General features: G+C 52.0%; 44 protein-coding genes and 2 pseudogenes (2 of these 46 running past the window's edge). 23 read left to right on the top strand and 23 right to left on the bottom strand.

Translation table 11 applies throughout. From position 1 onward, the window contains the following. The 7 genes and pseudogenes from C7M51_RS01490 to C7M51_RS01465 all read right to left on the bottom strand — a co-directional run. On the bottom strand, window positions 1-522 hold the 5' portion of the coding sequence (locus C7M51_RS01490) for a hypothetical protein (RefSeq protein WP_160619857.1). It extends 96 nt beyond the left edge of the window; 522 of the gene's 618 nt are visible here — the first part of the coding sequence; it begins with the start codon at window positions 520-522; its stop codon lies off the left edge, out of view. 56 nt (window positions 523-578) lie between these two features. Continuing rightward, window positions 579-872: a hypothetical protein gene (locus C7M51_RS22290; protein ID WP_208852115.1), complete on the bottom strand. Its 294-nt coding sequence runs from the start codon at window positions 870-872 to the stop codon at window positions 579-581. After that, window positions 870-1,057, bottom strand: a pseudogene (locus C7M51_RS22685) (RHS repeat-associated core domain-containing protein); the annotation flags it as partial. The pseudogene C7M51_RS22685 and the gene C7M51_RS22290, both read right to left, overlap by 3 nt. A gap of 386 nt (window positions 1,058-1,443) precedes the next feature. After that, window positions 1,444-2,019 carry a hypothetical protein gene (locus C7M51_RS01480; protein ID WP_160619855.1) on the bottom strand — a complete coding sequence of 192 codons (576 nt, stop codon included), beginning with the start codon at window positions 2,017-2,019 and terminating at the stop codon, window positions 1,444-1,446. Then, window positions 2,016-6,194: an RHS repeat-associated core domain-containing protein gene (locus C7M51_RS01475; protein WP_160619853.1), complete on the bottom strand. Its 4,179-nt coding sequence runs from the start codon at window positions 6,192-6,194 to the stop codon at window positions 2,016-2,018. Before C7M51_RS01475 ends, C7M51_RS01480 begins: the two co-directional genes overlap by 4 nt. Window positions 6,195-6,205: 11 nt before the next feature. After that, a complete protein-coding gene (locus tag C7M51_RS01470; protein ID WP_160619851.1) occupies window positions 6,206-6,649 on the bottom strand; it encodes a DcrB-related protein in 444 nt (147 codons plus the stop codon). A 256-nt stretch (window positions 6,650-6,905) separates the two neighbouring features. After that, window positions 6,906-9,041, bottom strand: a complete 2,136-nt coding sequence (locus C7M51_RS01465) for a TonB-dependent siderophore receptor (protein ID WP_425281002.1) — start codon at window positions 9,039-9,041, stop codon at window positions 6,906-6,908. A gap of 408 nt (window positions 9,042-9,449) precedes the next feature. Between C7M51_RS01465 and C7M51_RS01460 the strand changes: the two genes are divergently transcribed. From C7M51_RS01460 to C7M51_RS01435, 6 genes are all read left to right on the top strand, one after another. Then, window positions 9,450-10,403, top strand: a complete 954-nt coding sequence (locus C7M51_RS01460; protein ID WP_160619847.1) for a siderophore ABC transporter substrate-binding protein — start codon at window positions 9,450-9,452, stop codon at window positions 10,401-10,403. An 8-nt stretch (window positions 10,404-10,411) separates the two neighbouring features. Continuing rightward, window positions 10,412-11,371, top strand: a complete 960-nt coding sequence (locus tag C7M51_RS01455; RefSeq protein ID WP_160619845.1) for an ABC transporter permease — start codon at window positions 10,412-10,414, stop codon at window positions 11,369-11,371. Between the two features lie 97 nt (window positions 11,372-11,468). Next, window positions 11,469-12,365, top strand: coding sequence for an iron chelate uptake ABC transporter family permease subunit (locus tag C7M51_RS01450; RefSeq protein WP_208852134.1), 897 nt, complete (start codon window positions 11,469-11,471; stop codon window positions 12,363-12,365). Next, window positions 12,362-13,120 carry an iron ABC transporter ATP-binding protein gene (locus tag C7M51_RS01445; protein ID WP_160619843.1) on the top strand — a complete coding sequence of 253 codons (759 nt, stop codon included), beginning with the start codon at window positions 12,362-12,364 and terminating at the stop codon, window positions 13,118-13,120. The genes C7M51_RS01450 and C7M51_RS01445 overlap by 4 nt, the downstream gene beginning before the upstream one ends. Before the next feature lie 162 nt (window positions 13,121-13,282). Beyond that, entirely contained in the window at window positions 13,283-15,472 is a 2,190-nt protein-coding gene (locus C7M51_RS01440; protein WP_160619841.1) for a TonB-dependent siderophore receptor, read from the top strand. 36 nt (window positions 15,473-15,508) lie between these two features. Further along, window positions 15,509-16,495, top strand: a complete 987-nt coding sequence (locus C7M51_RS01435) for an ABC transporter substrate-binding protein (RefSeq protein ID WP_160619839.1) — start codon at window positions 15,509-15,511, stop codon at window positions 16,493-16,495. A gap of 18 nt (window positions 16,496-16,513) precedes the next feature. Here C7M51_RS01435 and C7M51_RS01430 read toward each other — a convergent pair whose 3' ends face one another. After that, window positions 16,514-16,873: a TehB family protein gene (locus tag C7M51_RS01430; RefSeq protein ID WP_141176854.1), complete on the bottom strand. Its 360-nt coding sequence runs from the start codon at window positions 16,871-16,873 to the stop codon at window positions 16,514-16,516. A 307-nt stretch (window positions 16,874-17,180) separates the two neighbouring features. Here C7M51_RS01430 and dbpA point away from each other — a divergent pair, with 307 nt between their 5' ends. From dbpA to C7M51_RS01405, 5 genes are all read left to right on the top strand, one after another. After that, window positions 17,181-18,560, top strand: coding sequence for an ATP-dependent RNA helicase DbpA (gene dbpA, locus C7M51_RS01425; RefSeq protein WP_160619837.1), 1,380 nt, complete (start codon window positions 17,181-17,183; stop codon window positions 18,558-18,560). Window positions 18,561-18,861: 301 nt separating this feature from the next. Further along, window positions 18,862-19,707 carry a YPO3983 family protein gene (locus C7M51_RS01420; protein WP_160619835.1) on the top strand — a complete coding sequence of 282 codons (846 nt, stop codon included), beginning with the start codon at window positions 18,862-18,864 and terminating at the stop codon, window positions 19,705-19,707. Further along, window positions 19,697-20,155, top strand: a complete 459-nt coding sequence (locus C7M51_RS01415; RefSeq protein ID WP_160619833.1) for a DUF943 family protein — start codon at window positions 19,697-19,699, stop codon at window positions 20,153-20,155. Before C7M51_RS01420 ends, C7M51_RS01415 begins: the two co-directional genes overlap by 11 nt. Before the next feature lie 100 nt (window positions 20,156-20,255). Further along, on the top strand, window positions 20,256-20,735 hold the full coding sequence (locus C7M51_RS01410) for a DUF943 family protein (RefSeq protein ID WP_160619831.1): 480 nt from the start codon (window positions 20,256-20,258) through the stop codon (window positions 20,733-20,735). A gap of 131 nt (window positions 20,736-20,866) precedes the next feature. Then, the gene (locus tag C7M51_RS01405) at window positions 20,867-21,250 is read left to right on the top strand and encodes a RidA family protein (RefSeq protein ID WP_160619829.1); all 384 of its coding nucleotides are present in this window, start codon (window positions 20,867-20,869) and stop codon (window positions 21,248-21,250) included. Between the two features lie 37 nt (window positions 21,251-21,287). Here the strand turns inward: C7M51_RS01405 and C7M51_RS01400 are convergent, their stop codons facing one another. Further along, entirely contained in the window at window positions 21,288-21,482 is a 195-nt protein-coding gene (locus C7M51_RS01400) for a hypothetical protein (protein ID WP_160619827.1), read from the bottom strand. A 282-nt stretch (window positions 21,483-21,764) separates the two neighbouring features. On the opposite strand from C7M51_RS01400, the gene corA reads away from it, so the two are divergent. Next, window positions 21,765-22,736 (top strand): magnesium/cobalt transporter CorA, encoded by a 972-nt coding sequence (gene corA / locus C7M51_RS01395; protein WP_160619826.1) that lies wholly within the window; start codon window positions 21,765-21,767, stop codon window positions 22,734-22,736. A 177-nt stretch (window positions 22,737-22,913) separates the two neighbouring features. On the opposite strand, the gene C7M51_RS01390 is transcribed toward corA, so the two are convergent. Next, the gene (locus tag C7M51_RS01390; RefSeq protein ID WP_160619825.1) at window positions 22,914-25,349 is read right to left on the bottom strand and encodes a formate C-acetyltransferase/glycerol dehydratase family glycyl radical enzyme; all 2,436 of its coding nucleotides are present in this window, start codon (window positions 25,347-25,349) and stop codon (window positions 22,914-22,916) included. A gap of 4 nt (window positions 25,350-25,353) precedes the next feature. Further along, window positions 25,354-26,253, bottom strand: a complete 900-nt coding sequence (locus C7M51_RS01385; protein ID WP_160619824.1) for a glycyl-radical enzyme activating protein — start codon at window positions 26,251-26,253, stop codon at window positions 25,354-25,356. A gap of 139 nt (window positions 26,254-26,392) precedes the next feature. Here C7M51_RS01385 and fsa point away from each other — a divergent pair, with 139 nt between their 5' ends. The 5 genes from fsa (at window position 26,393) to nifJ (ending at window position 35,550) form a co-directional block, all read left to right on the top strand. Continuing rightward, window positions 26,393-27,019, top strand: coding sequence for a fructose-6-phosphate aldolase (fsa, locus tag C7M51_RS01380; RefSeq protein ID WP_160619823.1), 627 nt, complete (start codon window positions 26,393-26,395; stop codon window positions 27,017-27,019). Between the two features lie 301 nt (window positions 27,020-27,320). Then, on the top strand, window positions 27,321-28,589 hold the full coding sequence (locus tag C7M51_RS01375; RefSeq protein ID WP_160619822.1) for a DUF1479 domain-containing protein: 1,269 nt from the start codon (window positions 27,321-27,323) through the stop codon (window positions 28,587-28,589). 126 nt (window positions 28,590-28,715) lie between these two features. Next, the gene (locus C7M51_RS01370) at window positions 28,716-29,480 is read left to right on the top strand and encodes a DeoR/GlpR family DNA-binding transcription regulator (protein WP_160619821.1); all 765 of its coding nucleotides are present in this window, start codon (window positions 28,716-28,718) and stop codon (window positions 29,478-29,480) included. A gap of 872 nt (window positions 29,481-30,352) precedes the next feature. Beyond that, window positions 30,353-31,966 (top strand): NAD(P)-binding protein, encoded by a 1,614-nt coding sequence (locus C7M51_RS01365; RefSeq protein ID WP_244323785.1) that lies wholly within the window; start codon window positions 30,353-30,355, stop codon window positions 31,964-31,966. Next, window positions 31,963-35,550: a pyruvate:ferredoxin (flavodoxin) oxidoreductase gene (nifJ, locus tag C7M51_RS01360; protein ID WP_160619819.1), complete on the top strand. Its 3,588-nt coding sequence runs from the start codon at window positions 31,963-31,965 to the stop codon at window positions 35,548-35,550. The genes C7M51_RS01365 and nifJ overlap by 4 nt, the downstream gene beginning before the upstream one ends. 141 nt (window positions 35,551-35,691) lie before the next feature. Here the strand turns inward: nifJ and C7M51_RS01355 are convergent, their stop codons facing one another. Together C7M51_RS01355 and C7M51_RS01350 are read right to left on the bottom strand one after the other, a co-directional pair. Further along, window positions 35,692-36,861, bottom strand: a complete 1,170-nt coding sequence (locus C7M51_RS01355) for a M20 metallopeptidase family protein (protein ID WP_160619818.1) — start codon at window positions 36,859-36,861, stop codon at window positions 35,692-35,694. 162 nt (window positions 36,862-37,023) lie between these two features. Next, window positions 37,024-37,320 (bottom strand): hypothetical protein, encoded by a 297-nt coding sequence (locus C7M51_RS01350; protein ID WP_160619817.1) that lies wholly within the window; start codon window positions 37,318-37,320, stop codon window positions 37,024-37,026. A 292-nt stretch (window positions 37,321-37,612) separates the two neighbouring features. Here C7M51_RS01350 and C7M51_RS01345 point away from each other — a divergent pair, with 292 nt between their 5' ends. Then, the gene (locus tag C7M51_RS01345) at window positions 37,613-39,061 is read left to right on the top strand and encodes a DASS family sodium-coupled anion symporter (RefSeq protein WP_160619816.1); all 1,449 of its coding nucleotides are present in this window, start codon (window positions 37,613-37,615) and stop codon (window positions 39,059-39,061) included. 600 nt (window positions 39,062-39,661) lie between these two features. On the opposite strand, the gene C7M51_RS01340 is transcribed toward C7M51_RS01345, so the two are convergent. Further along, window positions 39,662-40,837 (bottom strand): oligogalacturonate lyase family protein, encoded by a 1,176-nt coding sequence (locus C7M51_RS01340; RefSeq protein ID WP_160619815.1) that lies wholly within the window; start codon window positions 40,835-40,837, stop codon window positions 39,662-39,664. A 386-nt stretch (window positions 40,838-41,223) separates the two neighbouring features. Here C7M51_RS01340 and C7M51_RS22385 point away from each other — a divergent pair. Next, window positions 41,224-41,522 (top strand): annotated as a pseudogene (locus C7M51_RS22385) (5-dehydro-4-deoxy-D-glucuronate isomerase); the annotation flags it as partial. 66 nt (window positions 41,523-41,588) lie between these two features. After that, window positions 41,589-42,350 (top strand): 2-dehydro-3-deoxy-D-gluconate 5-dehydrogenase KduD, encoded by a 762-nt coding sequence (gene kduD, locus C7M51_RS01335; protein WP_160619814.1) that lies wholly within the window; start codon window positions 41,589-41,591, stop codon window positions 42,348-42,350. A 67-nt stretch (window positions 42,351-42,417) separates the two neighbouring features. Here kduD and C7M51_RS01330 read toward each other — a convergent pair whose 3' ends face one another. The 5 genes from C7M51_RS01330 to C7M51_RS01310 form a co-directional block, all read right to left on the bottom strand. Then, window positions 42,418-43,545 (bottom strand): oligogalacturonate lyase family protein, encoded by a 1,128-nt coding sequence (locus C7M51_RS01330; RefSeq protein ID WP_160619813.1) that lies wholly within the window; start codon window positions 43,543-43,545, stop codon window positions 42,418-42,420. 64 nt (window positions 43,546-43,609) lie between these two features. Beyond that, window positions 43,610-44,896 carry an ABC transporter substrate-binding protein gene (locus C7M51_RS01325; RefSeq protein ID WP_160619812.1) on the bottom strand — a complete coding sequence of 429 codons (1,287 nt, stop codon included), beginning with the start codon at window positions 44,894-44,896 and terminating at the stop codon, window positions 43,610-43,612. 17 nt (window positions 44,897-44,913) lie between these two features. Continuing rightward, window positions 44,914-46,041: an ABC transporter ATP-binding protein gene (locus tag C7M51_RS01320; protein WP_160619811.1), complete on the bottom strand. Its 1,128-nt coding sequence runs from the start codon at window positions 46,039-46,041 to the stop codon at window positions 44,914-44,916. 12 nt (window positions 46,042-46,053) lie between these two features. Then, complete coding sequence (locus tag C7M51_RS01315; RefSeq protein ID WP_160619810.1) at window positions 46,054-46,962, bottom strand: carbohydrate ABC transporter permease; 909 nt, start codon at window positions 46,960-46,962, stop codon at window positions 46,054-46,056. Beyond that, window positions 46,955-47,845, bottom strand: coding sequence for a carbohydrate ABC transporter permease (locus tag C7M51_RS01310; protein WP_160619809.1), 891 nt, complete (start codon window positions 47,843-47,845; stop codon window positions 46,955-46,957). Before C7M51_RS01310 ends, C7M51_RS01315 begins: the two co-directional genes overlap by 8 nt. A gap of 1,304 nt (window positions 47,846-49,149) precedes the next feature. On the opposite strand from C7M51_RS01310, the gene C7M51_RS01305 reads away from it, so the two are divergent. Together C7M51_RS01305 and C7M51_RS01300 are read left to right on the top strand one after the other, a co-directional pair. Further along, window positions 49,150-49,851 (top strand): oligogalacturonate-specific porin KdgM family protein, encoded by a 702-nt coding sequence (locus C7M51_RS01305; RefSeq protein ID WP_160619808.1) that lies wholly within the window; start codon window positions 49,150-49,152, stop codon window positions 49,849-49,851. Between the two features lie 62 nt (window positions 49,852-49,913). After that, entirely contained in the window at window positions 49,914-51,626 is a 1,713-nt protein-coding gene (locus tag C7M51_RS01300; RefSeq protein ID WP_425280990.1) for a pectate lyase, read from the top strand. Between the two features lie 126 nt (window positions 51,627-51,752). Here C7M51_RS01300 and C7M51_RS01295 read toward each other — a convergent pair whose 3' ends face one another. Beyond that, on the bottom strand, window positions 51,753-52,301 hold the full coding sequence (locus tag C7M51_RS01295) for a helix-turn-helix transcriptional regulator (RefSeq protein WP_160619807.1): 549 nt from the start codon (window positions 52,299-52,301) through the stop codon (window positions 51,753-51,755). A gap of 541 nt (window positions 52,302-52,842) precedes the next feature. Here C7M51_RS01295 and C7M51_RS01290 point away from each other — a divergent pair. Continuing rightward, the gene (locus tag C7M51_RS01290; protein ID WP_160619806.1) at window positions 52,843-53,355 is read left to right on the top strand and encodes a GNAT family N-acetyltransferase; all 513 of its coding nucleotides are present in this window, start codon (window positions 52,843-52,845) and stop codon (window positions 53,353-53,355) included. A gap of 208 nt (window positions 53,356-53,563) precedes the next feature. Here the strand turns inward: C7M51_RS01290 and flhA are convergent, their stop codons facing one another. The 3 genes in view from flhA to hypD are tightly spaced (at most 29 nt apart) and all read right to left on the bottom strand, a layout consistent with a single transcriptional unit that may run on beyond the window. Further along, the gene (flhA, locus tag C7M51_RS01285; protein ID WP_160619805.1) at window positions 53,564-55,654 is read right to left on the bottom strand and encodes a formate hydrogenlyase transcriptional activator FlhA; all 2,091 of its coding nucleotides are present in this window, start codon (window positions 55,652-55,654) and stop codon (window positions 53,564-53,566) included. Between the two features lie 29 nt (window positions 55,655-55,683). Then, window positions 55,684-56,694 carry a hydrogenase expression/formation protein HypE gene (hypE, locus tag C7M51_RS01280; RefSeq protein WP_160619804.1) on the bottom strand — a complete coding sequence of 337 codons (1,011 nt, stop codon included), beginning with the start codon at window positions 56,692-56,694 and terminating at the stop codon, window positions 55,684-55,686. Beyond that, window positions 56,691-57,671, bottom strand: the 3' portion of a protein-coding gene (hypD, locus tag C7M51_RS01275) for a hydrogenase formation protein HypD (protein WP_160619803.1). It continues 141 nt past the right edge of the window; 981 of the gene's 1,122 nt are visible here — the last part of the coding sequence; its start codon lies beyond the right edge, outside the window; its stop codon occupies window positions 56,691-56,693. Before hypD ends, hypE begins: the two co-directional genes overlap by 4 nt.

Here is a 57,671-nt window from a genome sequence, read left to right as displayed (position 1 = left end):
TAATATATATTTATTAATCCTTTTACGAATAATTCTATTATTATAATAACTTTCATTTTCAAACCATAACATCTCACCAACTTGATAAAACTTCCAACGTGGATCGGTCATCGAATAAACAACTCTTATTTTTTTTAATTTATCAGTATATCCTACATAGTCAAAAGAATTCATGACATCTTTTTTATTCTCCTCATCTAACCGGAAAGAATAGAAACCATGTTTGGTAAATTTACTTAGCTGATGACATAATGTTCCCCAACCATCTTGAAGATTACTAACCATTACAGTTCCTTGAGTTGTTCGGCAAGGGAAAAATAATGCTTTCAACGCACTTTTAGGATTACACACTTGAGGACAAGTTATGTCATCAGATTCAAAAATGGAAAAAAAATCAAATTTTCCAATCTTTGTTTGGTTAAGCTTATCCAATTCAGTCTTTTCTTCTAATAAGAATTTCAACTCATCAAAAGAAGTTTCAGTGTATGAAAACTTTATTTCCTCACAATTATATAAATTCATTAAACTCCCCCGCATACTGATCTACCGCTGATTTTATTCCCATTTTTATCAATATTCTAAAAAGTACTTCGAGCATTTGGATCATTCGCTTTTATTACTTTTTCGTGTTTTCTGCTAGCTCTGGTACTAGTATCATATTCGATATTATAATTAACACCATCTTTATTATATTGAATATCTGGCTTGTTATTCCCTACCTTATTACCATTAACATCCACTTGTTGCTGGTTTTTTCTAATATCTGTTACTCCTTCGGTATTTTGCAAACCTTCAATATGCTGATCTATAGCTTCATTATGGCCTACACCGCCATGTTTTGGCGCAATTCCATTATTTGCTTTAGCAACCAACCCCCACGGATCGATCCAAGTGAGAGGATTCGGCGCGTACTGGTAAAGATTCAGCCCCCGGCTAGCCCTGTCGGGTCCTGGCTTATAAAGCGTCCCACCTGCGGGTCATAATAACGGAACAGATTGTAGTCCAGCCCCGTTTCGCTGTCAGCATATTGTCCCGCGTAGCGCAGCGGCTGATGCCGCAGCGTCCTGACCGCTCTAATGCAAAATTCCGTTTTTGCCAGATAGGGGGACGAACCCTATCCGTTTTCCAGAGCATGCTATCGTTTTCGTATATAAATTACTAAAATTATATCCTCCTAGCTTATTGGCTGCTTACTTGGATATTTAAGGCTCTAATATACTTCATAAATAAAAAAATCACTACATAAGCTAGACATTTTATTATTATCTATGCCATTGAACTTATTAGGTATTAATTTGTTAACATAATAATATGCATTGCGCGTCCAGACTTTATGATTACATCACAAAAATATAATTTTAAAAAAATATCTTTATGGAATTTCCATGAAGTATAATTTACCAAGCGCTTACATACTCAGCTATTGTGAAAACACGTCCTGATCTACTTGCCATTTAGCTTTATCTTTAATTCATCAGCAAATTCAATTATATCCTCATCTTGACTATGCATCCCTAAATCTATGTGTTTATTTAATAAATTTTCATTTTTCATATTATAAAGAAACTCACCAATATCTTTATACAAATAATAATCCAAACCACCTCTATAGAAATTACCTATAACTTTATTCACCAAATTTTCACGTCCTAATACCCACCCACGTGAAAACAAAATATTTCTCGCTAATTTTTTTTCCTCATCATTACCAGCCATCGATATATCTATTAACTTCTCTATAAATGAATCTGATAAAGATAGATCGAGCAGGCCATCTTTTATTAATTTTAAAGAAACCCTCCTATACTCGCCATCATTAGAACATAGTAAAGAAAATAAATCTGGATCATATTCAATAAATAAAACTCGAATGCGATAATAATACTGATTTAAAATATCCTCTTGCAATTCATACTTAGTCCAATTTATTCCATCATGTTGAACCGACTCAATAAAATCACGTGTTCTTTCATTAAAAAAATCTTCAATTTCAACAAATAGCTTTACAAAATCATTCATATTTTACCACCATACTCCCACGGTAATGAATTAAATAAATCATTAAACTCATCTGGTGTCATATCTCGGGTTGGATATATTGTTGAATGACCTGGTGACATATATCCGCCCGGCATATCACGTCCATCATGCTTAATACCCAATCCATCAGGCATTTTTACGTCCTCAGGTAAAGAATGATAGTGCCCTTGTAAACCCGACTCTTGAGGTGTTCTGGTCACTGACTTACCTTGAGGTCTAGCCTTACCAGCCTGTGAAGGAAGCAAACCGCGCTCATTGGGTGTTAAATCTCGCCCACGAATCCCTTTTGGTCCACTCTTATTCCCAAATGCACAAAGCCGTTGTAGCCCTAACGGATCGATCCACGACACCGGATTCGGTGCGTACTGGTAAAGATTCAGCCCGCCCGCCAGCCCTATCGGGTCCTGGCTTATAAAGCGCCCCACCTGCGGGTCATAATAACGGAACAGATTGTAGTGCAGCCCCGTTTCGCTGTCAGCATATTGTCCCGCGTAGCGCAGCGGCTGATGCCGCAGCGTCCTGACCTGCGCCATACGGTAATATCCGCCACTCTGGTAACGCACCTCACCAAAGCTGCCGTACTGCCCACTCCAGCACAGCGCCCCGCTTTCGTCCGTCACCTCCAGCGGCGCGCCGTTCAGATCCGTACTGAACCAGTAAATATCGCCATTCGCATCATTACAGCCATGATCGATACGCGCCAGCGGGCTCCATACATCGTCCGGATCGTACAGATAAGTCCGGCAGCGGCCATCCTGCTGCTCCTGCAACAGGCGATACCCCTGCCACACAAAGCGGGTTTCTGTCACGCCACGCGCGGTGGTGACGGTTTTAGCGATGCGCCTGCCGAGCGCATCATAATCATAGCGCGCCTCAAAACGCCCCTCCGGGCCGGTTCCCCGTGCCGCTATCAGCCGGTTTTCCGCGTCCCAGGTATAATCCTGCCCGCCAGAACCGCCGCGCCGCCGGATCAGGTTGCCCCAGCAGTCGTACTGCATAAACAAATTCCGCCACTGTCGGAGGCGGTTATCTGCAACCGCAGCGGGCCCGCAGGCGGCGTCATTTTCCGCCAGGTTATCGGCGGCGTCATAGTGAAAGCGCACGCTGCTGTGCCCCTGACCCGCCCCGTACTGTTTTCGCAGTCGCCCTTCGGCGTCGTAGCCGTAAATCACCCCGCCCCGCAGCGTGTCGCTGACGCTTTCCAGCTCGCCGCGCCCGGTGTAACGGAACTGGCGTTCAAATATTTCCTGCTCCGGCAGGGCAACGTCAGCGCACGGCTCACTGCGCTGTAAGGTACGCCTGCCGAGACAGTCATACTGGCGGATCTGCGTACGGGCCCCCTGGCTGCGGCGGATTTCACGGTGCAGCCGGTCACGGCTAAACTCAGTAACCAGCCGCTGTCCAAAACGGATGGCGCTGACGTGGCCGGAGCCATAATGCAGCCATGAAGCCTGCTGCCCGCCGGGCAGCGTCAGCGAAAGCAAATTATCAGACGCATCCCACGCGTACCCGACCGTCCCGTTAACGCCGGACTCTTCCAGCAGACGTCCGGCAGCGTCACGCGTCAGGATAACCTCATCGGCCCGGATCCCCAGCGCTGCCCCCTCTGGGGTGGGCGTGCGCACAATGCGGGTAAGTCGCCCGCTCCGGTCGCGAAAGTAGCGATACGCCGCATGGTCGTGGCTGCGCCCGGTCAGCAGCCCGCTTTCATCATAGCTGAACTGCTGTTGCCGCCGGGCCGTCCCGCCACCGGCGGCAGGCCTGCCTTCCTCACGCAGGGCTAGCAGAAAACCGCGGGCGTTCCATTCCATATGACGGGCGGTGTTATCCGGGCGCGTTTCGCTCAGCGGGCGGCCCGCCGCGTCCCAGGTGTAGTGGTATTCGCCGCCGTTGCCGTTTTCCAGCCGGAGCAGGTTGCCGCGCGCGTCATAGTGCCAGCGGCGGGTACGCCCGATACGATCGGTAAAGGTGGCTGGCAGGCCGAGCGCATTGTATGTCCAGCGCATCTCGCTTCCCAGCGGATCGCGCCAGGCAGCGAGCCGGGCGCGATCGTTCCACCGCAGCGTTTCGCGGCTGCCGTCCGGGTGAATAACGGCGCTGAGCTGCCCGGCGTCGTTCCATTCACGCCGGCTGAGGTTGCCTTCCGCATCTTCGCTGCTGATAAGCTGGCCGAAGCGGTCGTAGCCGAAGCGGGTCACGCTGCCGGAACAGTCGGTGCGCTGCGTCAGCAGCCCCTGATGGTTCCACGCCAGGCGCACCACGCCGCCGACGGCATCGGTGATGCTGTCCGGTAATATCTCGCGGTCGTCGGGATAGCCGTAGGTGATTTTATTGCCGGATACGGCGGTTTCAGACAGCAGGCGGCCACGGCAGTCGTACTCGCTCTGCGCTGAAGTCCGGTCCGGGTAAAGGGTGCGGATCAGGCGGTCAGTCAGACGATACCAGTAATATTCCGTTCGCCTGCCTGCCGGATCGGTTTCCTGCGTCAGGCGTCCGTACTTATCCCATGACGTTCTGCGCATGGTGCCGTCGGGCAGAATAACGTCACACAGCTCGCCGTCACGGTAAACAAACGCCGTCCGGCTGCCGTCAAAATCGGTGAAGCTGGCGACCGTATCATCGTCATCAACCAGCCAGTGCGCCTCTGCGCCGTCGTCGCGTATCGCCCGGCGCGTGCCTTCGGCAAAATTGTATTCAAGGATCAGCCGCTCGCCGCCGCTGTGACGAAAAGCCACCACGCGCGGCAGCCCCGCGATTTCCTGCCAACGGTATTCGCACAGCAGCCCGTTCGCATCCTCGTGGGCCACCATCAGCCCGTCGCGCCACCGGAAACGACGGCGCACGCTGCCGCCCCGCCCCGTCACGCTGACAAGCTGGCCCTGCGCGTCGTAGGCGTAGCTGACCAGACAGACTTCATCATCCAGCCAGGCACCGACAAGACGTCCTCCGCTGTAGCGGCAGACCACGCGCTGAGCCGCGCTGTCCGTCAGCGCGTGCAGGGTGCGATCGTCGTTCCATTCAAACAGAATATCATTGCCGCAGGGATCGGCGATGCGCTGCAACAGCGCGGGCGCACCTTCAGGCAGCGGCGCATAGTGCAGACGCTCGCCGCTGATATCGTAAACTGACCAGCTGTTATCGCTGTGGTGCTCCAGCCAGCATTTTTCCGCCGCACAGTAGGTACGGTAGCCCACTGGCACCTGCGGAAAGGAAACGTAATCGCCGGAAGGCGCACGCCAGACCAGCCCGTCACCATACTGCTCCAGGCGGGTTTCCCAGAACAGGCTCCAGCCGCGCCCCAGCACGCTTTCAGCGGGGTTGCCGCTGCGCCAGTAGCGCTGCCAGCGCACCGGCAGACGCGACGGCAGTTCAAAATCCAGCTCATCGTCGCCGTCAAGAAACTTCTGTCCGCTGATAATATCTACCGGGCGGGCAATAATGCCTGCCGCCTGGATGGCAACCATCGCCATACCAGCACGGCAGGCGATGCGGCCCAGTTTATTAATGCCTGGCATTTTCGCCAGCAGCTTTATCAGCGCGCCAGCTTTACCGGCTAATGCGCCCACGCCGCCGACCAGCCCGGCAAACAGCAGGGTGAGGTCAGACACTTTATACAGCCAGTCAGGCACTTCAGGCGTAATGGGCAGCGTCTGCTCCGGCGGGCCGCCAATGCGAACATTAGCCGAACCGGTCATCACTTTAGCATCGCAGTTGGTACGATCGCCCGTGCGCGACGCGGGCAGGTCGTTGATACGAACCCGGGAGGAGCCTTCGGCCATCTGCATGGAAGGCCCGTGGCTGGAACAGCTTACCATGCTGTTGGTGGCGACAGCGGCGGGCCTGTCGTTAATAAAGACGTTATGAGAACCGGTAATAATGACGCCTTTTTTCGTCATGCTGGCCGCCCCGGCATCCGCTATGCTGTCGCGGGCGGCCGTTGCCAGCTCCCCCGTCACATAACCGACGGCCACGCTTGCGGCGATCAGCACCACGCCCACGCCAATACAGGACGCCGCGAGGCCCGCCATAAACAGGGCACCCGCAGCTATCCCTCCTGCTGCGGCAATCAGACCGCCCACGATCGTACCGGCAATCATGCCGAGAAGCGCACGGGAGTGCCCGATATCATCATTAACGCGTGCGGCCTCAAACATAATGACCGCTCTTACCCTGCGGAATGAAAACGAAAGCTACCGAAAAAAGCACGGAAGCGCGCGTTGTCTGCCTCGCTGAGGACCTGCGCAGAAGTCATGGTGAAGACCAGTACATTATCGTCAGTGGGGTTAAACACCGCCTGCTGCTGCTGAATGCGTTTACCCTCGCGCAGATAACTGACCTGTACGATCTCCCCCTGCGACAGATTATCGCCCAGCACCGCAGCGCTGCGCGCTTCCTGTTTCCAGCCTTTAATATGTTTTTTCATCAGCGCCAGCTGACGATCGATATAAGCAGTCAGGCTTTCATTAGGGTGCAGCGTATCGCGGGCGATATTAAACGACGGGGCATCTGCATCCGGCTGGGTAAAAATATTGACGGTGCGATCCTGACAGCCTTCAGGGATCGTAACCACACCTTCACTGAGCAGGCTGACCGGCGGGTATGCTGACATTAAGCGGATCCTTCCACAGCTTTCAGAAAATTAAATGTTAAAAACTCACGGCAATAATAAAATTATTATTCGAAGCTAACCAGCCAGACAAGGAAAGTTGACGAGAAAATCTTTATTTCTTGATGCAAAAACCTTTTTCCTGTTGTTTATTTTTTCTCAATTCACTTAATGAAAATATTAATAATTAAATAACCCAGATATTATCCCGCTAATAAAAAGCCTGCATTACGCAGGCTTTCAGTAAATAAAATCGGTCTCAGAACGACATGGTTACGCCCGCATAATAAGCGCGGCCCGGTTCGTTATAGGTTGATGCACCATCGTTTTCACGATAGACGCGTTTATCCAGCAGGTTGTTGATACCGGCGTTAAGACGCAAATTTTTCATCAGATCGTAATTAACGTTGAGTCCAACCACAGAGTAAGAGGCCACTTCTTTATCTGACAGGCCTTCTTTATTCTCTTTATTGTTTTCTACATGGTTACGTGGCTTCTGACGACCGTACAGCGTCCAGTTAATATTAGCGGAAAGTTTATCGGTCGCCTGATAATCCAGCATATTATTGATGGTGTATTTCGGGATAATCGACAGCGGGTTGCCGGTGCGCTTATCTTCCGAGGTGATCATATATGTTACGTTGGTGCGCCAGTTCAGGCTATCTTCCACCAGCGGGATCACCAGGTTACCTTCCAGCCCTTCCACTACCGCCTTACCGCCGTTTTCCCAGCGCAGGATATTATTGCCCGCGCTGGTGTTGGCAATAACCGTATTGCCAGAGACGATTTTATTTTTGTAATCGTTGCGGAACCAGGTAATACCCGCGTCATAACCGTTGCTGGTAAACTCAATGCCCAGCTCTTTATTAACGCTGACTTCAGGATCGAGATCCTTATTACCCATTAAATAACACTGGCCGACGACGCCTACCGGACAACCGTTGCCTTTAGTGGAAAGCAGATAGCCCTGGCTGGACTGATAAAGATTCGATGCCTTAAAGACGCGTGCAATCCCTGCCTTCAACTTGAAATAATCGCCCAGCTCCTGCGAGATATTCAGGCTGGGGCTCCAGTTATTGCCAAATTCGCTGTGGTGATCCAAACGCAGGCCCGGAATCAGCGTGGTGCCTGGCAGCGCTTCGATATTATCTTCAAAGTAAACCGCCGTTAAATCAGCGTGGTTTTTACCGCTGCGCGTAGCCGGATCGCCGGAAATGCCGTCATAGTCAAAATCACCAATATTCGCCATTGTCATGGATGCCGGATCGTTCAGTTTTTCACGGCTCCACTCTGCGCCCAGCGTCAGGTTTTGATCCACCAGCAGCGTCAGCGGCAGGTTCACCTCGCCGGTGGCACGGTAGTTTTGCAGGCGGCTGGTATTATATTTGTCGCTGTTAATCATCCCTTCAACTTTACCGCCTGCGCCTTCGCCCAGCCGGGTGTTGTTGGTTTTTTCGTAGTAGAAGCCCAGCTTCGACTGTCCCCAGTCCCAAATGCCATTGTGGGTCAGTCCCCAGTTCTGACGATACATACGGTTCGTTTCATGTCCGTACAGGCCAGCAATGAGATTGCCAGGGCTGACATTACTATTGCTGTACTGCGTATCGCCCGCGTAGATATTGCCCTGGCGGCTGTAGCCATAATCGAAATCGATAATCTGCGACGGTGAAATTTTCCAGGAGAGCTGACCGTTAATGTCCTTATTACGCACCCCTTCGTGACCGGCGGCGTAAGAACCATTCTGCGCGTTGTTAATATCCCAGGCGTCAGCCTGCGTTTTATTGATATTGCCGTACAGACGCATAGTTAACGTATCGCCTGCCAGCGGGCCGCTAAGACTGAAGTTGGCACGTTTGGTCGCCCCTTCTTTTTCATCTTCCGGCTGATTGGTAAACAGCGACAGCGTGCCGTGCCAGTCATTAGTTGGGCGTTTGGTAATGATATTGATTACGCCACCCGCCGCGCCGGAGCCGTAGCGCGCCGCCGCCGGACCACGCAGAATTTCAATGCGCTCTACCATTTCCGGCGGTACCCAGTTGGTATCGCCACGGGTATCGCGTTCGCCACGCCAGCTATAGCGCACCGAGTTACGTGAAGTGGTAGGCACGCCATCAATCAGAATCAGGGTATTTTCCGGACCCATGCCGCGAATATCGATCTGACGGTTGTTGCCGCGACTGCCGGACGCGCTGTTACCGGTCAGGTTAACGCCGGGCATTTTGCGAATAATGTCAGAGAGATCGTTTACCGGTGGGCTTTTTTCAATGTCTTCCGCAGTAATGATGGATACGCCAGGCTGTTGCTTAAGTTCCTCTTCTGCCGTAGCGCGTACCGTCATGACACCATCTTCTGGCGGTATATTTTCCGCTGCCAGCGCAACGCCGTGACAGCTCATCAACAGCAACAGCGCGCAAGGACGCATTTTGAAAGACTTTGTATAAATCATGCAACTAATCCCTGATAAATGTGTACGATTATTTCCGGGCTATATGATAACGATTATTATTACTATTACATCGCCAGCGAAGCAATCTCCACAAAATCTCCATAATTGTCGCTGGCAGAAAATCCTGCGCTAACCAGCCACCAGTAAAAAATATTACAAAACAAGCATATAAATAAATAATTACGACAAAGGTTATTAAACTGATTGCCCGATCCTGCTTTTTATTGATTCATAAAGTCGCGCATGCGGCACTGTTCAAGCCGTCGAGACGAGGGTATGATTTGCCCACCTCATCAAGAATGCGAATCATATGCATTAACGGTTGCCATCTGTCTGTTAACATTTTCAGGAGAGAAAATGCGTCTATCTTCCGCTTTTACCGCTACGCTGCTTGCCGCAGCCGTTGCTCTGACCGGGTGTGATGACACCACCGCACAGACCACCTCAGCGCATACCCTTCAGGTTGAACATGCGCAGGGCACCACCACCGTGCCGCAGCCGCCGCAAAAAGTGATTATTCTCAACCCGTCCACGCTGGATAATGCCGATGCGCTACAGATTCCGGTGGCAGGCGTACCGAAAAACAGCACGCATCTACCGGCGTTTCTGGCGAAATATGAGGGCGATGCTTATCTGAATACCGGCACGCTGTTTGAACCTGATTACGAAGCCATCAGCAATGCGAAACCCGATCTGATTATTGCCGGTGGACGTGCGCACGACGCCTACGACAAGCTCAGCGCCATCGCGCCGACCATCTCGCTGGAGGTGGATACCAAACACTTCACCCAGAGCCTGACCCAGCGTGTACAACAGCTTGGCGAGATTTTTGGTAAGCAGGATGAGGCGAAAGCGTTGACCGACAAGTTCGCCGCAAAAATCGCCGCGCTGCGCGATAAGAGCCAGCACGCCGGTAAAGCGATGGTGATTATGGTCAGCGGCGGCAAGATGTCTGCCTATGCGCCAGGCTCTCGCTTCGGTTTCATCTTCGACGAACTGGGCTTTACCCCTGCCACAACGTTCAGCCAGGCGGGCAAGCATGGCAACGTGGTTACCTCTGAATTCATCATGAATGTCGATCCTGACTGGCTGTTCGTCCTGGATCGCGACAGCGCTATTGGCCGCGCCGAAGGCGAATCTGCCCGACAGGTGCTGGATAACGCGCTGATCCATAAAACCAAAGCCTGGCAGAATCAACATATCATCTACCTCGATTCGGCTTCGCTCTACATCGCTGGCGGTATTCAGAGCTACAGCCGTCTAATGGACAGCATCAGCACCGCGCTGGATAACACCCCAGCCGGAAAATAAACGGGTTTATGAAGAGTTTTAGCTTTATCGCAGGCCTGGCGTTACTGCTGGGCCTGATGATCTGGAGCCTGTTTGTCGGCGTCAGCCAGGTAACATTGACCCGGCTGTGGAGCGATGCGGAAGTACGTGACGTCTTCTTTCTCAGTCGCGTGCCGCGCACCCTGGCGCTGCTGCTGGCGGGCAGCGCGGTCAGCGTTGCCGGGCTGATTATGCAGATGCTGACGCAGAACCGCTTCGTGGAGCCTTCTATTGCCGGTACGACGCAGTCAGCCAGCCTCGGTCTGCTGCTGGTGATGATCGTCAACCCCGCAGCGCCGGTCATGGTAAAAATGATCGTCGCTACGCTGTTTGCGCTGATCGGCACCGGGCTGTTTTTGCTGGTGCTGCAACGAATGCGGCTGAAAACGCCGCTGATGGTGCCGCTGACCGGCATCATGCTCGGCGCGATTTTCAGCGCGGTCACCACTTTTCTGGCAATGGAATTCGATCTGCTACAGTCGCTGGGTAGCTGGGAGGCGGGCGACTTTTCCGGCGTCCTCCAGGGCCGCTATGAACTATTGTGGCTCACCGGCCTGCTGACGCTGCTGGCCTGCTTTATCGCCGACCGCTTTACCGTCGCCGGGATGGGACGGGAATTCGCCGTTAACGTCGGGCTAAACTATCGTCGCGTGGTGTTTATTGGCATGGCGATTATCGCGCTGATTAGCGGCGTGGTGATTGTGGTGGTCGGCGTACTGCCCTTCCTCGGTCTGATTGTGCCTAACCTGGTGAGCATTACCCTGGGCGATAACCTGCGCCGAACCATTCCCTGGGTAGCGCTGTGCGGCGGCGGGCTGGTGGTGCTGTGCGATATTATCGGACGACTGATTAGCTTCCCGTGGGAGATCCCGGTCAGCGTGATCCTCGGCTGCCTGGGCGCTGCGATATTCCTGCTGTTGATTTTAAGGAGCCGCCGTTATGCAGGCTGACAGTTCAGTACCGCGTCCTTCAGGGCGCGCTTTACGGCTGCGTTTCGATTCCCCGGCCCGGCGGCTGGCAGGGTTAAGCGTACTGGCGCTGGCCTGCATGGTGCTGTTTATGACCATCAACCTCAGCGGCAACATCCGCTATATTCTGGCACATCGCGGGCTGATACTCGCCACGATGGTACTGGTCGCCTTCTCCTCCGGGGTCGCGACGCTGCTGTTCCAGACGGTGACCAATAACCGCATTCTGACGCCGTCAGTGATGGGGCTGGAAGCGCTGTTTATTCTGATCCAGACGCTGTTGATCTTCTTTATCGACGCCAACGGGCTGGCAATGCTTGGTACCAGCGGTCAGTTTATTTGCGAAGCGCTGCTGCTGGTGCTGTTTTCTACTTTCCTCTACCGCTGGCTGTTGGGGCGGGTAGGCGTCAATCTGCATAGGGTACTACTGGTGGGGTTGGTATGCGGCACGCTGTTCCGCAGCATCTCCGGCCTGCTGCAACGCCTGCTGGAGCCGGGTGAGTTCGCTATTTTACAGAGCCGAATTTTTGCCACCTTTACCCGTGCGGCACCGGAAATTATCGCGCTGTCAGCGCTGGCGGTACTGGTGACGACGGTGGCGATCTGGCGTATGCGCTACAGCCTGGATGTGATAGCGCTGGGACGTGAGTTAGCCATGGGTCTTGGCGTCAGCTGGCGGCGGCGGGTGACGCTGATTCTGCTGCTGGTTTCGCTACTGGTGGCGCTCTCTACCGCGCTGGTAGGCCCGCTGACCTTCTTTGGCCTGCTGGTAGCTAACCTCACCTATCCGCTGATCGGCTCGCATCGCCATCAATATCTGCTGCCCGGCGTCGTGCTGACGGGCATCATTACGCTGGTAGGCGGACAGGTTATTCTGGAACGCGGGCTGCATATGGCAGGCACGCTCTCGGTGGTAATTGAGTTAGTCGGCGGCGCGCTGTTCCTCTGGTTTTTGATTAAAAAGGCTGCGGTGTGATTGAAGTAAAAGAGATTAGTAAAAGCTATCAGAACACAACGGTGCTGGATCGCGTTACCGAATCAATCCCGGCGGGCGGCATTACGTCGATTATCGGCGCTAACGGCGCGGGAAAATCGACGCTGCTGTCGGTGATTAGCCGTCTGCTGACCGCTGACAGCGGCAGCGTATGGGTTAACGGCCTGGAAGTGGCAAAAACGCCCGATGAGCAGATGGCAAAAGTGCTGGCGGTATTGCGCCAGGAAAACCACTTTACCAGCCGCCTGACGGTGGAAGATTTGGTGGGCTTCGGGCGCTATCCCTGGTCAAAAGGACGTCTGACCCAGCAGGATAAGCAGCATATGGAAACGGCGATGGCGTTTCTCGATCTGCTACCGCTGAGAACGCGCTATCTCGATCAGCTCTCCGGCGGTCAGCGTCAGCGCGCCTGCGTAGCGATGGTGCTCTGTCAGGATACCGACTACGTACTGCTGGACGAGCCGTTAAATAACCTGGATATGAAGCACAGCGTGGCAATGATGAAGCAGCTGCGCCGGGCCGCCGATGAGCTGCATAAAACCATTATCCTGGTGATCCACGATATCAACTTCGCCTCGGCCTATTCTGACCATATTATCGCCATGAAACAGGGCCAGGTGCTCTATCGCGGTGCGCCGCAGGAAATTATGCGCCCGGACGTTATCGAAGAGATTTTTGATACCAAAGTGCAGATTGAAACACTGCACGGTCAATATATCGCCATCTATTACCGTTAGTGCTCTCCCGCTATCACTCAAAAAAACGAGTGATAGCGTAGCCTTACACCTCCTTACACTCTCCAGACAGTTTCCCGTTAAAAAAAATAACGTGTGACGCCAGGCAAAAAGTGCTAACTTCCGCCAGCGTAATATAACTAATTATATGACGCTGGATATAAAATGCACAAAACACCTTTAGCAGCGCTGCTGCTCACCTTACCAGGGATCTCTCCATTCGCCATTGCCGCACCTGCCTCCGCGCCGGTGGATAACAGCGATGCAGCGCAGGAAACCATGATCGTTGTCGCCAGCGCCGCGCCCAACGCGGAAAAAGTGAAAGCGGGCGCTGGCTTTGTCACCTCCGATCTGGACGTAGGGCCGTTAGGCAATAAGGCATGGATCGATACGCCTTACGCCACCACCACCGTTACGCAGCCAATGATTGAAAATCAGCAGGCGAAAAGCGTTAGCGAACTATTGAAATACCTGCCCGATACGCAGATGCAGGCGCGCGGCGGCATGGATGTCGGCAGGCCGCAAAGCCGCGGTATGCAGGGCAGCGTTGTCGCTAACAGCCGCCTTGACGGGCTGAATATGGTCGCCACTACCGCTTTTCCGGTCGAAATGCTGGAGCGGCTCGACGTGCTGAACAGCCTGACAGGCGCACTCTACGGTCCCGCCAGCCCTGCCGGACAGTTTAACTTTGTTGCCAAACGCCCCACCGAACAGACGCTGCGGCGCGTCACGCTCGGCTATCAAAGCCGCAACGCCTGGAGCGGTCATGTTGATCTCGGCGGTCATTTTGATGCCGATAACCGCTTCGGCTATCGCCTTAACCTGCTGAATGAAGATGGCGAAGGCAGCGTGGTTGACAGCACGCGCCGCCGCAAGCTGATCGCGCTGGCGCTGGACTGGAATATTCAGCCGGGTACGCAACTGCAATTTAACGCCAGCCACTATAACTTTGTGCAGAAAGGTTACGTTGGCGGCTTCAGCTATAAGCCGGGCGTATCGTTGCCACAGGCACCAGACAGTAAAAATAAAAACTTTACCCTGCCGACAGCGGGCAACGATCTCACCACCGATACCCTCAGCGCCCGTCTGATTCACTATTTCAACCCGGACTGGTATTTAACGACGGGCGTGGGTTACCAGCAGGCGGATCGGGGAATGCGATCGGTTTCCAGCACCTTAATTGATAATCAGGGCACGCTAAAGCGCAGCATCAGCGATTCCAGTGCCGCAGGCCGCTTCCGCGTGCTGAGCAACACCCTGACGCTGAACGGCCATGTTGATACCGGCAGCATCGGACACGATCTGTCGCTGGCTACCACCGGCTACGTCTGGTCAATTTACGGCGCAAAAGGCGGCAGCCGCTCTTACGATCTTGGCAACACTTCCTTCTACGATCCTTCACGCCTGCAAGAGCCGGGCGATGGCAAAATCAATACTCACGGCGCGCGCTATAAATCGAGCGTCAACACGCAGCAAAGCCTGACTATCGGCGATACGGTGACCTTTAACCCGCAGTGGTCGGCAATGTTCTATCTCAGCCAGAGCTGGCTGGAAACGCGCAGCTTCGATAAACAGCACCATAAAACCAGCCAGGATAATCAGGATGGCCTCAGCCCCAACGCCGCGCTGATGTATAAAATCACCCCGGCACTGATGGCCTATATCAGCTACGCTGACTCGCTGGAACAGGGCGGCACCGCGCCGATTGATGACGCGGTAAAAAATGCCGGTCAGTCGCTCTCTCCTTACCGCAGCAAACAGTATGAAATGGGGTTGAAAGCGGATTCTGGCACGATGAACCTGGGCGCAGCGCTGTTTCGCCTGAAACGCCCCTTCGCCTGGGTCGATCCCGGCGATATGGTTTACAAGGAACAGGGCGAACAGGTTAATAACGGGCTGGAGCTGACCGCCAGCGGTAATCTTTGGCAGGGGCTGAATATCTACAGCGGTATAACGTTCCTCGATCCAAAACTGAAGAAAACCCAAAGCGCCAGCACCAGCGACAAACGGGTGGTCGGCGTGCCAAAAACGCAGGCTAACCTGCTGGTGGAGTACAGCCTGCCCGCGATGCAGCAGCTGGTCTGGAGCGCCAACCTGCACTACACCGGCAAACGCGCCGCCAACGATACCAACACCAGCTGGGCAGGCAGCTACACCACGCTCGATCTGGGCGCACGCTACAGCATGAAAATCGATCGCGTACCGACCACCTTCCGCGTAGCGGTGAATAACGTCACTAACGAGCACTACTGGGGATCGATCTTCGCCTCCAGCACCGACGGCACCGGTGGTTCCGCCAGCGCTTTCCCCGGCGCCGGACGTGAAGTTCGCGCCTCGGTCACCTTTGATTTTTAACCGGAGCGGCGCGTCTGACGGGCGCGCCGAGAGCTAATGAAATTACTGCGTTTTCTCCCCTTATTAGCCGGCCTGCTGCTGCCTGGGCTGGCTATAGCCGCAGCGGAACATCGAGATATCCGCGTCGCCTCGCCGTGGCCCGCGCAAAACACCATTATCGCTATGCTCGGCTACGGGCAAAACATCGTCGGCACTTCAGCGACAGCCCAGCGTATTCCGCTGTTTCGGCAGGTTTATCCTGCCATTGCTAGCGTGCCGGTTATCAGCGTAACCAGCGGTCACGAAATTAATCCGGAACAGGTGATCGCCCTCGGCACCCAGCTGCTGTTTCTGCCGGAAAATATGCATACCCCGCAGCCTCACGTATTGCAGCAGGCGGGCGTCCAGGTGCTGGCACTGCGGGCCAACTCCATGCAGGCACTGCGCGAACGCGTCACCCTCAGCGGCAAGGCGCTGGGGCCGGACGCTGAACAGGTTGCCAGACGCTATCAGGTCTATTTCCAGCGTAATATTGATCTGGTACGGACGCGGTTACAGGATTTACCCGCTGAGCAGCGGCTGAAGGTGTATCACAGCATGGGCGGCAGCTTAACCACCACCGGACGTCCTTCACTCAATCAGGACTGGATGGATCTGGCCGGAGCCGTTAACGTGGCGGAGAACTGGTTTCAGGGTAAACCCAACAGCACAGGAGAAGTGCCGCTGGAGAAGATTGCACAGGCTAATCCGGACGTCATTGTCGCTATGAATCAGCGTGATGCCGCGCTGATGCGCAGTTCACCACAGTGGCAGGGCGTGCGCGCCGTACAGCAGCATCGGGTATACGTTAACCCACAGGGGATGTTTTGGTGGTGCCGGGAAACCAGCGAAGAAGCGCTACAGTTTTTGTGGCTGGCAAAAACCCTTTATCCGCAGCGCTTTGAGGACATTGATATGTTGCAGGAGACGCGCCGTTTCTACCACGATTTCTTTGGCATCAACCTGAGCGATGAACAGGTTGATGCCATTCTCTATCCACAGTAGTGACGGGGCGTATTTGGCTTATTCGCCTTTACGGGCGTTAACTACCTGCCCCATGCCTTTACCTTCCAGCTGTTCTTCAGGATCGGCAAAGAAATCGATATTAAAATAGGTATCGTCCGTCAGCAGTTCAATGTGGTGCCAGTACTGCGGCGGGCTGATACCGAAATGTCCGGCTTCAATCACCACTTCAATTTCAGCCTTCTCGTCATGCTCGTCAGGATGACCGTAATATTTTACCGCGCCCTGCATGACTGACAGGCGACCATAAACCCCTTTTTTGGTGTTGTGATGAGTCAGCAGCGCACGCGGCACGCTGGTTTTATCCCAGAATGGTGTGGAGCGAGTATGCACAAAATGTTTTGGAATTTGATGAGCCATGGTGATCTCCTCGGGATGTTTATTTAGTCGTTATCTGTCTTAATCTTTTGCAAATGGCGTGCCAGTTTATAATTTCCTTTTTATTCAGTTGATTATATTTATGACATCAATGGAAATTGTTAATATGACGCGGCTAAAAATTGTCTATTTGACTGTCTATTGTCGGCGGCACAATACCACCGCACGCCGTCGGTACGCCTGAATACAGCCTGCTTTGTTTATAGCGTAACACTGTGCCTTTTACTGCCGCCCGCTAAAGATTCTGTTAAACTGAGCGTTGCAAACCCGCCCGATTAGAGACTTTCCCGTGACTGCTTTTTCCACCCTGACGCAACTGCCCGCCAGCCAGCTCGATAATCTGCGCGAGATGGGCTTCGAAGCCATGACACCCATTCAGGCCGCTGCCCTGCCCGCTATTCTTGAAGGCCGCGATGTGCGCGCCCAGGCAAAAACCGGCAGTGGTAAAACCGCAGCATTCGGGCTTGGCCTGCTGCAACATATCGACACCGCCCGGTATCAAACGCAGTCGCTGGTGCTCTGCCCGACGCGCGAACTGGCCGATCAGGTCAGTAACGAACTGCGTCGTCTGGCGCGCTTTACGCGCAACATTAAAATCCTGACATTGTGCGGCGGCCAGCCGCTTGGCGCACAGCGTGATTCACTGGTACATGCGCCGCATATCGTGGTGGGGACGCCGGGACGTATTCTCGATCACCTGAAGCGCGAAACGCTGGATCTCTCGCAGCTGCGCGCTCTGGTACTGGATGAAGCTGACCGCATGCTGGAAATGGGCTTTCTGGAAGATATAGAGGCCATCGTTAACCGCACACCGTCACAGCGTCAGACGCTGCTTTTTTCCGCCACCTGGCCGCAGGACATCATCTCTATCAGCAACCGCTTTCAGCGCGATGCGCAAGCCATTGCCACGGAAGATGTCACCGAACTGCCCGCTATCGAACAGCACTTTTATGAAGCGAGCAGCCGCGAAAAGCTGAATCTGTTGATCGGTCTGCTGAGCCAGCAGCAACCCTCTTCCTGCGTGGTATTTTGCAATACCAAACGGGAATGCGACGATATCGCCGCCGCACTGGAGAACAGTAATATCAGCGCGCTGGCGCTGCACGGCGATCTGGAGCAACGCGACCGCGATCGGATACTGATTCGCTTTGCCAACGGTAGCTGCCGGGTGCTGGTTGCGACCGATGTCGCCGCACGCGGCCTGGATATTAAAGCGCTGGCAATGGTGGTGAACTATCAGCTTTCTTACGATCCTGAAGTGCATGTGCATCGTATCGGACGTACCGCCCGCGCCGGTGAACAGGGCACGGCGGTGAGTTTTGTTGCACCGGAAGAGATGGTACGCGCTCATGCGCTGGAGGATTATTTACAGCAGCCGCTAACGTGGTCATCCAGCGCCGCGTTAAGAAATCAACCATCACAGGCCCTGCCCGCCGCGATGATGACGCTCTGTATTGATGGCGGACGCAAAGCGAAAATCCGTCCGGGCGATATTCTCGGCGCACTGACCGGCGAAGCGGGCCTGAGCGCCGATCTAATCGGCAAAATCGATCTGACGCCAACCCATGCTTATGTCGCCATTGCCGCCGCAAAAGCAAAAGAGGCGCTAATCAAGCTGAAACAGGGCAAGATTAAAGGAAAAAGCTGCCGCGCTATTTTGCTGAAATAATTGCCTGAGCCAGCCATCCAGCCGCGCCCCTTACCGGGACGCGGCTTTTCTATTTCCCGTTAGTCGTTTCGCTTATTTGCAATATCTGCTGAAGGTAGATAACCAGTAATATCACCACAGGTTAATATTTAATAAACCCGCATAAGTTGACGCTGATATGGCAGAATAAAGCCATCTGTTTTAACTGTCGCCAGGAATGATTAATGGAAACAGTAAAACAAGAAAGCATAATATTTATCAAAATGTTTATTAAAACAACCCGTTCTTTATGGATAATGATGATAATCAGGGGGATTTTACTATGTCGGCCCTACAGCTTCCTTATACGTTATTTAAAACCCAGAAATGGATGGACGATTATGGTGCTGCGGATATGCGCTACGGTGACTTAACTGAAACCCAGCTAAAATCTAAATTTCATCTGATAGATGTTTCTTCCCGAGTCGATCCTTACAGGCTGACAAAAATCACTCCGTTTAATCAGCCGCAGTCCATGTTTCACGGATCCCGTGGCGAAGGTGAAAAAATTACCAGCCATGAGTGCGCCACTATCCTTTTTGATGAGCTTCGTCATCTTTCAACAGCCTTTTCTTTGTATGGTCAGTACAAGTACCTGATCGAAGATATGATAAATCATATGCAGCATGGCAATGGTTTGCCTTTTTATAGTATGTACCTGAATACTGCATTAAAAGAACAATTACTTAATATGCAATCCAAACAAAACAGTACACTTTTCTTATTGGGCCAAGCCCTAAAAGAAAATATTAACTGGAAGAAGAAACATTATCCATTAGAAAAAATAAAAAAGTTAGGAGAAGCTATTCTTGATGGCAAGTTACCAAAATTTGACAGATTGCAAGATAATTTTAATGGGATGGGAATTACTGTTCATGACACATGGGCAACATACATCACGATAAAATCATTGCATATAAATAACGATTATTATCATGCAATAGTTCACTACAAGGTTCAGGATCACTTTGGCCTGGACGATGAAGATATTCTTGATGTTAAATTTTCTCAGTTCCGTTTTTTCCGTATATGGTTTATTCTCCAGCGATATAAATTATTCGCTTTTAAGCCCTTCATGACCAATATGGAAACTACGATAAAAATTCAAGGTAAACGTCATGAAAAATAGAAAAGTAATTTTTTTGCCACTCATCTTAGTAAGCATATTGATTGGTTACGCTCTGTTTCTATTTCTACGCCCAGTAGAAATCATCGCGGTACATCAAAATAATAACAATAGCGCCGTTTTAGTAAAAAATTTCCCTGTCACAGAGCAAGGGAAAATAGCGTGGTGGCTGAAAAATAAGGCATTATTGAAAGAAAAATACAATATTCCCAGGCCTGCGGAAGATGGCTTTTTCTCGATAACCTTTTGGTTATTTGGCGAAGGATATAAAGAAGCTGGTAAACATGACAGGAAATGCTTTGAAGATATCCAAAGCAAGGAAAATTGCATTGATAAGAACGCTCTGCTTATGATAAGAAACAGTAAAAATACCGGGCTTTATTTTATTGCTGACAGTGGTATCTATCGTATCAGCAAAAAAGGGAAAATAGAAAAGGAAAATACAGAATAGAAGTTTACCTCAACGAACTTTTATAATAAAAAATAAAAATATATGGCATTATTTTTAATAAAAATGATGAATCCCACACCTAATATTATTGGAGAACGCAATGAAGATTAAGTACAAGAAATGTTGTTTAGCTCTGATAGTGGCTGGGTTTGTAATAGCAATTTACACCGCATGGTTATCATTGCGACCTGTTAATATTATTGCCGTTCATCAACGAAGCAACAATTTTAGTGCGATTTTAGTCGAAAACTTCCCGCTTACTGATAAAGGAAAAATAGCGTGGTGGTTAAAAAATAGCTACCCAATCAAAGAGAAATATAATATTCCTGTTCCCGCAGAGGACGGCTTTTTTTCTATTACCTTTTGGCTGTTTGGTGATGGTTATAAGGAACAAGGAAAATATGATCGGCTCTGCTTTGATGAGATAAAATCAAGTAAAAAATGTATCGAGAAAAATCCTGTTCTTACGGTAGAAAAAACCAGAAACAGAGGGATTTTTTTTACGATATACGATGGCAGCAACTATCGCATAGATGAAAATGGCAAAATTATCAAAATCACTGAAAGCCGCGATAAATAACCGAATCACTTTTCGCTGGCACGTTAGGGGCAGGCTTGCCCACACCAGCTTCTGTAAACCGCTTAGCGGAGGTTTTCCTGTACATCAAGTCAGTCTATGCTGACAGTTACCCTCAACAATAAGGAACCCCTATGGGCATTGCTGAACGCAAAAATTACCCGCAGCTGGGCGAGATAAAAGGCCCCTATGTTCATGCCGTTCGTCACGGTGAAACGCTCTATATTTCCGGACTGACCGCCTTTGGCAGCGAAGCGCAAAAAGCGGGTATCGCCGCGCAGGCCGAAGAAATCTTCCGTCAGTTTACTCTTATCGCCAGCGCCGAAGGCACCTCCCTGCATGCGCTGCTGAAAGTCACTATCTTCGTCACCTCGCTACGTGAAATCGATGCGCTGCGTGCGGTTCTGTTTCGCAACTTTGGCGAACACCTGCCCGCCTGCTCGCTGGTCCAGGTCAGCCAACTCTTTTCTCCCGATCTGTCGGTAGAAATTGAGGCGATACTGGCGCTGAACCATTAATACCACGCCGCCTTTTAGCGGCGGCGAAGCATCATGGTTATCCGGCAATATTCTTTATTTCCGCCGCATGTAACGCATGTTGCAGACGAGCAAAAAGCGCTTCATCCGCGGCGTTCCACAGATCGCCTTTTCCCTTCAGTAGCTCGCGCAGTAGTGTTGACCATTGTCCCATACGCACCAGCTCCTCCGCTGAAAAAAACGACGCCGACGTTTTTTCTGTTACTCCAGCCATAAACAACCCCATAAATTGTTAATCGTTATCCGCTGATGCCGGGTAACGGCACGGTTAATCATGTTAATTCACCAGGAAGGAGGATGCCCAGCGTTCGGCGATCGGTACGCCCTTTTCCAGATTTTCTTCACCTGTGCGGATGACTGAGCCACGCCGTGAGGCGGTTACAGACGGAAACCTTATCGTGCGATACACACGGCATCGCTATTTCTCTTTCCGCTGCGTTAAGGACTACCCTTTAACGGAGGATAAAGACCACCCAGCCAAGGGAGCTGTAAATTTATGGTTATCAACAGTATTGTGTATCGCGACGGCGCACGTGAAGAAGTGATCGATCCAGAGAATATCAGCCGTGAGGTGATGGAAGACCCGGATGCCTTTATCTGGCTGGGGCTGTATCAACCCGATCCGCCTTTTATGAAAAAAATGCAGGAAGAGTTCGGCCTGCATGAGCTGGCGATCGAAGATGCGCTGACCGCCCACCAGCGTCCCAAGCTGGAGCAGTATGGCGAATCACTGTTTATCGTGCTGAAAACCGCTCACCTGAACGAACACAACCATATTGAATTTGGCGAAACCCACTTTTTCGTCAGCAAAAAGTTTTTGATCACCGTGCGGCACGGTGCCTCCGAGAGCTACGCGCCGCTGCGCAAACGCACGGAAGAGCGCCCGGAAATGCTTGGTAAAGGCGTCGGCTTTCCGCTCTACTGTCTGTTCGATTTTATTGTGGATAACTACAGCGATATCACCGCCACGCTTGGCGAACGCATCAACGAAATGGAACGTGCCATGTTCCGTACCGAATTCGATCGTAAAGCGGTACAGCATGTTTATACGCTACGGCGGCAGCTGCTGGCGTTACGCAATGCGGCGATGCCGGTTGATGAAATTTGTAACCAGCTTATCCGCCTGCATGAAGATATTATTCCCAAGCCGCTACGCGTCTATCTGCGTGATGTTCAGGACCACGCTCACCACGTGGTGACCGATACCGATGATATGCGTGAAATCCTTACTAACGCCATGCATGTCAACCTGGCGCTGGTGACGGTACAACAAAACGAGGTGGTAAAAAAACTGGCGGGCTGGGGGGCTATTCTGGTGATCCCGACGGTGATTTTCAGCATGTATGGCATGAACTTCGAAAGCATGCCGGAAATCCATTCGCCCTGGGGCTATCCGGCGGCCATCGGCGGTACTCTGCTGGCCTGCGGCGCGCTCTACTGGCGTCTGAAACGCGCCAGCTGGTTATAACGATTTTCAGCGCCAACCAGCGGCGCACGCCCGACGGCCCGGCTTCCTGAAACAATGGTGCCAGGCCACTAACCATCCACGCCGTGCTGCCTAACACAAGGTGCGGCGAGCAGGAATAAAATCGGCGGGCAAAAGCCCGCCGTCAGCCACTGTCTCAGATAACAGCGATGAATACGCTTAAGCCAGCGTATGCTCGGTACGCGCAATGATATCGTCCTGCGCATCCGGCGAAAGCGCGGTGAAGAAGGCCGAGTAGCCCGCCACACGTACCACCAGATCGCGGTAACGATCGGGATGTTTTTTCGCTTCCAGCAGCGTTTCACGCGATACGATATTGTACTGAATATGCCAGCCCTGATGCACCTCGAAGAAGGTACGCAGCAGCATCATCAGCTTCTGCCGATCGCTCTGGTTATCCAGCGTTGCCGGGCTCAGCTTCTGATTGAGCAGCACACCACCGAGAATAGCGTTGGTTGGCAGTTTGCCCACCGAGCTGATGACCGCTGTCGGCCCCAGGTGATCGGTGCCGGAAGAGGGGCTGGCCCCTTCCGCCAGCGGCGTTCTGGCCTTGCGTCCGTCTGGCGTAGCCATAGTCTGCGCGCCGAACGGCACGTTGGCAGAGATCGATGAAGTGCCTGCATAGTAATCACCACCGATCGGGCCACGCCCATAACGCGGGTTGTGGTAGTTTTTAATCTCATCAATATAGGTCTGATAGGCACGTACCAGCAGCGTATCCACGCTGTCATCATCGTTGCCATATTTCGGCGCGGCGTTCACCAGACGTTGACGCAGCTGCTCGTGGCTTAAACCGGCAAAGTCGGTTGCCAGCGCATCCGCCAGCTGCTGCTGCGCAATCAGCCCCTGCTCGAACACCAGCTTTTTCACCGCGGCCAGGCTGTTACCGAGGTTGGCGATACCTACCTGTAAACCAGATACCCAGTCATATTTCGCCCCGCCCTGCTTGATGCTTTTCGCCCGTTCGATGCAATCATCCACCAGCGCCGAGCAGAGGATATCGTGCGCATTTTCTTCCAGCACGGTATCCACTACATATTCAATTTCAATCGACTTACGGGTGTAGTAACGAATCTGACGATCCCAGCACTCCAGCACTTCATCAAAGCGGCTGAAGTTGCCTTTTGACAGCGCCAGCTCCTGTGGCAGGAAAACTTTGCCGCTGGTGGCGTCACGTCCGCCTTCCAGCGAGGCCAGCATGACGCGGGCAAAGTTGATGAAGCTCATACCGGTGCAGCGATAGCCCCACTTGCCGCCAACCGCAGTTTCAATACAGCCAATCGCGGCATACTGATAGGCGTCTTCGGGCTCGATACCCAGTTTAATAAAGGCCGGGATAACGATCTCATCGTTATTAAAGGCGGGCATACCAAAGCCGCAGCGAATAACCTGCACGCAGGCATCGAGGAAATCGTCGCTCATCCCGGCATGATAACGCACGCTCAGGTTAGGCTGCGTGGAACGCAGGCGACCGCAGGATTCAAGAATCACGTAAGAGAGCGGGTTCACCGCGTCAACGCCCTTGCCATCGATCAAATTCTGCCCGCCGATGGTCACGTTCTGATAAAGCGGGCTGCCTGCGGAAGCTTTGGAGTGAGAACCGGAGCGGATTTTATTCACCTCCAGCAGCTTCAGCCAGCAGCTGTTGAGCAGTTCAATCGCCTGTTCGCGTTCCAGCGTCTGTTGCAGTTCAACGTCGCGACGGTAGAACGGATAGAGATACTGGTCCATACGGCCAAAGGAGACGGAGTGACCGTTAGATTCAATTTGCAGTATCAGCTGAATGAAGTAGCAAAGCTGCAACGCCTGCCAGAACGTTTGTGGCGGCTGATGTGCGATAATGTCGCAGTTTTCCGCGATCGTCAGCAGCTCTGCCTTACGCGCTTCGCGATCTTCCTGTGCCGCCATCTGCCGCGCCAGATCGGCAAAACGTTTGATATGATCGCTGACCGCTTCCAGCACAATAGCGATCGCTTTCAGGAACTGATCGCCATGTAAATCGTCCAACACCGTCAGGTTAATGCGGCTGCGGCGCTCCGCCACTTTCTCACGCAGACCATCCAGCCCTTTCTCCAGCAGCAGCGGATAGTTTACCGCCAGGTGCGCATCGCCGGAGGTCATATTGCCTTCAGCCTTGATAATACCGGTTGCCAGCAGCGCCTGCTGCTCATCGGTAAACATGCCGTAGCAGCGATCCTGCACCGTTTGACCACGCCACCACGGGCAAACCTCATGCAGTACGCGCTTGTTCTCTTCTGAGACGGAGAAACCCGCCCCTGGGCGATCGGCCAGATCGTCGATCTCTTTTTCAATCCAGCTAACGGTATATTCCGGGAAAATCGGCGCGGCGCGGACTTCACTCGCCTGGTTACCAACAATCAGCTCATCATGCTTAATCCAGATGGTACGATTCGCCAGGTGATAAGCCAGCGCCAGCGCGCGGCGTACCGGCACCGGCTTCGCCATATTTTCCTGATAGATTTTTGTGTAATGCTCAGCACGCTCGGTACAGATGGGTGGTTTGACAATATGCACCAGCGCGTTTTTATGGGCTTTGATACGTTCGCTTAACTGATCAAGTTTCAGGGTGGTCATATTCTTATCCTCTCAGAGTCGCCGTCAGGCCTTTTTGTTTTGCGTAGTCATGCGCAAAATCGAGCAGTGCCGGAGCATCCAGCGGCTTATCCGGCGCAAGATAGGGCTGATGAAGCAGGGCATATTTGTTCATGCCCAGCGTGTGGTAAGGCAGAAAATGGATCTCTTTAACGCCGAGCTCGTCGGCGGCGAAATTGACGATATCCGTAATCGAAGTTTCGTCAGCGTTGAATTGCGGTATCAGCGGCACGCGGATAATCATCTCCTTACCCGCTTCCGCCACGCGGCGCAGATTTTTCATTACCCGTTTAGCCGAGCCGTCCGTCCATGCCGCAAAGCGCGCTTCATCCACGTGTTTAAGATCGGCAAGGAACAGATCGACCGACGGCAGCGCGGGCTCAACGTAGCGCCACGGCACATGCAGACAGGTTTCTACTGCGGTATGGAACCCTTCCTGATGACACTGGCGCAGCAGCGCCGCCGCCAGTTCGGGATTCATAAAAGGTTCGCCACCGGAGAGCGTCACGCCGCCTGCGCTGCGGGCGTAAAACGCCTTATCGCGCCTGACCTCGGCCATAATCTCTTCCACCTGTTTTTCCTCGCCGCACACGGTTAACGCCAGCGTAGGACAACAGTTTTCCAGCGCGATAAAATGTTCCGGTTGAAGCTTCGGACGATCGATCGTCAACCCGTTCAACGTCCTTGTTATTACGTCCGGTACCGCCTGCTGACAGAGATCGCACCCCTCAAGGCAGAGCCGGTCGTCATAAAGGAGATCTTTATGGCGGGAGCGGCTTTCAGGGTTTTGACACCAGCGGCATCCCAGCGCGCAGCCTTTAAGAAACACCACGGTGCGGATGCCGGGACCATCATGTGTGGAATAGCGCTGGATATTAAAAATCATTACCCTCTCCTTCTTGTTACGTTCGAAGATTTAATAACTTTCGAAAGAAAGTGATATTGATGCCGGTCAATAAAAAAGAACAATCTGACGATATAATCACCGAATCTTGCTGAACCTCACCAATTTCCAGGAGTCCTGTATGGAACTTTATCTTGATACGGCGGACGTTCAGGCGGTAAAACGCCTGGCGCGTGTGCTCCCGTTAGCGGGCGTGACTACCAATCCCAGCATTGTCGCCAGCGGTAAAATCCCGGTGAACGAAGTGCTGCCCGCTCTGAGAGAAGCGCTGGGCAATAAAGGACGGCTGTTTGCTCAGGTAATGGCTCCCCAGGCGGATCGGATGGTGGAAGAGGCGCAGAAACTGCGCGCGATGGTTGACGATCTGGTGGTAAAAGTTCCGGTAACGGCAGAGGGGCTGGCGGCAATTAAACAGCTTAAGACGATGGGCATTCCAACGCTGGGCACTGCGGTTTATGGCGCATCCCAGGGCCTGCTGGCGGCGCTGGCTGGCGCAGAGTATATCGCGCCCTATGTTAACCGAGTGGATGCCCAGGGCGGTGACGGTATCCAGACGGTAAAAGATTTGCAGCAGCTGCTGAAGCTGCACGCGCCAGGCGCTAAGGTACTGGCCGCCAGCTTTAAAACGCCGCGTCAGGCGCTGGCGTGCCTGCTGGCAGGCTGTGAATCCATTACGCTGCCGCTCGACGTGGCAGAGCAAATCATCACGACGCCTGCGGTGACCGCCGCCGTAGAAAAATTTGAATAGGACTGGCTGAACGCCTTTGGCGTTAGCGGCCTGTAATCTGGCCTGACTGCCATCCCGTCACCTGTTCATCCTGAGCGCCGCTTCCCTTGTGAAACGGCGCTTTTTTTGGCATTAGCCTGCCCTTACGCCCCTTGCCGCTTCGGTTAATTCATTGGCTCAATTTGGTTATAAAAATGTAAGTAGTGTGATCAGTTTCAAATAACAAGTCTGTTATCTTTGCTACCTTTCACGCCTTACTTACGAATGAAAGTAAAAAACTTTCATTAATCCGGCGATTTTCTTCTGATACGCGGAGATACCTATGAGCACCTCTTTCACCTCACTAACACTACCTGCTGATTATAAAGAAAATATTGTTGCCATGAAGCGTGCCATGCGCGCTCAGATTGGCGACGTAGAGGGGCTGTTTCGTCAGGTTTGCCAAAAAATCGAAACGGAGCTGGCAGCGGCGCGCGCAGAAGAGAGCAAAAACGGCACGGCCTGGCCGATCGTTCAGCAGCGGGATTTGGCGGCAGGAAAGATTACCGACGAGCAGATCGCACAGATTAAACGACGCGGTTGCCTGGTAGTACGACAAACCTTTGCGCGAGAAGAGGCGCTGGAAATGGATCGGTCGATGCTGAACTATCTCGACGAGAACCAGTTTGATGAGGTTTACCGTGGTCCAGGCGATAATTTTTTCGGCTCACTGACCGCGTCTCGCCCTGAAATCTATCCGATCTACTGGTCAAAAGCGCAGATGGAGGCGCGCCAGAGCAGTGAGATTGCGACGGTGCAATCCTTCCTCAATCGCCTGTGGAAATTTCAGCACGACGGCGGAGAGTGGTTTAATCCCGATGTCAATATTATCTATCCCGACCGCATACGCCGCCGCCTGCCGGGCACGACTTCAAAAGGGCTGGGCGCCCATACCGACTCTGGCGCGCTGGAACGCTGGCTGCTGCCCGCCTATCAGAACGTCTTCAGCAAGATTTTCAACAACCAGTTTGAACAGTACGATCCCTGGGATGCCGCATGGCGTCCTGACGTGAACGAATATGACGTGGATAACACCACGAAATGCTCGGCGTTCCGCACGTTCCAGGGCTGGACGGCACTGTCTGATATGGCGTCAGGGCAAGGGCTGCTGCATGTCGTGCCGGTACCGGAAGCGATGGCCTATGTGTTGCTGCGTCCGCTGCTGGACGATGTGCCAGAAGATGAGCTGTGCGGCGTTGCGCCGGGCCGGGTGCTGCCGATTTCACCACAGTGGCACCCTCATCTGACTGCGGGCCTGTGCAGCATTCCTGCTTTGCAGGCAGGGGATTCGGTGTGGTGGCACTGCGATGTGATTCACTCGGTAGCACCGGTTGAAAATCAGCAGGGCTGGGGCAATGTTATGTATATTCCCGCCGCGCCCGCCTGCGCTAAAAATCTCGCCTATGCACAGAGCGTGCGTGCCGCGCTGGAAACCGGTGCCTCACCGGCGGATTTTCCGCGTGAAAATTACGAGCAGACGTGGCAGGGAAGATTTCAGCCGGGCGATTTGAATGCAAATGGTCGTCGCGGGCTGGGCATGTCCGTGCGCTAAGCCAGGTGGCGGAGAGGCTCACGGTTACCTGAAGGCAGCGGAATCTCTTTGCCCGCCGGGGCCGGTATGCGATTTCGATGCGGGTTTGTTATACTCCCCTGCCCCGAAAACATGGTGAGACGCGAGATGAATGCAAGGCAACAACAAATTATTCAGATAGTTAATGAGAGAGGCAGCGTTAGCGTTAGCGAACTCTCCCGCCTGACTCGCGTTTCCGAAGTCACCGTAAGGCAGGATTTAACTTCTCTGGAAAAAGGCCGCTACCTGAAACGCGTTCACGGCTCGGCGATCTCTATCGAAAGCGATAACGTCGAAGCGCGTATGCAGGCGCGTTTTCCGCTGAAGCAGAGCCTGGCGGAATATGCCGCCTCGCAGGTAAATACCGGAGAGTCGGTGTTCATTGAAGGAGGCAGCACTAACGCGCTCCTGGCCCGACGCCTGGCGAATAATGATTCCATCACCATCGTAACCGTCAGCCACTATATCGCCGGGCTGCTTAAGGAGTCGCGTTGTGAGGTCATTGTGCTGGGCGGCCTGTATCAAAAAAGCAGTGAATCGGTAGTTGGCCCGCTTACCCGCAGCGGTATTCAGCAGGTTCACTTCCAGAAAGCCTTTATCGGCATTGACGGCTGGCACCCGGATACCGGCTTTACCGGCAGAAACATGCTGCGCAGCGATATCGTTAACGCCGTAATGGCAAAGGATATCGAAACCTATGCGTTAACCGACTCCTCCAAGTTTGGGCAGTTTCATCCTTACCCTATCGCTACCGACAGGCCGTTTCGTCACGTGATTACCGACGATGGTCTGGATGAGAGATATCGCCAGAAGCTTGAAGCGCAACATATCGCGGTACATCTGGTAAAAGAAAAAATAACCGGCATAAGGTAAGTAAACAGGGGCGACAGCTTCCCTTACCGGCTTTCGCCCTGTTCTTATCAGCCCCTCTTTTAGCTAAAAACGCTGGGTTACATACACGCCCTGTTTATCAGCGTAGCCTCTGCACAGCGGTGTAGATATTTCCGCAGATGCTAAAAATTATTTGTCTTATCCTTATCGCGTATTACTGCCTTGCTCATGTGATAAGCTCACACAGCAAAAAAATCACATAATACTTAACTATAAGTTTGCTATTTTATAGCTCATTTACTTATTTATTTACCTTCCCAAAAAAAGCACTTCTTCTTATTTATGAATGCATTACAGATGCAAAAATTTTAATTGGCTTTTACAATAAGACTGCAAAAATCATTAATCCTGCAACAAACAAATCCCGCCCCCAACGGATACTGGCAAACCAAAAAAAACATTATGTATCAATAATTTAAAATAATAGCATGATATCTACTGATGCAAAAAAAAATATATCCTCCGGCTTCATCCATACCTTATCAGCGTAACAAACGCCAGCCTGCAGAATACATTTATATTATTTCATGACAGTTAACAGCATTAATAAAAAAGTAATATTTGTATCATTACATTTAAATCTTTATGTGACCGCTATCTCAGAATGTATAAACAGCAGCGCTACACTACTTTCCGGTTAGCCTAAAGCGCTCCCTGTTTACTGCAATGATCGTTCAAATTCCTATTCTGTTTAAAACACGCCGATCGTTGTGGGTGAAATCCTTTCGAACTTCAGCCCCGAAATAAAAAAACGTTACATTCGCGGCGCAGCAGTGCGAAAAGCGCATTCATAACGCACGGTATTAAAACAACCATAAGAAATAGGCAATGTGATGAGCAAAATGAAAAATGACATGACGTTACCACCGGATCTTACCGGTTATTCCGGCACCGGGCCTGTTCGTCAGCGCAGGCCGATTTATCAGGACTCGTTACCTCCCTGCAATGATGCCTGTCCCGCCGGAGAAAATATCCAGGCCTGGCTGGCGCTGGCGCAGGAAGGGCGTTACGAAGATGCCTGGCAAAAACTGATTGAGAATAATCCGATGCCAGCCGTGCATGGTCGGGTCTGCTATCATCCTTGTGAAAATAGCTGTAATCGCGCACAGGTTGACCAGGCCGTTAGCATCCATGCTGTAGAGCGTTTTCTGGGTGACAGCGCATTAGAAAATGGCTGGAAGCCCCGGTTTAATGCGGCCCGCAGCGGCAAAAAAGTGCTGATTATCGGCGCTGGTCCTTCCGGCCTTTCCTGCGCCTGGCATCTGCGGCGCCTGGGCCATGAAGTAGAAATACACGAAGCCGGTCCGATGGGCGGCGGCATGATGCGTTTCGGTATACCCGCCTACCGGATGCCACGAGATATACTGGATCGTGAAATTCAGCAGATACTCAATACGGGCATTACGCTAAAGCTGAATCAGAAAGTAGACGATGTGATGAAAGCCAAAAAAGAAGGAGGCTTTGATGCCGTCTTCATGGCAATCGGCGCTCATCTGGCGAAGAAGGTCGCTATTCCAGCCCGCGATGCGGGAAAAATTCTTGATGCCGTTAGCTATCTCTCCGCCGTGGAACGCGGCGAAGCGCCGAAGCTTGGCCGACGCGTAGCCATCTATGGCGGTGGTAATACCGCGATGGATGCTTCCCGTACCGCTCGTCGTCTGGGTGCCGAAGAGGTAATGATTATCTACCGTCGCGATCGTGACCATATGCCAGCCCACTCGTTTGAAGCTGATGAAGCACTGGAAGAAGGTGTCAAAATTAACTGGCTGCGCGCAATTCGTTATATCGACAATACCACAATGACCGTCGAGGAAATGGAAATAGACGCCAACGGGCGTCCGCAGCCAACGGGACGCTTTGAAAAGCTGGAAGCCGACAGCCTGATTTTAGCACTGGGCCAGGAGGTCGATCTTAGCGTACTGGAACGTATCCCTGGTATTCAACTGCGTCAGGATGGCGTGGTTGAGGTGGACGAACATATGATGACCAGCGTCCCCGGTATCTTTGCCGGCGGTGATATGGTGCCTTCCGAACGCACGGTGACAATCGCCACCGGTCACGGCAAAAAAGCAGCTCGTCATATTGACGGCTGGTTACGCAACCGTCCCTGGCAAAAAAATGCTCCGGTCCCGGTCATGGAATATCCGGGCCTGCATTTGTGGTACAACACCGATGCTGATGCCACCCACCAGCCCATTATTACGCCAGAAGCGCGTAGTGGATTTGACGAAATCATCGGTGCGCTGACGGCTGAGCAGGCGCGTTACGAAGCGTCCCGCTGCTACTCCTGCGGAAACTGTTTTGAATGTGATGGCTGCTATGGCGCTTGTCCGGAAGGTGCCGTGATCAAACTCGGCAAAGGACTGAGATACCGTTTCGATTATACGTTATGCACCGGCTGCGCGGCCTGTTTTAACCAGTGCCCATGCCATGCGATCGAAATGACAGAAGAGGAGGCCCATCTATGAGCGATAAAGATACGAACTGGGTGATGACCGACGGGAATGAGGCGGCCGCCTGGGTTGCTTACAACGTCAGCGAAGTCTGCGCTATCTACCCCATCACCCCCTCTTCTACAATGGCGGAGCTGGCGGACGAGTGGTCAGCCAAACAGCTTCCCAATATCTGGGACAACGTGCCTTCGATTGTAGAGATGCAACATGAAGGCGGCGCAGCAGGTGCGGTACATGGTGCGCTACAGGCTGGCGCGTTGAGCACAACGTTTACCGCCTCACAGGGCCTGATGTTGATGCTGCCCAATATGTATAAAATCGCCGGTGAACTCACCGCTACCGTTTTCCACGTTGCGGCGCGCTCCCTTGCTGCTCAGGGGCTATCTATCTTTGGCGATCATCAGGATGTGATGGCCGCAAGAACCACCGGTTTTGCCATGCTTTCCGCCGCCTCAGTCCAGCAGGCACAGGATATGGCGATGATTGCCCATGCTGCCACCCTGTCATCCCGCATTCCCTTTATTCATTTTTTTGACGGTTTTCGTACCTCACATGAAGTCAATAAGATTTCACGTCTGCCCCGTGAACACATACGTGCCATGATATCCGGGCAACTTGTCAGAGAGCATCGCGAACGCGCATTAAATCCAGATCGCCCGGTAATGCGCGGCACGGCCCAAAACCCGGATACCTATTTTCAGGGGCGCGAAAGCGTTAATGCTTTTTATGATCGCGTGCCTGCGATCGTTGAACAGACGATGGAAAAGTTCGCAGAACTGACGGGGCGTCGTTATCAACTCGTCGATTATTACGGTGCAGAAAAGGCGGAACACGTGATTGTTATCATGGGTTCCGGTGCTGCCACAGTGCGCCTGACTATCGACGCGCTGAATGCCAAAGGCGGCAAGTATGGGCTGATGACGGTACATCTTTACCGCCCCTTCCCAACGGACTGTTTTATCAAGACGCTGCCCGCCAGCGTAAAATTTGTTACGGTGCTCGATCGAACCAAAGAGCCCGGTGCCAACGGTGAGCCGCTTTACCTTGATACACTGGCCGCGCTGGTCAGCGCTTTACAGCACCGCCAGCTGAAAAAACTTCCCAGACTGAGCGGTGGCCGTTACGGTCTTTCTTCAAAAGAATTTACGCCAGCCATGGTTAAGGCGGTATTTGAACAGCAACAGCGGCCAAACGCCAGGCCCTTCTTTACCATCGGCATTAACGATGACGTGACTCACCTCAGCCTGGATTGGGATGAAAACTGGCATATAGAGCCTGATAATCAGGTACGAGCGCTTTTCTTTGGACTGGGCGCCGATGGCACCGTTGGTGCCAACAAAAACAGTATTAAAATTATTGGCGAACTGCCCAACTACTATGCTCAGGGGTATTTCGTTTATGATTCAAAGAAATCCGGCTCGCGCACAACGTCTCATTTACGTTTCGGGCCGGAACCTATCGATGCTCCCTACCTGATCGGCTCAGCCAATTTTATTGGTTGCCATCAGTTTAACTTCATTGAAACGCTGGACGTACTGTCTTTTGCCGCACCGGGGGCGACCTTCCTGCTTAACAGCCCCTGGCCCGCCACAGAGACCTGGCACCATCTACCGGCGAAAGTGCAGCAAAAAATCCAGCAGAAAAAACTCTCTTTTTACGTTATCAATGCGGCTAAGGTAGCCCAGCAGAGCGGAATGGGATCGCGCATTAACACCATTATGCAAACCTGCTTTTTTGCCCTTTCTAATGTAATGCCTAAAGAGCGTGCAATTAAGTTGATTAAGAAAAGCATCGAAAAAACGTACAGCAGGAAAGGCCGCGCCGTCATTGATAAAAACTTCGCCGCAGTGGATGCATCGCTGGCGAACCTGCATCAGATAAAAGTACCGGAGCAGATAACCGGCGCAACCAGGGTGAGCTGGTTCATACCAGAAGAGGCGCCACGTTTTGTACGTGACGTCACCGCAGAGATGTTACAGGATCGCGGCGATCGCATTCCGGTTTCTCTGCTACCCGCTGACGGCACTTACCCAACCGCGACCACACAGTGGGAAAAACGTGACATTGCCTTAACCATTCCAGACTGGCGCGAAGATCTCTGCATTCAATGCGGCAACTGTTCATTTGTCTGTCCCCATGCCGCTATTCGCGCTAAATTTTATCACCGGGATCGGGCAGAAGGCGCACCGGAAAGCGTTAAAAGCGCACCGATTAGCGCCCGCGGCTTTCCCGATACGCGCTACACGTTACAGGTTTATCCGCAGGACTGTACCGGCTGTAATTTGTGCGTCGATGCCTGCCCGGTGCGCGCCACAGACGCCCAGGGTAATACGATCCGCGCCATCAACATGGTAGATAAACTGCCAATACTGGAACGTAGCAAAGCATCACTGAACTGGTTCCAGGCACAACCCTGGCCCGAGCGCTCCACCATCGATTTTTCTACCGTTCGCGGCGTACAGTACCTGGAACCATTGTTTGAATTTTCTGGTGCCTGCTCTGGCTGTGGCGAAACGCCCTATCTTAAGTTACTGACCCAGCTCTTTGGCGATCGTATGATGGTAGCCAACGCCACAGGCTGCTCGTCAATCTACGGGGGTAACCTGCCCACTACACCGTGGGCGAAAAACCATGACGGTAAGGGGCCAGCCTGGTCCAACTCACTGTTTGAAGATAACGCCGAGTTTGGATTGGGTTTCCGCCTGACAGCCGATCAGCATAAACATCAGGCGATACAGGCGTTACGTACGTTTATCCCACTTCTGGGCCAAACGCTGGTGGATGAGATTATTAATGCACCGCAGCAGATCGAATCAGATATTTACCGGCAGCGTCAGCGATTAGCAAAAGTCCGCACGTTACTCGCCGATGATACCTCTGAACAGGCGTTGAATCTGCAAAGCATGCTGGATCACCTGATCCGCCGTTCCATCTGGATTGTTGGCGGTGACGGCTGGGCCTACGATATTGGTTCAGCCGGTCTGGACCATGCGCTCGCTTCAGGACGCGATATCAATATATTGGTCATGGATACGGAGGTCTACTCTAATACTGGTGGTCAGATGTCTAAATCTACCCCGTTGGGCGCGACCGCCCGGTTTGCTGCTGGTGGTAAAACGATGGCGAAAAAAGATATCGCCTTACAGGCTATCTCTTACGGTAATGTTTATGTTGCCCGCATCGCCTTCGGTGCCAGCCCTCAGCAGACACTTCAGGCGATACGTGAAGCTGAAGCCTATCCAGGACCTTCATTGATTATTGCCTACAGCCACTGCATTGCCCACGGCATCGACATGAAACTGGCGCTGCAACAGCAAAAACGCGCCGTTCAATCCGGCCACTGGCCACTGTTCCGCTATAACCCGGTCTTACGTGAGGGAGAGCATAATCCGTTTAGTCTGGACAGTCTGCGCCCCACCCTGCCGCTGTCTGAATACAGAAAACATGAAACGCGTTTTCTCGCACTTATGCAGCAAAACCCGCAGGAAGCTGAACGTCTGATGAATATCGCCCAAAACGTGGCGTGGCAAAAATGGGCTACCTACGAAAATATGGCAACGCGTCCCGCCAGCGCTTTCCATCCTGATGCCCGACGGTAAACGTTAATTTTTCAACACAGATAACGGTTGTTAAAAGGACAGTTTGCACTGTCCTTTTTTTCACTACCGGGAGTGATACCAACCCTGCAGAAATGCTATCACGCCACAGCGTAACCGCGGATGCAGACGCAATCGGACAGCTTACATCACCAGTTTCTCTGCCAGCCCCAGATAATATTTTACGCCCTGCGTTAGCGCCCGCTCGTCGGGGTTGAAAAAGGAGTTATGCAGCGGCGGTTCCTGCTGTCCGTTGCCGACACCCAGCCAGGCAAAACATACCGGTGCCTGCGCCTGATATTCCGAGAAATCTTCCCCAACAAACATCGGATCGTGCTCCTCGCGGAAACTCTCCTCCGGCGAGAGCGCCTGCGCCACATGGGCAGCGATATCGCATAACGCCTCATCGTTGACGATGGCGGAATAATCCCAGCTATCGAAAACAATCTCCCCTTCACAACGATGCGCCTGAGCCACGGCATGCACGATGCGCGTCATCGCCTCTTTGACCTGCGCGCGCACTTCGGGCGTAAAAGTGCGGTTAGTACCGCAAATATGGGCATCGTTGGGAATTGCCGCGGTGGTACCATCGCCGCAGATCAGGCTGCATACAGAAACAACCGCAGACTCGCGCGGATTGATTTCACGCGCAACGATGGTTTGCAGCGCCTGCACCACTTCTGCCGCCGCGATACAGGGATCGACCGTTAAATGCGGCATTGAGCTGTGCCCTCCTTTGCCACGTAGCCAGATATTAAAGGTATCGCGATTGGCGGTGGCGATGCCGCGCTTCAGGGCAATCACGCCGCACGGCAGCGCTGGCAAGACGTGCAGCGCGAAAAACATCTCTACGTCACTTAATACGCCCGCATCAATCAACTCTTTCGCGCCGCCGGGCGACATTTCTTCACCGCGCTGGAAGATAAATACGATTTCGCCCTTAATTTGCTGTTGCCGTGCCGCCAGCGCGCTGGCGGCCCCCATCAGCATGGCGGTATGAAAATCATGACCACAGGCATGCATTAATCCGGGGCGTGACGAAGCAAAAGGCAGCGCCGTTTTTTCCTCAACCGGTAACGCATCAATATCACACCGGAACGCAATGGTCCGTCCCGGCAATGCCCCTTTCAGCCGCACCACGGCTCCGGTTGCTGCCGGGCGGCTGATCTGTAGTTGAGGATATGCGGATAGCTGCTGAACAATATAATCGGTGGTGACAAATTCTTCGTGCGATAGCTCTGGATATCGATGAATCGCGGCGCGCCAGTCAGCTATTTGTTGGGCAAGCTGCCGCCATTCCACTTCGTGCTTCATACTCACTGTCCTGTTAAATAGAAAAGCATTGCCGCTGCTTTCACAGCGCAGCAGAAAGCTTCACCATACAGACAATGACAGGACGTGCTGCGGCATTATTCACAAAATCCACAGTTGATAAGGCGCGTATCTGAGCAAGGATTTTCAGCGCTGGAGCGCTATCTAATTTTTGTATTCCATAAGACGATCACACAGCGCCTCGATAGCCTTTCGGGCGTGTTCAACATCTTCTCTTTCGCTATCGGGGGTTAACTCATCATGATCGCTTCCCAGAGTGTTATATTCTTCGTCTAAACGTCGAATGAGTCGATTCGCCTCATCGCCGTGATGTTTTCGAATGTACTCGTCAGTCTCATACTTCCACTCGCTCGAGCCTCTGACACCGCTCAGGTTTACATTTTCTTCCGCCTCTCCCTCCCAGGTAATGATGAGATCTTCAATATCTTTCAAATTAATCATAATTGGCTCCTGTTATTTAACCGCTCAATAATCCACTGCGAAAACGTCCATACTGCATCAACGGTTGAGATCTCCCTCTACGGAGGCTGCTTTTCCCGACGATCCCGCCACGTTCAGTGAAAAATTTTATTCGATGTGTTATCTACAACTCTACCAGCATCAATAAAACCAACGCACTAAATTTCTTTTCGAAAACTTCACTTTATAAACAAGAGGAGAAATTGATATCACTCAAACGTCAACGCGGGCTTACGTTTTAAAGAGGCCAGGGATCATTAACAGAGAAAATAATATGGATGAGCAAGTACAGGTAAAACTGGCATTTCCGCTATGGAAAGCAGCCATGACGCTTTTTATCGGTTTTTTAATTTGGTTTATTCCACCGCCTGAAGGGCTTGATATTAAAGCCTGGCATATGTTTGCGCTGTTTGCCGCGACCATTGTTGCCATCATTCTCAAGGTGATGCCAATGGGTGCGGTGACGATGGTGGCCCTGGTTATATCGGCGATGACGGGCCTGACGCCGCTTACCGGCGCAGGTCCAGATAACGTCGCCGCGCTGTCAGGCTTTGCCAATGGCACCATCTGGCTAATCGGTATTGCTATGTTTATTTCACGTGCGGTGATTAAAACCGGGCTGGGACGACGCATCGCGCTGTGGTTTATCTCCAGGTGCGGCTACAGCATGCTAGGCGTTGCCTATGGGCTGGCCTTATCCGATATGGTACTGGGGCCGGGTATTCCATCAGCCTCTGCACGCGGCGGCGGTATTATGTATCCTGTGACGCAGTCAATTGCGTCGGCATATCAGTCTGAACCAGGGCCAACGGCGAGAAGAGCGGGTGCGTTTTTAATGATCTGCGTTTCACAAATTGATGCCATTATTTGTGCGATGTTTCTGACGGCAATGGCAGGTAACCCGCTTATTGCTGAACTCGCGTTAAGTCAGGGCATTGTGATTAACTGGGTTACCTGGTGTCTGGGCGCTATTGTTCCTGGCCTGCTGTCGCTGATTTTTATCCCTCTCTGCCTCTATTTCATCTACCCGCCTGAGCTAAAGAAAACGCCTCAGATTCCCGGTATCGCTCGCGAAGAGCTGCGCAAGATGGGGCCGATGTCGTTTGCCGAGAAAATTCTTGCCTGTGATTTTATCTTGTTAATCGTGCTCTGGACCGTTGGAGATATCTTTTTCCATATCCCGGCCACCTTATCCGCCTTTATCGGCCTGGTCATTTTGCTGCTGAGCAATATCATGTCATGGAAAAACATCATTGAAGAAAAAACGGCCTGGGATACGATGTTCTGGTTTGCCGTGCTGGTGATGATGGCTAACGCGCTGAATAAATATGGCATGATTAGCTGGATTTCTCAGGAGATGGTTATTTACATCGGGCACGTTGACTGGCTGCTGGTTTTCCTGATGTTGGTTCTGGTCTATTTCTATACGCGCTATTTCTTTGCTTCAGCAATGGCGCATATCTCTGCAATGTACCTGGCCTTTTTAGCGGTTTCGATTTCGGTCGGCGTACCACCGTTGCTCGCAGCCCTAACGCTGGGTTATACCTCTAACCTGTCGATGGGACTGACTCAGTATTCTGGCGGTCCCGGCCCGGCGCTGTTCGGTTCCGGCTATAACTCTACCGGCCAGTGGTGGGGCGTTAGCTTTGTGTTATCCCTTATCTCTGTTGTTATCTGGCTGGCAGCTGGCGGTATGTGGATGAAACTTATTGGAATAGCGTAACTGTGCCAGCTTACCGTGCCGCCAGACATTATGGCTATTCCGCGCTGGCGGCACCGCACGAAGCTGATAAAAGCCAGTCTTATTCCCCTTACCCTGAGGAAAATAAAATGAAACCGTAATTTTGGCTTTCATATTATCACCAGCAATCACAGATATTCTGGCTCAGAACGGTAACGTGAGAATTTAATAGCATTATAAAAGTTAAAAAGCCCTGACGACAGCATACCGTCAGGGCTGGTTTACTTATTTTTAGCGTTAAAGCATTAGATTCGTTATTGTCATTGAGCATTAAAACAATAATAAAAACTAATGTTACTTTGCTTATAATGGTTAAGAATATTGACTTCGCTTTCAGGTGCCCTGGTGTTGGCGAATAGTATAATAACCCTATTCCTGGCATGGTGATAATTGATATGAGCGATCAATAACAAAAAAATGATCGTTTTAATCGATCGTTATAATAAAGTGCTTAAGTTATACACAATATGCACTGGCTGGTTTAATTTATGATCGGTGAAACAGACGATGATTACTGAACGCCTGCTATAAAAAAGCCCTCCGAAGAGGGCTAAGCGCAAAATATAAAAAAGGCATTCAGATTCAGGCTTGCAGATATTCACGCTGCTGCGGCAGCTTCGCAATATAGATGGCGGGTTTACCATCTTTGTCAGAACTGAACAGAACCGCGCTGTCGTCCGGCGTAAAGGACGGATGTGGATGGGTAACCTGACGGCTGTTAGCCACGGTAGCCCAGGAAGTGTCATGGCGGGCCACGCGGAAATGCGCTTTTTTCGCCACGTCAAAGACATACAGATAGGGATCGTTATCGATGGTATAGCCGCTGGTGTCTTTCACATCCACCGGCGTCCCGGAGCCATCGCCAACCAACAGCGTACCGTCAAAGTTACTCATCAGGTGCGAACACGCTGGCATCTGCATTACCGCTTCATTGCTGCCGTTATCGGGATTATAGCTGTAGATGGTACGGCCCTGCTGCCCTTTCAGGTAAGAGACATAAACCAGCGCCGATCCGTTCGGTACCCAGAATTCGTGGGTGCAGCTTTCGCCTTCCGCGTGCTCTTTCACTTTACGCACGTTGCTGCCGTCTTCGTTAACCATCCACATCCGCGCATCCACCAGATCGTGCGGACCTTCATGGCAGAAGGCAACGGTATTGTCATCGAAAGGACGATAGATAGGATGACCAAGCCATTTGCGCTCTTCGTGGATAACGGAGCTTTCACCCGTTTTCAGATCCACACGCAGCAGGCGGCAATGCGGGCCTTTGTGGAAAAAGTCGTGGAAAATTTTCCAGTCGTTAAGCGGCGTCCAGTCACTTTTGGCAATTTCAATGCCTACCAGCTTAGTGCAGTCGCTGTTGGCAACCCAGGTGCCATAGCCCACCCAGTCGTCAGAGACACGATAGACTTCGCGTTCCACCAGCGTTTTCAGATCCACCTCCAGCAGGGTGCGATCGTTCTTCACATAGTAGAAGGATTTGTCATCCGGAGAGAGGAAGCCACCGAAGGTGTTGTCCCCTGCGCCTTCCGTCAGCTGGATAGCTTCGGCATTGGCGATATCCAGTAAATAGTAGTTCCAGTTGCCGTCAAACTCACCGGCAAACAGCAGATGGCTGCCATCATTGAAGAAACACTTCTGATAGAAGTAATTACGGTGACAGGTCACCTCTGGCGGTGTCAGACGGGTAATTTCCGCACCGGTATCCGGATCGTGGCTGACCTCATACTGAAGCTTAACCCGCATGCCTTTAGCCATGTTGCACTCCTTATGCTAACTGTCCGGAGAGGCGAACCACTCCGTTTTTGATGGTTTTAAAAATAGAGTGCGATTTTATCAAAACAACGTTTCATTGTATGTGACAGCCAGCGCACTTTGTGACAGGTTGGCAATTTAATGCAGCAAGAACAGGGGTTTGTCCTCTGGTGCTTTCTTTACATATTACTCTGAAAAATTGTAATGCTTTAACAACACCATATTTATCATGGGCTTATTTTTCTGATCGGTTATTTGCCGCTGGATTAACCGTGATCTGATTTGCAATTTTGATATAATCAGGCAGAAAAAATGAAACAGTGTTTTAATTATAATTGAAATACCGTTTCGGTAAGGATAAGATTACCGCATCAGGAAAAGCACAGCGGCGCTTGAGTCGCGATAACTATTTCGCTCCGGATGTTCCCGAAACCTGCCATCCCCACGAACGCCGGACGGAAGTCTCCTTCTACTTCAATATGGATGAAGACGCCTGTGCGTTTCACATGCTGGGGAAACCGCAGGAAACGCATCACATTGTGATGCACAACGAGCAGGCCGTGATTTCGCCGAGTTGGTCTATTCACTTGAGCGTTGGCACCCACGAACACACCTTCATTTGGAGGATGGTGGGTGATATCAGGTCTTTGATGGCGAGAAGTGCCTTGCCACTCAGGATCTGCGTTAGTCGCGGGCGAGCATAAACAGACCCCTGCCTGTCCAAAACAGGCGCTGAAAGATAAAGGAAAAGATTATGATTCTCGATACATTTTCTCTTGCAGGTAAAGTTGCTGTGGTATCTGGTTGCGATACCGGTTTAGGTCAGGGTATGGCGTTGGGCCTGGCGGAAGCGGGCTGTGATATCGTGGGCATCAACATCGTTGAGCCGACTGAAACTATCGAACGCGTAACTGCCCTGGGCCGCCGTTTCCTCAACCTGACCGCTGACCTGCGTCAGATTGATTGTATCCCGGCGCTGCTGGATCAGGCGGTGGCTGAATTCGGTCATATCGATATTCTGGTTAACAATGCGGGTCTGATCCGTCGTCAGGATGCGATCGAATTCAGCGAAAAAGACTGGGACGACGTCATGAACCTGAACATCAAAGCGGTGTTCTTCATGTCTCAGGCAGCAGCAAAACACTTTATCAACCAGGGCAACGGCGGCAAAATCATTAACATCGCCTCTATGCTTTCTTTCCAGGGCGGCATCCGCGTACCGTCTTACACCGCCTCTAAGAGCGGCGTAATGGGCGTAACCCGTCTGCTGGCGAACGAATGGGCGAAACACGGCATCAATGTTAACGCCATCGCACCGGGCTACATGGCTACCAACAACACCCAGCAGCTGCGTGCTGATGAGCAGCGTAGCGCAGAAATTCTGGATCGTATCCCGGCGGGTCGTTGGGGTCTGCCGAGCGATCTGATGGGTCCGATCGTGTTCCTGGCTTCCAGCGCATCTGACTACATCAACGGCTACACCATCGCTGTTGACGGCGGCTGGCTGGCTCGCTAATTCTTACCCCTGCTCTTCTGATATAAATCGCCCCCGCCAATCAGCGGGGGCTTTTTTTATGGACGCATTACACGCGCGCCAGATAGAGCGCGGGCATGCCTTCTTTATCAGAGGTAAACAGCACCCACTGGTTGTCCGGAGAGAATGACGGATGCGGATGGGTGACCTGACGATCGCCGTCCAGCACTTTCCAGCTGGTATCGTGGCGACAGATAGCGGTCTGGCTGCCGTCCTGGATATTGAATACCCAGATAAAGGGATCGTTGAGGCTGATATCGCCGGTATTATGCGGCGCACCATCGCCCACGATTAGCGAGCCATCGTGGTTGCTCATCAGATGCGAACAGGGCGGAATCGCCATCAGCTGGCGGTTATCCAGCGTCTGCGGATCGGCACTGAACAGATAGCGGTGCGGATCGTTTTCCTGATGCGCCACATAGTAAAGCGCGGAGCCATCCGGCACCCAAAATTCGTGGGTAAAGCTCTCGCCGGGCTGATGCTGACGCACTTTACGCATCTGCGTGCCATCCTCATTAATCAACCACATGCGGGCGTCGATAGCGTCACGCGGGCCTTCATGACAAAAAGCAACGGTACGATCGTCAAAAGGACGATAGATCGGATGGCCCAGCCAGCGTTTTTCCTGTAACAGGGTGCGCTGTTCGCCGGTGGTCAGATCGATGCTGATTAACCGACATTCCGGGTTGGTGAAATAGAAATCCCGGAATTTACGCCAGTCGGTCAGCGGCTGCCAGTCGCTGGCTTTGATCTCAATCCCCACCAGCCTGGTGCAGTCGCTGTTCGCCACCCAGGTGCCATACGCCACCCAGTCAGCATCCACTTCATACACCACGCGTTCTTCAAAGCTGTGCAGGCAGACCTGACGCAGCTGACGCTGATTTTTTACATACCACAGGCTCCGATCGTCCGCTGACAGGAAGCCGCCAAAGGTATTGTCGCCCGCGCCTTCAGTCAGCTGCGTTGCCTGTTGCTGTTGCAGATCTAACAGGTAGTAGTTCCAGTGCCCTTCAAACGCGCCGCCAAAAATCAGCTTTTGACCATCGTTGGTGAAGCACTTCTGATAAAAGTAGTTTCGGTGACAAATAATGTGGGGAGGCGTCATCCGGATCACCTCGTGACCGGTCTCGCTGTCTGTCTGATGACGAAAATCCAGCGGGATGATTTTGCCTTTCATATCGCATACTCCATATAAAAAAATACCCCGCCACAGCTGGCGGGGTAGGTTCTGACAGAGAGGACTAGCGCATGGCGCGACGCAGGATACGTTCGGCCTGACGCTGGAAGTCAGCAGCGGCTTCCTCTATCGTTTTCTGTCCGTAGTCGATGTACTGTAAAGTGGTACCGAACTGGGCAACAATCTGCGGATCGTCAAAGTACGGTGATACGGAGAGCGTGGTCGGCAGAGACTGTGCTAAACGCAGGCCCGCTACTGCCGGATCGTTTTCGCTAACAACGCCCGTTTCGGTCAGGAAGCCCCTGGCCGCTTTACTCAACGGCACGCCACGTTCCAGACCCAGCGCTTCCACGCCTGCTTTGTCGTTAAGCAGGAAATTAATCAGTTTTGCAGCAGCTTCCGGCTGTTTAGTTGATTTACCGATAGAGAGCATCAGCGCAGGTTTGAAGAACAGACCGGCATCTTTAGCACCATCCAGCATCGGATAGCTGCCCAATTCCAGCCTGGCTGGTGGCTTCAGGTTATCGGAATATTTTTTGATGGTGGAGTTCCACATGTAGGTGCCGCCCCACTCGCCCTGAATCCACGGCTTCATCTCATACATGTTGCTCTTACCAAATGATGCATAGTATTTGGTATCCGGCATCACGTGGCTGTCGATGAGTTTCTTATACATCTGGAAGAACTCAACCCATTGCTCTTTGCTGTAGCTGAATTTTTTACCCTGCTCATCAATGGCCGGAATGTTGTACTTCTGCACCATATAGGAGTTCAGCAGCGCCAGCGTATCCTGGTGCTCCAGCACGATCGGGTAATACTGCTTGCCGAGCTTGCTTTCAAAAGCTTTACCGGCTTCCATCAGCGCGTCCCAGGTTTGTGGGTATTCAACGCCAGCCTTTTTCCAGGTTTCATCGTTGAAGTAGAACACGCGAGCGGTAACGGAAACCGGAATACCGTTCAGCTTGCCGTTAACCGTGGTGGTTTGCAGCTCCGTCGCTTCGAACTGGCTTAAATCGATCACGTTCTTCATTTTGTTCAGATCGTAGAAGCCATCGCCGTTTTTAGAGAAAATCGGCAGCCAGTTCCAGTTGGTCTGCATGACATCCGGCTCGGTGCCACCCGCAATCTGGGTAGTCAGACGGGAAAGGTGACCATCCCAGCCGGTGTATTCGGCCTTCACGTTGATATCCGGGTTCTGTTTGTGGAACTCTTCAACCGCTTTCAGCGTCACCTGGTGACGGCTGTTGCCGCCCCACCATGACATACGTAAATTGGCATCCCTGGCCATTGACGGCAGCGCGGTAAGTCCCAGAGTGGCGGAGATTGCTGCGCTTAAAAGCACTTTTTTCATAATAATACTCCAGTAGGTTACAGAGAAATGTTCTGCTCGGTTTTCGCGTCAAAGATATGACATTTATTCATATCAAACTTGAAATAGACCCGACGATGAAGCCCTTTAGCAATCATAGGCTTAGCTTCATCTGACGGTATACGAGCCGTTAGTTCATAATCCGCCACTTTCAGGTAGACAAAGAATTCATGGCCCATGTTTTCCACGCGTACCATTTCACCGCTGCAACTTCCTTCGGCAAATGGCTCATCAGCGACAGAGACGAATTCCGGGCGCACGCCGTAAAATACGTCTTGTCCTTTATGATTGAGCACTTTCTCCTGCTTCTCGGCTGACAGCGGCATCGTTTCGTTGCCGATAGTCAGATGCAGACGTCCGTCATGCTCCACCAGTTTTGAGGCGCGGATGTTCATTTCCGGCGCGCCGATAAAGCCCGCCACGAACATATTTTTCGGTTTGTGATACAGATTATCCGGAGTATCCACCTGCATGATGTGGCCCAGCTTCATCACGCAGATACGGTCACCCATGGTCATCGCTTCGGTCTGATCGTGGGTAACGTAAACGGTGGTCGCAGGCTTACCGGATTTCTTCAGCTGCTTATGCAGGTCAGAGATACGGATACGCATTGACGCACGCAGTTTCGCATCGAGGTTGGAGAGCGGTTCGTCGAACAGGAACACGTCCGGTTTCTTCACGATGGCGCGGCCTACCGCCACACGCTGTGCCTGACCGCCGGAAAGCTGGCGCGGCAGGCGATCCATCAGCTCCTCCAGCTCAAGGATTTTGGCCGCTTCGTTAACCTGCTGTTCAATCTGCTCTTTCGGCAGCTTGCTCAGCTTCAGGCCAAAGGCCAGGTTTTCACGCACGGTCATATGCGGATAGAGCGCATAGTTCTGGAACACCATCGCAATACCACGCTCTTTCGGCGCCAGGTTATTCACGATTTTGTCGCCGATACGCACTTCACCGCCGCTGATGGTCTCCAGACCAGCCAGCATACGCAGGGTAGTCGATTTGGCGCAGCCGGACGGACCGACAATAACCATGAACTCACCTTCTGCGATTTTCAGGTCGATACCATGTACCGCTTTGAAGCCGTTGGAGTAAACCTTTTCCAGTTTGTTGAAAATAACTTCAGCCATGATATTTCCCTCTTAACCTTTAATTCCGCTGCTGGTAACGCCCTGTACGAAGTGACGCTGCGCCAGGAAGAACACAATGATGGATGGCAGAATGGAGATGCTCGCCATTGCCAGAATTTCATTCCACGGCGCACCTTCGGTGACGTCGATGGACATTTTAAGAGCCAGTGCAATCGGGTACTTCTCTACGCTGTAGACATAGATCAGCGGGCCGATAAAGTCGTTCATTGACCACATGAACTGGAACAGTGCGACAGAGATGATGGCCGGTTTCAGAATCGGCACCACCACGTACCACAGCACCTGCATAGAGTTACAGCCGTCAATCTGCGCCGCTTCTTCCATGTCACGCGGTACGCCGCGCAGGAACTGAATCAGCATGAAGACAAAGAACCCTTGCGTGGCGAAGGCCAGCGGCAGATAGAGCGGCAGATAGCTGTCCAGCATGCCCATTTCACGGAACATCAGATACTGAGGAATCAGCAGTACGGTGCTCGGCAGCAGCATGGTGGTAATCAGCGTTGCGAACCAGAATTTCTTCCATGGAATCTCGAAGCGGGCAAAGCCGTACGCCACGATGGTGGAGGAGATAATGGTCAGGATCACTTTCGGAATTACATACTTGAAGGTGTTCAGCATGTAATGACCGAAGTTATATTCCGTGCCGGTTTTCCAGCCGTTAACAAACCCTTCCCAGGTGGCATGTGCCGGCCACAGGCTCATGGTGGAAAAGATTTCATGGTTCGGTTTGAACGATGCCGAGAACATCCACACCAGCGGATAAAGCATCAGCAGACCGACAATCAGCAGCACGATATAACGAATGGTGCGGTTAATTTTTTCACGACGCATGGTACGGGCAACTTCACGTTCAGCCACTTCCATTGCTGTCGACAGTTGACTTTGCTGGATATCAGCCATTTTTGCCTCCCTTATCCGCAGAGTAGAACACCCAGTATTTCGATGATTTAAAGGAAATAGCGGCAAACACGGCTACCACCAGGAACAACACCCAGGCCAGCGCAGCGCCGTAGCCCATATCGAAGTACTTGAACGCGGTGTCATAGATGTACAGCGAGAACAGGTAAGTTGAGTAAGTCGGGCCACCGCCGGTAATGACGTATGGTCCGGTAAACTCCTGGAACGCCTGCGTGGTTTGCATAATGAAGTTAAAGAAAATCACCGGCGTAATCAGCGGTACGGTCACTTTCAGGAACATCTGCCATTTAGAAGCGCCGTCGATCATCGCAGCTTCATACTGAGACTGCGGCACGTTTTGCAGCGCAGCGAGGAAGATCACCATCGCAGAACCAAACTGCCATACGCGCAGCAGCGTTACCGACATCAGGGCCAGTGAAGGCTCACCCAGCCAGTTCACCGGATCAAAACCCAGTACGCCGATAAAGCTATTCAACAGACCATCGATAGCGAACAGCGCACGCCACAGTACGGCGATAGCCACGGAGCTACCGAGGATAGACGGAATGTAGTAAGCGGTACGGAAGAAACCGATGCCGCGCAGTTTAAAGTTCAGGACGAACGCAATACCCAGCGCAAAAGCCAGCTTCAGCGGAATCGTCAAAAATACATAGGCAAACGTCACGCCCATGGATTTCCAGAACAGCGCATCTTCAGCCAGCATATAGCGATAGTTTTCGATGCCGTTAAATTGCGGCGGACTCATCAGATCGTAATCAGTAAAACTGAGGAAGAACGATGAAACGAAAGGGAAAGCCGTAAAGACAATCAACCCAATAATATAGGGAGATATCCAGGCTAACCCCAGGAGTTTGTTTTCATTCATACATACCTACCTGGCAAACAAGTTTGTTAATGGATTCGGTAATGAAGCGGCTCCGGCAGAGCGAAAGGGCCAGAGAGCTACGGTATCTGTTGACGGTTTGCCATTCGGCGCTTCCCCATAACGTGTTGAAACAAAAAGCGTAATGATGCGGTTTCATAGTTCCTTAGATTCCGTTTCATATTTTCTGCCGCTTGAATCTTAATTTGTAAAACGTCGTTTTAATTTTATTTTATTGCTATTTGTTTCCACGTCATTCAAATCATGACAGAAGTGTGATCCACGTCGAAACACTGTTTCAAAAAGATGAGGAGGGTGGCATTTTTGCCACTGGGCTATTGAGTCTGGCGAAGAAAGCGAGACAACAAAAAGGAGATGCCGCGCCAGGGACGATATGTTTATTTTTTTTAACCCTGCCTGTATAGCTATACGGATAAAAATAAATAGCGCATCAGACAAAGCTTACGTGAGCAAATTCACGTTCATATCTGGCTATTCAATAGCACCGCCGAACAGACGCTGTCGGCCATTGTCTCCTTCACAGATTTAGCGCTGAGCCTATTAAAGTTAATGGTTATCGTTTTCCTTTATTGCTCAGGCGTAACCGGCTATCTGATACAGTAATCCCTCTCAACAATATACGTTCGGCTACCAAGCTGGATATATTACCATTGCGAAAGTATGGTCTGCTGCGCTGTCATTTCTGGAGATAACTTCATATCAATCTCTAGCCCGTCTTTTTGCCAACGGTTAACGATAGCTTATTTATCCTTTTGCTACTGCCGCATTCGCGGATAACCAGGAAAATCTTTACATCCAGAGAGGTCGCTACTGATAGCAAATGCATTAATAAAAAACAAAATCAAGATAAGTTATTGATATACAAACAATAACAGATATAGGACTATCTTTAAAATCACGCAAAAACATATTTAAATGAGAAACAAAATTTTGAGATCTGCAACTCAAAACAGTATTTCAATTTGTGTAAAATTCCTTTCCAAGATTTCTAAGGCGAAAAATTTATAGTACATCAGGGTGACAATACCTTCTGGGAAGGTTCAGTCAGAATAAAACCATACGACAGCGTTAAACTTTCTTATGGCTCTCTGGATGCGCGCAATAACGGCTACAGACAGGTAATTAAAACCGTTTATTTCATTTATAAATGGAAGCTGCACATCTGTTGATATTCAGCCCCTTAATAGAAATTTAAAAATACTTTTTATTTTTATAAACAAATAAACCCTCTCTGTACCAAAGAAGAGAAAAAATTTTACACTTGAACTCTATAATAAGAGGTTGATATGTTACGCTCACTGTTATTGATTACTATCCCTGTAATGAGTTTTGCCGCCCAGGCGGTTACGATTGATTACCGCCATGAAATGAATGACAACGGGGGTAATAATCATAAAGACAGATTGTTAATGTCCCACCGCTTCGCCAATGGGTTCGGTCTCTCACTTGAAGGGAAATGGAAAGGTTCACAAAAGAAAGATAAAGCCTATCACGAAACCGTCAGCAACGGCACTGAAGTCGTTGCCAGCTATGTTTATAAAATTAATCCGACTTTCCAGATCGAACCGGGCTTCTCGCTGGACACCAGCTCCTCATCCAATAACTATCGCCCTTACCTGCGTGGTAAAGCGAACGTTAGCAATGATGTGAGTGCATCACTGCGCTATCGCCCGTACTACAAGCGTAATTCCGCGAATATCGGCACCAAAAAAGATACGTCAGAAAACGGTTATAACCTCACCCTGGTTTTATCCTATAAATTCCTCCAGGATTACCAGCTTGATTATGAAATTGATTATAAAAAAGCCAACTCTGATGGCGTAATTATTGCCAACAATAAGAACGAAGACTGGACTCACGATTTTAAATTAACTTATAAACTCGATAAAAACTGGGCGCCTTATGCAGCCATTGGTAACGTTTCAGGCAGCAAAGCAACTGATGAAAGGCAGACCCGTTACCGTGTTGGTGTGAAATATTCATTCTAATCAATAACCTAAACGCAAGCTGAGCACCAAAATGCTCAGCTTTCCTTTTACGTATGAGGTAAATGATGAAACTATCTGGTTTAGCTGTGATAGTGAGTTTATTTAGCATTTTTCCACACTATTCACAGGCGCAAGACAGTCTACGACTTAGCAGCGTTAAAGAATTTGCAGACGCGGTAATCGATAAAGGAAAGAGTAAAATTCACCCGGATGTTCCCCTGCTTGCTGATGGTATCGATCCGCGAACCGGTCAACAGATGGAATGGATCTTTCCCGATGGAAAAACAGCCGTCCTGTCAAACTTCTCCGCACAACAAAACTTCATGCGCGTTCTGGTAGGGTTAACTAACCTGACCGGCGATCAAAAATATAAGCAGCTTGCTGAAGATAACGTTCGCTACTATTTCAAAAACTACCAGGATGAAAGCGGCCTCTTACTGTGGGGCGGTCACCGGTTTATCGACCTGAATACGTTACAGCCGGAAGGTCCCAGCGAAAAAGAGCTGGTCCACGAGCTTAAAAATGCCTATCCCTGGTACGATCTGATGTTCTCGGTGGATAAACAAGCCACGGTGAAATTTGTTCGCGCCTTCTGGAATGCGCATGTCTACGACTGGAAAATCCTTGAAACCAGCCGTCACGGTCAGTATGGCAAAGCGCAAGGAAAACTGTGGAATAACGAATTTGAGCAACAGCCACCGTTCTTCGCTACGAAAGGGTTGAGCTTCCTTAACGCAGGTAATGACCTGATCTATTCCGCATCGATGTTATATAAATATAACCATGAAGACGGTGCATTAGTTTGGGCAAAACGTCTGGCGGAACAGTACGTTCTCCCGCGTGATAAGAAAACCGGCCTCGGCGTTTACCAGTTCACCCAGCCGCTGAAACGTGCGGAAACGACCGACGACGGCGATACTAACTCAAAATATGGCGATCGCGCTCAACGTCAGTTCGGCCCGGAATTCGGCCCTGACGCGCTGGAAGGCAATATGATGCTGAAAGGCAGAACCAGCACGATCTATTCAGAAAATGCCCTGATGCAACTGGCACTGGCTAAATCGCTGGGTAAAGATGGGGAAGACATAAAAAAATGGACGCTGGATGGTTTAATCGCCTTTGCAAACTGGGCGTATGACGAAAAAACCAATACCTTCCGTCCTATGTTAGCGAACGGCACCGATCTTTCTGGCTATATCCTGAAACGGGATGGCTACTACGGTAAGAAAGGGAAAGAGCTGACGCCCTATCCTGCCGGTAATGAATTTCTGCTGTCATACGCCAGGGCCTGGACGCTCGATCCTAATCCGCAGCTCTGGAAAGTTGCACGCGGGATCGCTAAAGGACAGGATCTTGGTGATATCGGCGAGCCTGGCGGTGCCAACAGCAAGCTGAATATGGCGACCAGCAATAAAGAACCTTACGCTATTTTCGCGCTGATTGACCTCTGGCAATCAAGCGGCCAGAAAGGTTACCTGGAACTGGCTGATAAAATCGCCCAGAACATTATCTCAACCCAGCGTATTAACGGTTTCTTTATCGACGATCCGCAATATATCTATGCGAATATCGATCACATCGCTCCTTACGCACTGCTGGCGCTTGAAGCTGCCTGGCAGAACAAACCCGATGCCGTCGCACCTTTCCTTAACGGTGCTGGCTTTACGGAAGGCGCATATCGCGTACAGGATGGAAGCATTCGTTATTCCACCCGTGACGATGAGCTGTTCAAATTAAAACCTGGCGAAATGCTGAAACCTAACGGTAAACGTTAAGTTTCCCAACAAAAAAGGCAGGATGTTTTCATCCTGCCTTTTTTATTCGTTCTGATAATGTCTTTCCTGCCCTCGCGAATCGCGCATTACCAGTCCGTCATTACCACCATTTCTGCATTCCCCAAATCAGGTAGCCATATTCAGCGCGCCGCTGCTGTATAGCACGCACAGTTCCTGTATGCTTTTAGTACCCGTTCGCTTCATTAGCCCGCTGCGTTGTACGCTTACGGTGCTGGGGCTGACGCTACGAATAGAGGCAATCTCATCGATGGAATAACCGCGTAACGTTAACCGCATGATCTGCTGTTCTGCCTGGGTAAACTTAAACAAATTCTGAGCATTATTGACCGCCGCGTTTTGCACCTGTAGCGTTTCCATTACCGTTAGCGCCTGACGCAGTTCGCTTACCGTTAACTGTTCAGGCAGGCACAGAATGGTCAGATCGGGATACAGACGCTTCAGGATATAAAAATAACGTTCCGGAGAGATGAAAATAGCGTAGTTATGGGGAGGGTGTTGCGTCATACATGAAAACATCTCGGCAAGATCCATCCCGGTAGTCACGTAAATACACCGATCTAACGGCGGAGAATGGCTACGACGCTGCTTCGCTATCTCCTGCAATATCGCTTTCACTCCACAAATGTAAAATGAGTCCTTCCCAAAGACATTCATACATTCTCCCAGAGATAAAGGCTTTTTTCTTTTTAATTTTCAGAAGTAAAGAAGCGCACCGCTCCTTTTTAAAATGGCAACGTTAATTTATCAAAACAACGTTTCATAATTTGTGATGACTGACACATTTTGTGACAAGTTAGCCAACGTTCCCTGACAGAAGACAAAGCTTAATACCTTGTTTTTTACCTGAGATTTTTCTTGCGAAATTAAAAAGTTTCTCTTACCTGATTTAATGAGATCTATTTATTTCTTCTGTAGATTAAATTAGCGGTAACCTTAATCAGACCGGCGATAACCAGATACATAAAATGCCCCTGCTTCCCCCTTTCTGAGCGTTTCATCAGATTCTCTGATAGTCAGCTATCACGCCTTATAAGAAAGGCTATGAGGCGGAAGAGACTCTTTTTGTTGGCGCAGCAGGCAGACATCTGTACAACCGCCAGGCCAGGGCGATGGTGGCTTGCGTCAGGTCATTATTGTTTCTGTTTTGCGGTGACATTATCTTCATTGTTCTGAATATTGTTGTAAGAGAATTCCCATGCTCATCCGTAAAGCCTGCCCTTCAGACGCGGAACAACTTGCCGCGCTGGCCAGACGTACTTTTATCGATACCTTTGGTAACGACAACACGCCTGAAGATATGGCGCTTCACTGCCGTTTAAGCTATTCGCCGGAAATACAGCGTAAGGAAATAGAGAACCCGGACTGGGTTACGCTGGTCTGCGAAGAGAACGGCGAACTGGCGGGCTATGCCCAGCTGCGCTGGGAAGAGTTTCCGCCCTGCGTAGGATCTGACAACGCCGGGGAAATTCTCTGTTTCTACCTTGATAAAGCCTGGCATGGACGAGGAGTAGCCCGTCAGCTAATGGCGGCCTCTCTGGATGCGTTCAGGCAATATGGTTCAGATGTGGTGTGGCTTGGCGTCTGGGAGCACAACCCCAAAGCTATCGCTTTCTATCATAAAGTGGGTTTTACCGAGGTGGGCGAACATATATTTCAGCTTGGCTCCGATCCGCAGCGTGACATTATCCTGCTGCGCAGGCTGAGCTAACGGTTACCGTCAGGCTCATAACGAACCCGACGGCCTTTGAACGGGCTGCACCGCAAAGGTAGAGTGTCTGCTGCTGTGGGTTCAGTTCAGGCTGCTCTGTCAGTTAAATTTGCGCCAGCCCACACGCTGAAGGAGCTGTTTTAGTCCTGAATGGCAAGCGCGAGCTCTTCCCGGAGATCGCGCTTTTTACTGGCCGGGAAATCCCTCCTCAGAAGAGCGAATGCTTATCAATGCCCAGCCGTTTCATGCGCGACAGCAGCGTGGTGCGCTTCAGCCCTAAGCGCTGTGCCGCCCCCCTCGGTCCGGCAATAACACCGTTGGTCTCCTTAAGCACCCGCACGATACGCTGATACTCCTCCTCCCCTTCGCGAACCTCGCTGATGGCCGGCTGCTCCAGCGCGGCGACGCTTGCCGCGCGGTGGAAGTCGATATCCGGCATAGAAAGCTGAAGCACATTGCCACGGGTCAGCAGCACCGCCCGCTCAATGACGTTTTCCAGCTCGCGCACATTGCCGGGCCACTCCATTTTACTCAGCAGGCGCAGAGTCTCCGCCGGAATACTGTCGATACTGCGCCCCAGCCGGTGGGCAATCTTAAAGGTAAAGGACTTCACCAGCAGGGGAATATCTTCCGGACGCTCCCGCAACGGCGGCAGCCAGATCGGAAAGACGTTGAGGCGATAGTAGAGATCGCTGCGGAACTCACGGTCGGCCACCATCTGCTTCAGGTCGCGATTGGTGGCGGCGATCAGGCGCACGTCGGTGCGGATAATGCGGTTGCTGCCAAGCCGCTCGAACTCCTGCTCCTGGAGCACGCGCAGCAGTTTGGGCTGAAGCTCAACGGGCATATCGCCCACCTCATCCAGAAACAGGGTGCTTTTATCCGCCAGTTCAAAGCGGCCGATGCGCTGGGCGCTGGCACCGGTAAAGGCGCCGCGCTCGTGGCCAAAGAGATCGCTCTCCAGCAGACCGGCGGGCATTGCCGCACAGTTCATCTTCACCATCCGGCGATTACTGCGCCCGCTCAGGTTATGGATGGCGCGGGCAATCAGCTCTTTCCCGGTGCCGGTCTCCCCCAGAATCAAAACGGTGCTGTTGCTCTGGGCGACCATCTCCACCTGCTTCATCACCGTCATCATGGCGTTGCTGCGGCCAATGATTTCGCCAAAGTCAGCGGCGACATTGTTGATCTGCTCGGTCAGGGCCAGGTTTTCGTCGATCAGCCGCTCTTTCAGATGGCTGATCTCCCGGTAAGAGAGGGCGTTATCCACGGCGATGGCGATGCGTTCAGCAATCTGGCTCAGCAGCTTCAGGTTGGCGGCAGTAAACACCTGCGCTTTGCACTGCGCCAGCTTCAGGGTGCCGAGCACCCGGTCACGGAAAATCAGCGGGAACAGGCACAGCGTCTGGTCCTGCTCGCCCCACATATCAAACAACATTCTTTCGTAGGGGGCGTGACGGTCCCGGTGATGGAGTTTAAGCATCAGCATCTGCTTAGTATGCATTACCTTTTCAGACAGCGTCCCCTTTTCGTCCACCTCGCTCTGATCCTGCAACGGCGCGTTTTTATCTACGTAGTGAGTGGAGTAGATAATAAGCTTTCCGGGATGGTCGCTGCGCAGCACCATGCTGATGGAATCGATGCCGAAGTTGCGCTGAATTTCCCGGGAAACCTCCGCCACCAGCTCATCCAGATCGAGCTTTGACAGCACGGCGTTGGTGATAGCCACCAGCAGGCGGAAATCGTCCCGTTCACGGCAGAGCAGCTCGTAGCTGTCGCTGCTGTTCAGCCGCGCCTGAATCTGCTCCACGGCAAGGCCGACGGCCTGGGTGAGCGTTTGCAGATGGGAGAAGTCGGCGTCGCTCCAGGCACTGTCGTTATTGCGCAGAAACTCGCAGCCGCCGAAGATCCGACCGTCGGCGGCCAGCGGCGTCATGCAGTAGTGAGCAAAGGGAGGATAGAGCGCCAGCGCGGCAAGCGCTGGCCAGGTCTGGCTAAACTGTTCGGCCCTGCAATGCAGCACGTCCGGGCGCGACAGCATGCGGTGAAAAGGACCATTTGCCAGCAACGGCTCATCTTCATAACGGACGTCCAGCCCCTGTTCATCGGTGCCGTACAGATAAACGCGCCGCGGTTCTGGCTGCCAGAGCAGAATATTGACGCGATCGGCCAGCTTTATCTGCCGAACATGCCGGGTAAGCGCCTGCGCCAGGGCGCAGAGATCCGGCTGTTGCAGCAAAGTACGGGTTATATCAAACAATCCCTGATCGACAGGATCGTTCGTGGGTGTATACGACATGCGTTATATCCAGAAAAGTAAGGACCGGGTCAGCAAATACGGGGGAGCGGTTCAGCATGGGGCAAATTAAGCGTGCGTTTCACCCCGTACAGGCCGGTGAGTCGTACCCCTTTGCGCTCCACCACCTCGCCGACAATCGCCGCGTTCTCGCCAAGAGGATGCTGACGCAACAGGGCCAGCACGCGCTCCGCCGCCTGGCGCTCAACCACAATCGCCAGCTTGCCTTCGTTAGCAAAGTTGAGGGGATCCAGCCCCAGCAATTCGCAGGCACCGCGTACGGCGAATTTCACCGGCAGGCTGCTTTCTGCTATTTCAATCCCATAGCCGCTACTGGCGGCAAATTCATGGGCGACGGCATTCAGGCCGCCGCGCGTGGCGTCACGCAGGGTTCGTACACCAGGTTCCGTGCGCAGCGCCTGTATCAACGGCGTCAGTACGGCGCAATCGCTCTGCAAATCACCCTCCAGGCCCAGGCCTTCGCGCAGGTTAAGGATGGTTGCGCCGTGATCGCCAAGGGTGCCGCTGACCAGTAGCAGATCGCCCTGCTGAATCTGGCGCATGCCCCAGTGTAGACCGACAGGAATAGTACCGATACCTGCTGTATTAATAAACACCTTATCCGCCGCGCCGCGCGGCACCACTTTGGTATCGCCGGTGACAATAGAAATCCCGGCTGCAGCGGCAGCGGCGGCCATGCTGGCAACAATGCGCTCAAGGGTCGCCATCTCCAGCCCCTCCTCAAGGATAAACCCACAGGAGAGCCAGCGGGGGATCGCCCCGCTCACCGCCACGTCGTTTGCCGTGCCGCAGACCGCCAGTTTGCCGATATTGCCTCCCGGAAAGAAGAGCGGATCTATCACGTAGCTGTCGGTGGAAAAGGCCAGCCGATCGCCGCAGGCGGTTAGCTCATGCAGCGGAATACGCGCCTGATCTTCCTGCTCTGCCAGTAGCGGGTTGGCGAAGGCACGCATAAAAAGCTCGCCGATAAGCTGCTGCATGGCCTGTCCACCGCTGCCGTGGGCGAGGGTTATCTGTTTCAACTTTCACACTCCTGAGAACGGTACTGATACCAGGCGCTGCACGCACCTTCAGATGAGACCATCAGCGCGCCAAAGGCGCTTTGCGGTGTGCATTTCCCGCCAAACAGCGGACACTGGGCCGGTTTACACCGCCCGGTCAGCACCTCACCGCAGCGGGCCTGCGGATCGTCACTGGCGCTTTGGGCGCGGGGCCGGAAGTGGTGCTCGGCGTCAAAGGCGCGATAGGCATCGGTCAGATGCACGCCCGAATGATTGATAATGCCGAGCCCGCGCCATTCGCTGTCACCCGCCACGGCAAACACCTCTTTGATGGCGGCCTGCGCCACGGTGTTGCCCGCGTCCGGCACGATGCGGCGATACTGATTTTCTACCCGACTGTCGCCCGCTATTTTCTGCTCCGCCAACATTAATACCCCCTGCAGGAGATCGACCGGCTCAAAGCCCGCTACCACCAGCGGTCGCCGATACTGCGAGGCAATAAAATCATAGGCGTGGGTGCCAATCACCATACTAACGTGGCCCGGTGCCAGAAAAGCGTCGATGCCGTTTTCCGGTTGTTCCAGCAGGCTTTTCAGCACCGGGATCAGGGTGATGTGCTGACAGAAAAAGTAGAAATTCTGCACGTTCGCCGCCTTTGCCTGGCGCAGGGTCAGAGCGGTGGCAGGCATGGTGGTTTCGAACCCGAGGCCAAAAAAGACCACTTTGTGCTGCGGGTTGTGCTGCGCCAGCTTCAGGGCATCAGCCGGGGAGTAGATAATACGCACGTCCGCGCCGCGCATCCGGGCGTCCAGCAGCGAGCCGTTGCGCCCCGGCACACGCATCGCGTCGCCGAAGGTACAGAAAATGACCTCAGGTCGGCTGGCGATCTCAATACAGGTGTCGATGCGCCCCATTGGCAGCACGCACACCGGGCAGCCGGGCCCGTGGATAAACTCGATGTTGTCGGGCAGCAGCCGATCCAGCCCGAACTTAAAGAT

The sequence above is a fragment of the Mixta intestinalis genome, from assembly GCF_009914055.1.
GTDB classification, from domain to species: Bacteria; Pseudomonadota; Gammaproteobacteria; order Enterobacterales; family Enterobacteriaceae; genus Mixta; species Mixta intestinalis.
Note: the sequence above shows the minus strand (reverse complement) of the source record. Positions and strands in the feature narration are given on the sequence as shown.

Bases quoted from the DNA above. Each gene is read 5' to 3' on its own strand.
- C7M51_RS01420 (WP_160619835.1), top strand. From the start codon at position 18,862: ATGTCGGCCCTACAGCTTCCTTATACGTTATTTAAAACCCAGAAATGG.
- C7M51_RS01465 (WP_425281002.1), bottom strand. From the start codon at position 9,041: ATGAGCTGTCACGGCGTTGCGCTGGCAGCGGAAAATATACCGCCAGAA.
- C7M51_RS01355 (WP_160619818.1), bottom strand. From the start codon at position 36,861: ATGAAGCACGAAGTGGAATGGCGGCAGCTTGCCCAACAAATAGCTGAC.
- C7M51_RS01290 (WP_160619806.1), top strand. From the start codon at position 52,843: ATGCTCATCCGTAAAGCCTGCCCTTCAGACGCGGAACAACTTGCCGCG.
- C7M51_RS01460 (WP_160619847.1), top strand. From the start codon at position 9,450: ATGCGTCTATCTTCCGCTTTTACCGCTACGCTGCTTGCCGCAGCCGTT.
- C7M51_RS01440 (WP_160619841.1), top strand. From the start codon at position 13,283: ATGCACAAAACACCTTTAGCAGCGCTGCTGCTCACCTTACCAGGGATC.
- C7M51_RS01340 (WP_160619815.1), bottom strand. From the start codon at position 40,837: ATGGCTAAAGGCATGCGGGTTAAGCTTCAGTATGAGGTCAGCCACGAT.
- C7M51_RS01430 (WP_141176854.1), bottom strand. From the start codon at position 16,873: ATGGCTCATCAAATTCCAAAACATTTTGTGCATACTCGCTCCACACCA.
- C7M51_RS01375 (WP_160619822.1), top strand. From the start codon at position 27,321: ATGAGCACCTCTTTCACCTCACTAACACTACCTGCTGATTATAAAGAA.
- C7M51_RS01480 (WP_160619855.1), bottom strand. From the start codon at position 2,019: ATGAATGATTTTGTAAAGCTATTTGTTGAAATTGAAGATTTTTTTAAT.
- C7M51_RS01310 (WP_160619809.1), bottom strand. From the start codon at position 47,845: ATGAATGAAAACAAACTCCTGGGGTTAGCCTGGATATCTCCCTATATT.
- C7M51_RS01305 (WP_160619808.1), top strand. From the start codon at position 49,150: ATGTTACGCTCACTGTTATTGATTACTATCCCTGTAATGAGTTTTGCC.
- C7M51_RS01410 (WP_160619831.1), top strand. From the start codon at position 20,256: ATGAAGATTAAGTACAAGAAATGTTGTTTAGCTCTGATAGTGGCTGGG.
- C7M51_RS01400 (WP_160619827.1), bottom strand. From the start codon at position 21,482: ATGGCTGGAGTAACAGAAAAAACGTCGGCGTCGTTTTTTTCAGCGGAG.
- C7M51_RS01300 (WP_425280990.1), top strand. From the start codon at position 49,914: ATGATGAAACTATCTGGTTTAGCTGTGATAGTGAGTTTATTTAGCATT.
- kduD (WP_160619814.1), top strand. From the start codon at position 41,589: ATGATTCTCGATACATTTTCTCTTGCAGGTAAAGTTGCTGTGGTATCT.
- C7M51_RS01470 (WP_160619851.1), bottom strand. From the start codon at position 6,649: ATGTCAGCATACCCGCCGGTCAGCCTGCTCAGTGAAGGTGTGGTTACG.
- C7M51_RS01390 (WP_160619825.1), bottom strand. From the start codon at position 25,349: ATGACCACCCTGAAACTTGATCAGTTAAGCGAACGTATCAAAGCCCAT.
- C7M51_RS01405 (WP_160619829.1), top strand. From the start codon at position 20,867: ATGGGCATTGCTGAACGCAAAAATTACCCGCAGCTGGGCGAGATAAAA.
- flhA (WP_160619805.1), bottom strand. From the start codon at position 55,654: ATGTCGTATACACCCACGAACGATCCTGTCGATCAGGGATTGTTTGAT.
- fsa (WP_160619823.1), top strand. From the start codon at position 26,393: ATGGAACTTTATCTTGATACGGCGGACGTTCAGGCGGTAAAACGCCTG.
- C7M51_RS01435 (WP_160619839.1), top strand. From the start codon at position 15,509: ATGAAATTACTGCGTTTTCTCCCCTTATTAGCCGGCCTGCTGCTGCCT.
- C7M51_RS01370 (WP_160619821.1), top strand. From the start codon at position 28,716: ATGAATGCAAGGCAACAACAAATTATTCAGATAGTTAATGAGAGAGGC.
- C7M51_RS01450 (WP_208852134.1), top strand. From the start codon at position 11,469: ATGGTGCTGTTTATGACCATCAACCTCAGCGGCAACATCCGCTATATT.
- C7M51_RS01315 (WP_160619810.1), bottom strand. From the start codon at position 46,962: ATGGCTGATATCCAGCAAAGTCAACTGTCGACAGCAATGGAAGTGGCT.
- corA (WP_160619826.1), top strand. From the start codon at position 21,765: ATGGTTATCAACAGTATTGTGTATCGCGACGGCGCACGTGAAGAAGTG.
- C7M51_RS01295 (WP_160619807.1), bottom strand. From the start codon at position 52,301: ATGAATGTCTTTGGGAAGGACTCATTTTACATTTGTGGAGTGAAAGCG.
- C7M51_RS01385 (WP_160619824.1), bottom strand. From the start codon at position 26,253: ATGATTTTTAATATCCAGCGCTATTCCACACATGATGGTCCCGGCATC.
- C7M51_RS01325 (WP_160619812.1), bottom strand. From the start codon at position 44,896: ATGAAAAAAGTGCTTTTAAGCGCAGCAATCTCCGCCACTCTGGGACTT.
- nifJ (WP_160619819.1), top strand. From the start codon at position 31,963: ATGAGCGATAAAGATACGAACTGGGTGATGACCGACGGGAATGAGGCG.
- C7M51_RS01415 (WP_160619833.1), top strand. From the start codon at position 19,697: ATGAAAAATAGAAAAGTAATTTTTTTGCCACTCATCTTAGTAAGCATA.
- C7M51_RS01365 (WP_244323785.1), top strand. From the start codon at position 30,353: ATGACGTTACCACCGGATCTTACCGGTTATTCCGGCACCGGGCCTGTT.
- C7M51_RS01320 (WP_160619811.1), bottom strand. From the start codon at position 46,041: ATGGCTGAAGTTATTTTCAACAAACTGGAAAAGGTTTACTCCAACGGC.
- C7M51_RS01350 (WP_160619817.1), bottom strand. From the start codon at position 37,320: ATGATTAATTTGAAAGATATTGAAGATCTCATCATTACCTGGGAGGGA.
- C7M51_RS01455 (WP_160619845.1), top strand. From the start codon at position 10,412: ATGAAGAGTTTTAGCTTTATCGCAGGCCTGGCGTTACTGCTGGGCCTG.
- C7M51_RS01330 (WP_160619813.1), bottom strand. From the start codon at position 43,545: ATGAAAGGCAAAATCATCCCGCTGGATTTTCGTCATCAGACAGACAGC.
- C7M51_RS01475 (WP_160619853.1), bottom strand. From the start codon at position 6,194: ATGTTTGAGGCCGCACGCGTTAATGATGATATCGGGCACTCCCGTGCG.
- C7M51_RS01345 (WP_160619816.1), top strand. From the start codon at position 37,613: ATGGATGAGCAAGTACAGGTAAAACTGGCATTTCCGCTATGGAAAGCA.